At 32.2% G+C, this 57,671-nt stretch carries 49 protein-coding genes (2 of these 49 running past the window's edge); 32 read left to right on the top strand and 17 right to left on the bottom strand.

Annotated elements, in window-relative coordinates; all coding sequences use genetic code 11:
* The 3 genes from Q0807_RS14190 to tilS all read right to left on the bottom strand — a co-directional run.
* On the bottom strand, window positions 1-2,052 hold the 5' portion of the coding sequence (locus tag Q0807_RS14190; protein WP_299110859.1) for a T9SS type A sorting domain-containing protein. Its footprint begins 402 nt before the window's first position; 2,052 of the gene's 2,454 nt are visible here — the first part of the coding sequence; it begins with the start codon at window positions 2,050-2,052; its stop codon lies beyond the left edge, outside the window.
* A 57-nt stretch (window positions 2,053-2,109) separates the two neighbouring features.
* A complete protein-coding gene (gene ade, locus Q0807_RS14195; RefSeq protein ID WP_299110861.1) occupies window positions 2,110-3,729 on the bottom strand; it encodes an adenine deaminase in 1,620 nt (539 codons plus the stop codon).
* 81 nt (window positions 3,730-3,810) lie between these two features.
* Window positions 3,811-5,124 carry a tRNA lysidine(34) synthetase TilS gene (tilS, locus tag Q0807_RS14200; RefSeq protein ID WP_299110863.1) on the bottom strand — a complete coding sequence of 438 codons (1,314 nt, stop codon included), beginning with the start codon at window positions 5,122-5,124 and terminating at the stop codon, window positions 3,811-3,813.
* 155 nt (window positions 5,125-5,279) lie between these two features.
* Here tilS and Q0807_RS14205 point away from each other — a divergent pair, with 155 nt between their 5' ends.
* Complete coding sequence (locus tag Q0807_RS14205; protein ID WP_299110865.1) at window positions 5,280-5,969, top strand: hypothetical protein; 690 nt, start codon at window positions 5,280-5,282, stop codon at window positions 5,967-5,969.
* 76 nt (window positions 5,970-6,045) lie between these two features.
* Here the strand turns inward: Q0807_RS14205 and Q0807_RS14210 are convergent, their stop codons facing one another.
* A complete protein-coding gene (locus Q0807_RS14210) occupies window positions 6,046-7,341 on the bottom strand; it encodes an anthranilate synthase component I family protein (protein ID WP_299110866.1) in 1,296 nt (431 codons plus the stop codon).
* A gap of 310 nt (window positions 7,342-7,651) precedes the next feature.
* On the opposite strand from Q0807_RS14210, the gene Q0807_RS14215 reads away from it, so the two are divergent.
* Window positions 7,652-8,542 (top strand): aldose 1-epimerase family protein, encoded by an 891-nt coding sequence (locus tag Q0807_RS14215; protein WP_299110868.1) that lies wholly within the window; start codon window positions 7,652-7,654, stop codon window positions 8,540-8,542.
* 41 nt (window positions 8,543-8,583) lie between these two features.
* Window positions 8,584-9,933 (top strand): DEAD/DEAH box helicase, encoded by a 1,350-nt coding sequence (locus Q0807_RS14220; RefSeq protein ID WP_299110870.1) that lies wholly within the window; start codon window positions 8,584-8,586, stop codon window positions 9,931-9,933.
* Window positions 9,934-10,290: 357 nt separating this feature from the next.
* On the opposite strand, the gene Q0807_RS14225 is transcribed toward Q0807_RS14220, so the two are convergent.
* From Q0807_RS14225 to Q0807_RS14245, 5 genes are all read right to left on the bottom strand, one after another.
* Window positions 10,291-11,118, bottom strand: coding sequence for a hypothetical protein (locus tag Q0807_RS14225; RefSeq protein WP_299110871.1), 828 nt, complete (start codon window positions 11,116-11,118; stop codon window positions 10,291-10,293).
* Window positions 11,119-11,152: 34 nt separating this feature from the next.
* Window positions 11,153-11,326 carry a hypothetical protein gene (locus Q0807_RS14230; RefSeq protein ID WP_299110872.1) on the bottom strand — a complete coding sequence of 58 codons (174 nt, stop codon included), beginning with the start codon at window positions 11,324-11,326 and terminating at the stop codon, window positions 11,153-11,155.
* Entirely contained in the window at window positions 11,310-11,903 is a 594-nt protein-coding gene (locus Q0807_RS14235; RefSeq protein WP_299110873.1) for an RNA polymerase sigma factor, read from the bottom strand. The genes Q0807_RS14230 and Q0807_RS14235 overlap by 17 nt, the downstream gene beginning before the upstream one ends.
* Before the next feature lie 86 nt (window positions 11,904-11,989).
* Window positions 11,990-12,394 carry a DUF2721 domain-containing protein gene (locus tag Q0807_RS14240; RefSeq protein WP_299110874.1) on the bottom strand — a complete coding sequence of 135 codons (405 nt, stop codon included), beginning with the start codon at window positions 12,392-12,394 and terminating at the stop codon, window positions 11,990-11,992.
* 95 nt (window positions 12,395-12,489) lie between these two features.
* Window positions 12,490-12,894, bottom strand: a complete 405-nt coding sequence (locus Q0807_RS14245; RefSeq protein ID WP_299110875.1) for a MotA/TolQ/ExbB proton channel family protein — start codon at window positions 12,892-12,894, stop codon at window positions 12,490-12,492.
* A gap of 205 nt (window positions 12,895-13,099) precedes the next feature.
* Between Q0807_RS14245 and Q0807_RS14250 the strand changes: the two genes are divergently transcribed.
* The 7 genes from Q0807_RS14250 to Q0807_RS14280 all read left to right on the top strand — a co-directional run bounded on the left by Q0807_RS14250 (window position 13,100) and on the right by Q0807_RS14280 (window position 20,911).
* Window positions 13,100-14,170, top strand: a complete 1,071-nt coding sequence (locus tag Q0807_RS14250) for a sensor histidine kinase (protein WP_299110876.1) — start codon at window positions 13,100-13,102, stop codon at window positions 14,168-14,170.
* On the top strand, window positions 14,163-14,894 hold the full coding sequence (locus Q0807_RS14255) for a LytTR family DNA-binding domain-containing protein (protein WP_299110877.1): 732 nt from the start codon (window positions 14,163-14,165) through the stop codon (window positions 14,892-14,894). The genes Q0807_RS14250 and Q0807_RS14255 overlap by 8 nt, the downstream gene beginning before the upstream one ends.
* A gap of 68 nt (window positions 14,895-14,962) precedes the next feature.
* On the top strand, window positions 14,963-15,553 hold the full coding sequence (locus Q0807_RS14260) for a hypothetical protein (RefSeq protein ID WP_299110878.1): 591 nt from the start codon (window positions 14,963-14,965) through the stop codon (window positions 15,551-15,553).
* Between the two features lie 250 nt (window positions 15,554-15,803).
* The gene (locus Q0807_RS14265) at window positions 15,804-16,478 is read left to right on the top strand and encodes a TetR/AcrR family transcriptional regulator (protein ID WP_299110879.1); all 675 of its coding nucleotides are present in this window, start codon (window positions 15,804-15,806) and stop codon (window positions 16,476-16,478) included.
* A gap of 5 nt (window positions 16,479-16,483) precedes the next feature.
* The gene (locus tag Q0807_RS14270) at window positions 16,484-18,142 is read left to right on the top strand and encodes a peptidase domain-containing ABC transporter (protein ID WP_299110880.1); all 1,659 of its coding nucleotides are present in this window, start codon (window positions 16,484-16,486) and stop codon (window positions 18,140-18,142) included.
* A gap of 12 nt (window positions 18,143-18,154) precedes the next feature.
* Window positions 18,155-19,504, top strand: a complete 1,350-nt coding sequence (locus Q0807_RS14275; RefSeq protein WP_299110881.1) for an HlyD family secretion protein — start codon at window positions 18,155-18,157, stop codon at window positions 19,502-19,504.
* Between the two features lie 3 nt (window positions 19,505-19,507).
* Window positions 19,508-20,911 carry a TolC family protein gene (locus Q0807_RS14280; protein ID WP_299110882.1) on the top strand — a complete coding sequence of 468 codons (1,404 nt, stop codon included), beginning with the start codon at window positions 19,508-19,510 and terminating at the stop codon, window positions 20,909-20,911.
* Between the two features lie 75 nt (window positions 20,912-20,986).
* Here Q0807_RS14280 and fabV read toward each other — a convergent pair whose 3' ends face one another.
* The 6 genes from fabV to Q0807_RS14310 form a co-directional block, all read right to left on the bottom strand.
* Entirely contained in the window at window positions 20,987-22,177 is a 1,191-nt protein-coding gene (gene fabV, locus Q0807_RS14285; RefSeq protein WP_299110884.1) for an enoyl-ACP reductase FabV, read from the bottom strand.
* 10 nt (window positions 22,178-22,187) lie between these two features.
* Complete coding sequence (lpdA, locus tag Q0807_RS14290; RefSeq protein WP_299110887.1) at window positions 22,188-23,588, bottom strand: dihydrolipoyl dehydrogenase; 1,401 nt, start codon at window positions 23,586-23,588, stop codon at window positions 22,188-22,190.
* A gap of 326 nt (window positions 23,589-23,914) precedes the next feature.
* The gene (locus tag Q0807_RS14295; RefSeq protein WP_299110889.1) at window positions 23,915-30,520 is read right to left on the bottom strand and encodes a BspA family leucine-rich repeat surface protein; all 6,606 of its coding nucleotides are present in this window, start codon (window positions 30,518-30,520) and stop codon (window positions 23,915-23,917) included.
* A 305-nt stretch (window positions 30,521-30,825) separates the two neighbouring features.
* Window positions 30,826-32,433 carry a S41 family peptidase gene (locus tag Q0807_RS14300; RefSeq protein WP_299110892.1) on the bottom strand — a complete coding sequence of 536 codons (1,608 nt, stop codon included), beginning with the start codon at window positions 32,431-32,433 and terminating at the stop codon, window positions 30,826-30,828.
* A 302-nt stretch (window positions 32,434-32,735) separates the two neighbouring features.
* On the bottom strand, window positions 32,736-33,506 hold the full coding sequence (locus tag Q0807_RS14305) for a LuxR C-terminal-related transcriptional regulator (RefSeq protein WP_299110893.1): 771 nt from the start codon (window positions 33,504-33,506) through the stop codon (window positions 32,736-32,738).
* Between the two features lie 95 nt (window positions 33,507-33,601).
* Complete coding sequence (locus Q0807_RS14310; protein WP_299110895.1) at window positions 33,602-34,060, bottom strand: Lrp/AsnC family transcriptional regulator; 459 nt, start codon at window positions 34,058-34,060, stop codon at window positions 33,602-33,604.
* 160 nt (window positions 34,061-34,220) lie between these two features.
* On the opposite strand from Q0807_RS14310, the gene Q0807_RS14315 reads away from it, so the two are divergent.
* From Q0807_RS14315 to Q0807_RS14420, 22 genes are all read left to right on the top strand, one after another.
* A complete protein-coding gene (locus Q0807_RS14315; RefSeq protein ID WP_299110897.1) occupies window positions 34,221-35,420 on the top strand; it encodes an aminotransferase class I/II-fold pyridoxal phosphate-dependent enzyme in 1,200 nt (399 codons plus the stop codon).
* Between the two features lie 156 nt (window positions 35,421-35,576).
* Window positions 35,577-37,070, top strand: coding sequence for a Na+/H+ antiporter NhaC (nhaC, locus tag Q0807_RS14320; protein ID WP_299110899.1), 1,494 nt, complete (start codon window positions 35,577-35,579; stop codon window positions 37,068-37,070).
* A 208-nt stretch (window positions 37,071-37,278) separates the two neighbouring features.
* Window positions 37,279-37,917: a peroxiredoxin gene (locus Q0807_RS14325; protein WP_299110903.1), complete on the top strand. Its 639-nt coding sequence runs from the start codon at window positions 37,279-37,281 to the stop codon at window positions 37,915-37,917.
* 61 nt (window positions 37,918-37,978) lie between these two features.
* The gene (locus tag Q0807_RS14330; protein ID WP_299110905.1) at window positions 37,979-38,287 is read left to right on the top strand and encodes a co-chaperone YbbN; all 309 of its coding nucleotides are present in this window, start codon (window positions 37,979-37,981) and stop codon (window positions 38,285-38,287) included.
* A 78-nt stretch (window positions 38,288-38,365) separates the two neighbouring features.
* Window positions 38,366-38,623, top strand: coding sequence for a hypothetical protein (locus Q0807_RS14335; RefSeq protein ID WP_020897037.1), 258 nt, complete (start codon window positions 38,366-38,368; stop codon window positions 38,621-38,623).
* A 161-nt stretch (window positions 38,624-38,784) separates the two neighbouring features.
* Window positions 38,785-39,897 (top strand): polysaccharide lyase family 7 protein, encoded by a 1,113-nt coding sequence (locus Q0807_RS14340; protein ID WP_299110913.1) that lies wholly within the window; start codon window positions 38,785-38,787, stop codon window positions 39,895-39,897.
* 315 nt (window positions 39,898-40,212) lie between these two features.
* Window positions 40,213-40,686 (top strand): Crp/Fnr family transcriptional regulator, encoded by a 474-nt coding sequence (locus Q0807_RS14345; protein WP_299110915.1) that lies wholly within the window; start codon window positions 40,213-40,215, stop codon window positions 40,684-40,686.
* Window positions 40,687-40,769: 83 nt separating this feature from the next.
* Window positions 40,770-41,180 (top strand): DoxX family protein, encoded by a 411-nt coding sequence (locus Q0807_RS14350; RefSeq protein ID WP_299110917.1) that lies wholly within the window; start codon window positions 40,770-40,772, stop codon window positions 41,178-41,180.
* 207 nt (window positions 41,181-41,387) lie between these two features.
* Window positions 41,388-41,966 (top strand): Crp/Fnr family transcriptional regulator, encoded by a 579-nt coding sequence (locus tag Q0807_RS14355; protein ID WP_299110919.1) that lies wholly within the window; start codon window positions 41,388-41,390, stop codon window positions 41,964-41,966.
* 86 nt (window positions 41,967-42,052) lie between these two features.
* Entirely contained in the window at window positions 42,053-42,943 is an 891-nt protein-coding gene (locus tag Q0807_RS14360) for an MBL fold metallo-hydrolase (protein ID WP_299110921.1), read from the top strand.
* Window positions 42,944-43,011: 68 nt separating this feature from the next.
* On the top strand, window positions 43,012-43,401 hold the full coding sequence (locus Q0807_RS14365) for a nuclear transport factor 2 family protein (protein ID WP_299110923.1): 390 nt from the start codon (window positions 43,012-43,014) through the stop codon (window positions 43,399-43,401).
* 95 nt (window positions 43,402-43,496) lie between these two features.
* Window positions 43,497-43,748 (top strand): hypothetical protein, encoded by a 252-nt coding sequence (locus tag Q0807_RS14370; RefSeq protein WP_299110925.1) that lies wholly within the window; start codon window positions 43,497-43,499, stop codon window positions 43,746-43,748.
* Window positions 43,749-43,857: 109 nt separating this feature from the next.
* The gene (locus Q0807_RS14375; protein WP_299110927.1) at window positions 43,858-44,427 is read left to right on the top strand and encodes a Crp/Fnr family transcriptional regulator; all 570 of its coding nucleotides are present in this window, start codon (window positions 43,858-43,860) and stop codon (window positions 44,425-44,427) included.
* Window positions 44,428-44,489: 62 nt separating this feature from the next.
* The gene (locus Q0807_RS14380; RefSeq protein ID WP_299110929.1) at window positions 44,490-45,494 is read left to right on the top strand and encodes an NAD-dependent epimerase/dehydratase family protein; all 1,005 of its coding nucleotides are present in this window, start codon (window positions 44,490-44,492) and stop codon (window positions 45,492-45,494) included.
* Window positions 45,495-45,751: 257 nt separating this feature from the next.
* A complete protein-coding gene (locus tag Q0807_RS14385; protein WP_299110930.1) occupies window positions 45,752-48,175 on the top strand; it encodes a TonB-dependent receptor in 2,424 nt (807 codons plus the stop codon).
* Between the two features lie 59 nt (window positions 48,176-48,234).
* A complete protein-coding gene (locus Q0807_RS14390) occupies window positions 48,235-49,374 on the top strand; it encodes a PepSY domain-containing protein (protein WP_299110931.1) in 1,140 nt (379 codons plus the stop codon).
* A gap of 296 nt (window positions 49,375-49,670) precedes the next feature.
* Complete coding sequence (locus Q0807_RS14395) at window positions 49,671-51,821, top strand: P-loop NTPase fold protein (RefSeq protein ID WP_299110933.1); 2,151 nt, start codon at window positions 49,671-49,673, stop codon at window positions 51,819-51,821.
* 162 nt (window positions 51,822-51,983) lie between these two features.
* Window positions 51,984-52,682, top strand: a complete 699-nt coding sequence (locus Q0807_RS14400) for a hypothetical protein (protein ID WP_299110935.1) — start codon at window positions 51,984-51,986, stop codon at window positions 52,680-52,682.
* Window positions 52,676-55,018 (top strand): DEAD/DEAH box helicase, encoded by a 2,343-nt coding sequence (locus Q0807_RS14405; protein WP_299110937.1) that lies wholly within the window; start codon window positions 52,676-52,678, stop codon window positions 55,016-55,018. The genes Q0807_RS14400 and Q0807_RS14405 overlap by 7 nt, the downstream gene beginning before the upstream one ends.
* Before the next feature lie 282 nt (window positions 55,019-55,300).
* A complete protein-coding gene (locus tag Q0807_RS14410; protein ID WP_299110939.1) occupies window positions 55,301-55,786 on the top strand; it encodes a hypothetical protein in 486 nt (161 codons plus the stop codon).
* Between the two features lie 41 nt (window positions 55,787-55,827).
* Window positions 55,828-56,307, top strand: coding sequence for a hypothetical protein (locus Q0807_RS14415; RefSeq protein ID WP_299110941.1), 480 nt, complete (start codon window positions 55,828-55,830; stop codon window positions 56,305-56,307).
* A gap of 157 nt (window positions 56,308-56,464) precedes the next feature.
* On the top strand, window positions 56,465-56,800 hold the full coding sequence (locus Q0807_RS14420) for a VF530 family DNA-binding protein (RefSeq protein ID WP_367180262.1): 336 nt from the start codon (window positions 56,465-56,467) through the stop codon (window positions 56,798-56,800).
* Window positions 56,801-56,870: 70 nt separating this feature from the next.
* Here the strand turns inward: Q0807_RS14420 and Q0807_RS14425 are convergent, their stop codons facing one another.
* Window positions 56,871-57,452 (bottom strand): TetR/AcrR family transcriptional regulator, encoded by a 582-nt coding sequence (locus tag Q0807_RS14425; protein WP_299110942.1) that lies wholly within the window; start codon window positions 57,450-57,452, stop codon window positions 56,871-56,873.
* Window positions 57,453-57,531: 79 nt separating this feature from the next.
* Window positions 57,532-57,671, bottom strand: the final stretch of a protein-coding gene (locus Q0807_RS14430; protein WP_299110944.1) for an SDR family oxidoreductase. 616 nt of this gene lie beyond the right edge of the window; only the last 140 of its 756 coding nucleotides appear in the window; the start codon falls outside the window, past its right edge; the stop codon is at window positions 57,532-57,534.

A 57,671-nucleotide genomic window follows, 5' to 3' on the forward strand; every position in this document is an offset into this window, starting at 1 on the left:
AAACGGATCTTGATATCTTGTGGCTGGATTGTAACTTGGACCAAACTGTGTTCCGTTAATTAAAATTCTAAACCAAGAATTAGCTGCCGTAGAATAATAATGATGTAATTGTCTATAAGTTAAGTCTAATGACCCTTCTGAAATGGATGTACCGTCAATTCTAAATTTCAATCCAGTAATAAAGTCCTTATTATCATTCCAGGCTTGAGACTCAGTTGTTGTATCTCCTCCAACCCACTCTTCATTAGAGTTTCGTTGATGAAGTGTAAAATATTCGTTTATTGAATAATTTACAATTTCTACGTTAGAAGAATTTGAATTTAAAACCGAGAAATAACCATTAGAAAGTGAGGCTTCATTAAATTCAGAATTAAAGCCAACTTCTAAAAATTCGGGATCCGTTGAAGCGTAAGTTTTCTTCCAAGGCGAATTAACGGAAGCACAATTATTTCGAACAAAAAACTTATAAGATGTTGCAGCTGGCAACGCATTAAAAGTATAATTATTAGACACAATAGATGTATAATCCTCACCAGGATTTTCATTGAATAGTGTTGCTAAGACCTCATAAGTGTTTTCTGTAGTCGCATCCCAATTCAACAAAATACTATCTACATTAGTTTGCGTTGTTATATTACTAATAGTATCGCAATCATTTTCAATAAGCAGAATGTTATCTAGATAAGTCTTTCTTGTATCCGTTTTACTTACGTGCTCTAACTTAATTGTAACTATGTGACCAACATATTCTGATAAATCTATACTCACTGTTTCAAATTCATTACCAGAACTTGTTCCGTTATAAATGAAATCTTCAGCAACACCAGAATAAACAGCATCATCGCCAAAATCTTTGATTTTCACTCTTAAAGATGTTCCAAAAGTCTGATTAATATCAAACCTTAACACCGGATTTATAGCGTTTTGAGTTAAATCTACATCTACAGAAAATGACCTTACATAACTTTGGTTATTTTGAAACGGATCACCAGAATCATTCCAACTCAAATTTGCAGGATATTCATAACCATATAGTTCTAAACCAAAAGCACCACCATTAGCAGCTTCATTCGAAATTTCAGTACCATATTGAGAAATGGAATAATCTCGATTAAAAACACCTTCGAAATCAATAATCGAAGGTACAGTAATCGTATTTGGTCTCGTTTTAAAAGGATAACTTCTATAATCTGCATTATTCCCCAAATTATCACAATCAGATTTTACAGCCACATAATAATCTTCTGCCGCTTCTAAACCTGAAACCGAAAATTGCTCTGTAGTCGAAACATCATAGGTTGTTGGTATTTCTTCTCCAGATTTATAGGTTGTATAGCGATAATGATTTGCAGCCGTTGCCTCTAAAACAGTAAAATCTGCACTAGTATTTGTAATATTATCTATATCAGAAACGGTTATCCACATGCAACGTTCTAAATTGCCATCGAACTGAGTTTTAGCAAAAGAATTTTCATAAAGTATAGCCGTAGATTGTGTATTATCCTCTTCATTGATACTTGTTAAACTCACCATGCTTCGTGTTGGTGGATTATTAAAATTCTCCGCACCTTTAAATCCCGCTAACGCGCTTGTTGATGCATACGGATTAACATCCTCAACATCTACAACAAGGTTATCGACACCATTATAGTTAAAGGATTCATCGAAAACAAAAAACCACTCATCTCCATTGGCATAATAGGTAGAAACAGCAATAGTTGTTAATTCTGTATCTGAAATAAAAGCATCTCCAGATTGAAATTCCGTTTTTGTCGTATGACCAATTTTGAAAATGAAATTAGTATTTGGAGAAGGCGATGTTGTACTATTGGAAAATGCTGTAAAAAAACGAATTCCGGTTATTTCGCCACTAAACTTTAGTTGTTCTGGATAGTAGATGGTTTGCGTCCTAGAAAAATTAGATTGTGGCGAATATGGTTGATTTGTAAAATCACTTCCTCCTCCTACAATAACCGTAGAAATTGGCTCTAATTGTGCATTACAAAAATAGAACGCGCTTAATAAAATGATTGATAGTAATTTGATACGCATGATTGATGAATTTGATGCAATTTAGTAATTAAAATTACGCTTAAATGTTAAAGTTAATTAGGCTTCAACTGACGTAAATTCAAACTTTCCACCATCAAAAAGCCCTTTATCACTTAATTTTAAAGCAGGAATCACTAATAAGGCCATAAAAGACAAACTCATATATGGTGCATGAAGTTTGCTTCCTAATTGCTTCGCCATTTTGTCTAATTCTGAATACTGTTTTCCTATAACAACAGCGCTTTTATCACTCATAATACCAGCCATAGGAAGCGCTACTACTTTTTCTTCTGAATCTGAAACCGCGCAAATACCACCTTCATTTTCTATTAATAAGTTCACAGCTTTACAAATGGCTTCATCTGAAACACCAACAGCAATAATATTATGAGAATCGTGACCAACAGAACTCGCAATTGCTCCTTCTTTTAGTCCATAGTTTTTAATAAATGCAATAGCTGGTGTATTATTTTGATAACGATTAACAACCACCATTTTTAATACATCTGTTTCTATATTAGACACTAGATTTCCATCCTCAATCGTTGACTCTTCAATAATTTCATTAGTTACTAATTCACCATCCAAACATTCGATTACTCTAATATGTTTTGAATTGGATTCTAATCTAAAATCCGAAACTTGTTTTTTATCTGTGTTGAAATTGTTTAAATTTTCAAATTCAACATGCTTAATTTTTGACACGCCATTATCGAAAACCAATTCTCCATTAATATACGTTTGAAGCGTTTTAAAATCTTTTAAATCCTCTACAACAATACAATCGGCATCATCACCAACATTCAATAAGCCTACCTCTAAATTGTAGTGCTTTACAGGATTTACACAAGCGGCTTGTAATACTTTAAAGACATCATTACCTTTAGCAACAGCTCTTGCACAAACTTCGTTTATATGTCCTAACAACAAATCATCAGGATGTTTGTCATCACTACAAAACATCATGTTTTCGTAATGTTCGTCTAATAAATCGATGAGTACATTAAAGTTTTTAGCAGCACTACCCTCACGGATAATCACCTTCATGCCTTTTTGAAGCTTCTCTAAACCTTCATCGTAAGTAAAACACTCATGGTCTGTAGAAATACCTACAGAAATATATTTAGTTAAATCCTCGCCTCGTAATCCTGGCGCATGGCCATCAACCGGTTTATTGTAATGTTTTGCCCATTCAATTTTCTTAAGCACTTCGGCATCATCATAAATGACTCCAGGATAATTCATCATTTCAGCCAAATACTTAATATCAGGATTCGCCATTAAGGTTTTAATATCATTAGAATCAATCACTGCGCCTGCAGATTCAAAACTCGTGGCTGGCACACAAGAAGGTGCTCCGAAATTAAATTTAAAAGGGGTTTTCTTTCCGTTTTCAATCATAAACTCCACGCCTTTTACACCAAGTACATTGGCAATTTCATGAGGGTCAGAAACGGTAGAAACAGTTCCGTGATTTACTGCAATCTTTGCAAATTCACTTGGTACTAACATTGAGCTTTCGATATGAATATGTGCATCTACAAAACCTGGTAAAATGAAATGATTTTCTTCACAATCCTTTTCTATGATAGATTCTATTTTACCATTTTTAATAGTCACTTCCCCTTTGTAGATGCTTCGATTCTGAATATCTACGATGTTTCCTTTTAATTTCAAACTGCTAAAATTTATTATGTTATATTACTATCAAATAAAAACACTTAGTTAACTCATTACAAAATAAATAAATAAATATTACTAAACACTAACTTTAAGTATACTCTTTGTGACTTTAGTTACTTTAAAACGGTCATCTGCTCGCTTTCCTATCAACCAAATCACTTGATTATCTGAAGTTAAAACCCAAGTATTTTCCTTCTCTACTAATGAGGCTTTTTCATCTTTTAGGTATTTACTCACTTTCTTTTTCCCTGTCATTCCTATAGGCTGAAAGGTGTCACCTTCTTTCCATAATCTGAATTCCAGTGGAAATTTCAATACGTCTTTATCAACGAAAATTGTGTTTTTTGAAACATCAAAAAGACCTTCAACATTAGTAAAAGAAAGCTTACCTATTGGTGTTTTTATGTCTTTAATATCTCCATTGATGAATAGAGATTCTTCGCTTCGCTCTGAATCATTCAAATCCGTTAAAATTATATACTCGCGATGCTTTATTAAACGATGCGAATTCGATTTTATCAACTTACCAGATTGCGCATCCAATAAATCAACAACATCATTCCATTCTGTAAATCCGTAATTCTTAAAAATCTCGAATAAATAAGCTTTAGGATTAGATGATTTTTTGAATTCTGAAACCTTATAAGATGTTCCATAATTATCCTGAGACACAATAGCACGTTCTTTAAAATCCTTTAAACAATCTTCTACAATTAAAGCGGTATCGTTAAGATTTCGGATAGTATTCTGAAAACTATCTAGCAATTGTGGGTTAATCTCTTTTAAAATAGGCACAACCTCATGCCTTAACTTATTTCTTAGATATTTGCGAGATGCATTACTCGCATCCTCTCGCCAAGCAATTTTATTTGCCTTTACATAAGCTTCAATTTGTAATCTAGAAAACGGTAATAATGGTCTTACGATATTATCATTAATCATCGGAATTCCGGTTAAACCATTCAATCCCGTTCCTCTTGTAAAATTGATAAGAAAGGTTTCAAGATTATCATCTGCGTGATGCGCTGTTAAAATATAATCGAATTTTAATTGCGCTGCCAATTCTTTAAACCAATCGTAACGCAGTTCGCGCGCAGCCATTTGTATTGAACGCTTATACTCTGTAGCATAACATTTTGTGTCAAAATTCTGAATAAATACTTCAACGTCTAATACTTCTGCCAATCCTTCTACAAATGCTTCGTCCTTGTCACTTTCCTCTGCTCTTAAATTGAAATTACAATGCGCTAGCGAAAAATTCAGATTCATTTTTTTACATAAATAAGCCAATACTACACTATCTATTCCTCCAGAAACAGCAATGAGTAACTTCCCTTCTTTTAAAATAGAAAGATTTTTATCGATATGATTATTGAAGTCTTTTTGCACATCTCAAAGGTATAGAATTTATTTATTCCTTTAGAAGCACAAATACTCAAAGTTTTTCGATTTCTAGACGATATGCTCTCATGTTAAAATGACTTTTATCATATTGATGTGTTTTCTTTTTAATTAACTTTAAAAGAATTTAAAATTATTAGGTCATGAGCGTAACAGAAAAATTAACCTCAGAAATAGCACGTAAAACCTTTGAAAAAAAGGTACTCTCTGCAATACCACATTTACATCCTTACGTAAAACATAGAATTTATATAGCTGAAACTACTGGTATTTTACCAAAAAATATGTTTTCTTCTAACGGCATTATTGACGAAAGCATTATTCTACTTTATGATAATGATTTTGACATTCATGCAGAACCATTAGCTGTAAAACTCGAACTGTTTAAAATAGTAGATAACTACATGAATCTGCTGTTTAAAAACGAAGCCTACCATAAAGAAACGATTAGCACAGATGCTCTACTTAAAAAAGAATTATCTAAGCTTAGTGAAGACTATACTATTGATGGCGACTTTGATTTTATCTTAAACACGGAGCTTAACGACATCTCTTATCACCAAAATAATAATGAAACTTTACAATTATACTCAGATAAAGAAACATCGATTTTGACTGCTTTTGAAGTTGAGGATTTATCTACAAAACAATCACCAAAAGTATTCGATAAGCTTTACAACTGGTTACCATTTAATGTATCTAACATTATGGATTTATACATTTTTGGGAAATTAGATTTTGAATCTATAGCTAAGATTAAAAAGATAGAACAGAAACGCGTTGAAGCTATTTTTGACAAGGTTAAGCGCACTTTTAGAAGACATATTGCGTAGTAGTTTTATCGCAAAGGGAAAAACTAAATAATGAAATGTATATATTTTTCCCTTTTAGGTAAATTAGATTAACTTTTCAACCCTCTAAGGCTTCTCGCATTGCTTTTGCTTTAATCAAGCATTCCTCATATTCTTTGAGAGGGTCACTTTTTGCCGTGATGGCTCCTCCTACCGAATAAGAAATGTACTTTTTTGATTCGTTATAAAGAATGCTTCTTATAATCACATTGAAATCAAAATCACCATTTGGAGCAAAATAACCAACGGAACCAGAATATAAACCTCGTTTTGTTTCTTCTAGGTTTTCAATAATCTTCATGGCTGAAATTTTTGGAACACCTGTCATGCTTCCCATCGGAAACGTTGATTTTATAATATCTACAGCATTGGTTTCTGGTGCAACTATAGACTGAACCGTTGAAATCATCTGGTGGACTTGTAAAAACGAATACACTTTACAAAGTTCCTTCACTTCTACGCTTCCTTTAATGGCTGTATGCGATAAATCATTTCTTACCAAATCTACAATCATTACGTTTTCACTGCGCTCTTTTGGGTCTTTTAATAAATCTTCAATGAGTTTTAAATCTTCAGTTTTATTCTTTGAACGTTTTGCTGTTCCTTTTATAGGCTGAGAAATCACAGTGGTTCCGTTCTTTTTAATGTAACGTTCTGGCGAAGCAGACATCATATACTTATCTTCAAACTTTAAGAAACTAGCAAAAGGTGGTTTCGAAATTTCATTCAATTTCTTAAATGTTTCAATCGGATTTATTTCGCTGTCTTCAGCATAAAATTCTTGACAAAAATTAGCTTCGTAAATATCACCTCTGTGTATGTGATTTAACATCTTCGTGACTTTCTCGAAATATTCGTCTTTATGTATTCTTAGTTTTATTTTGATAGGATTCTGAAGCTTCTCGACTTCGCTCAAAGAGACACAAGAATGAATAGACAATAAATCATCTTCTATCTCATCATCTACCATTTTTAAATACTGAATTTCAACTTGATTATCTTTAAACAAAAAGAGCTTTTTAGGTTGAAAGAAATATAAATCAGAAAAATCTAAACCATCAAAATTTTCAGATTTTAAGCGTTCTGTGGTATTTTTTAAATCGTAGGTTAAATATCCAAAAATCCAATCTTTTATCGATGTTTGGTATTCTTTTAGCCTTTCAAACGCATCAAAAAAATCAGTTCGTATGGTTGTGAAAGCATCCACAGCCAAAACGGCATCATAATTACTGTATTCGTCTTTATGATTATTAGAATCTAACCATACAACATCATCAAATTGCTGAGACCAAAGCAATAGATTTTGCTTAAAGTTCTCAATATTTTTAGGCTGATAATTTTGTGTTGTTCTCAATAGAAAAATAATTGCTGCAATTTACTGAAATAATATGGTTTCTATTATTGAGAATTTACATGTTAAAGATTTTAAAAGATAGAATCTATTTAAAGAATTACACCCCCTAAAGTCCCCTCAAGGGGACAATTAATAAAAAAATCTTTTAGATTTTTTTATTCGCAACAGTGAGACTGTCCCCTTGAGGGGACTTTAAGGGTGTTTTAAAAGTTAAATTCTAGTTCATTTTAAATACTTACCCAACATATGTAATATAATAACCTTGCAGGATAAATAATTAGTATCGTATATTTCAGAAAAATAATACAGCATGCCTACTATAAAAAACGACTTTTTACAGATTAACATAAAACCTAAAGGTGCAGAATTGTGCAATATTCTTTCGGTAAAAAACAAAACAGAATTTATGTGGCAAGCAGACCCAACTATCTGGGGAAGTCATGCACCAAACTTATTTCCTATTATTGGTTGTATGAAAGAGGACAGCTACATCTACAATAATAAGACATACAATATGCCAAAACATGGTTTTGTGAGGCATAATGATAATTTTGTTGTAAAGAACCAATCGGATTCTAGTATTACGTTGAGTTTAACGTCTAATGATACCCTTTATGAGTATTATCCTTTCTTGTTTGAATTCGAAATTACCTATACACTTTCAAAAAACACATTAACGATTCATCATACCGTTAAAAATATAGATATTAAGACGCTCTTCTTTTCTTTAGGCGGTCATCCTGCTTTTAACTGTCCACTTTCAAAAGATGAAGATTACACAGATTATTATTTAGAATTTGAAAAAGACGAAAATAGCCAGACCTACTTATTAAATATGGACAATGGCTTATTAACTAATGAAACAAAACCTGTTTTTTCTGATGGAAACCGTATTAATCTTAGACCTGATTTATTCAATGAAGATGCTTTAATTTTTAAAGATTTAAAATCTAGAATTGTGAGCCTAAAACACAAGACCAATGGCAAAGTCTTAACATTAGACTTTAAAGACTTTAAAGAACTCGGAATTTGGGCAAAACCAAATGCACCTTACGTTTGTATTGAACCTTGGTTAGGTATTGCTGATAACGAAACTACAGACCAGAACATAGAAAATAAAGAAGCCATTTTAAGTTTAAAATCGGGTTCTGAATTTAATGCGAGTTACAGTATAGAAATAGAACAAAGCCATTTAGTATAAGTTGTATAATAAAATGGTAGCTTTGCAAAAAACTTTGCAACGTGACTTTTCAAGAATTAAATTTAAACACACCTTTATATAACGCCTTAGACGATTTAGGTTTTACAACACCTACGCCTATCCAAGAACAATCATTTAATGTGGTTGCTTCTGGCAAAGATGTTGTTGGTATTGCTCAAACAGGTACAGGTAAGACACTTGCCTACATGTTACCTATTTTAAGAAACCTTAAATATTCTACACAAGATAATCCTAGAGTTTTGGTGTTAGTACCAACACGAGAATTAGTTGTACAGGTTGTCAGTGAAATTGAAAAATTCTCTAAGTACATTAATAACCGTGTTTTGGGTGTTTATGGTGGTACCAATATTAACACTCAGAAACAAGCCGTTGCACAAGGTCAAGATATTATTGTAGCGACACCTGGTCGTTTATACGATTTGGCCGTGAGTAGAGTTTTACAGTTAAAATCTATTCAGAAATTAGTAATTGATGAAGTCGATGTAATGCTAGATCTAGGTTTTAGACATCAATTGATGAATATTTTTGATATTCTACCTCCACGTCGTCAAAACATTATGTTTTCTGCTACAATGACTAAAGATGTAGATGAATTAATTACAGATTTCTTTACCAATCCTACAAAAATATCAATAGCAGTTTCTGGTACACCTTTAGAGAATATTAAGCAAGAGCGTTACGATGTTCCAAACTTTTACACCAAAGTAAACTTGTTAGAACATTTACTTCATGATAAAGAAGATTTTTCTAAAGTTTTAATTTTTGTGGCTTATAAGAAAATGGCTGACCGGTTATTTAACCAGTTAGAAGAGTTATTTCCTGGTGATTCTTGCGTTATACACTCTAATAAAACTCAGAATTACAGGTTACGCAGTATTGAACAGTTTAGAGAAGGCGAAAACCGTTTGCTAGTCGCAACAGACGTTATGGCTAGAGGTTTAGATATTGAAGGCGTATCTCATGTTATTAACTTTGATACACCAGATTATCCAGAAAATTACATGCACAGAATCGGTAGAACTGGTCGTGCTGAACAAGAAGGTCATTCTATTTTATTATCTACAGATAAGGAAAAAGAAGGTTTAGAGCGCATTGAAGAATTAATGCAAATGAAAATTGAAACCTTATCTATACCAGATACTGTTGAAATTTCAACTGAACTTATTGAAGAAGAACGTCCACAAATTAGAGAACGAAACAACCCTACAAAGCGAAGTGATGCTGATGCTCCAGGACCAGCTTTTCATGAAAAATCGGAAAAGAATTCGAAAGAAAACTTAGGTGGTTCTTACAAATTTAAGATAGCCGAAAAATACAAGAAGCCAAAAACTAGAGGCGACAAGAATTATAATCGTAGAAATAAAAAGTAAACTAAGTTTATACACGTAAGCTGTATAATTCAATTTTAAGCAATCCTGACTTTTGTAAATAAAATCACAATAAAATCTCTTTTTATCGTTTTTTGATGGACTTTAAGGTCAATCTCATGCTTATCCAGAAAAAAGCATGACTTTTATATTTTCCTATTAATGTTTATAGCACATGATATTAATCATAGTTGTTTTTAACATCTCTCATTAACTTATAGTAAGTTAACGGATTCTGAAGTTTCAACTATTGTAAATAAAAAAACCCTAATCAAATTAATGAAAAGGGTTTCTAATACCTCAAGTACTTGCAGGATCACATCCTATGTAAACATAAAATCTATAACCCTAACCTTATAGTTAATCCTGCAGTTGTACTTGATTTTCGATTAAATCTTTTATAGGAACAATAAGCTTCCCTTTTGTGTTTTTTAATATTACTGATATGCTTTGTACTGCTTCTACAGTATATACTTCATCATTAAAAACTATTTTTTGTCCAATTTCGTATGTTTTACGTGCATAAAATGTATTTAATAGTTTCCCAACAACCTCTCTTGCTCCTAAACCAAATGCTATAGCAAATGCTAAAAGAAAAGCAGCAATAATCATATTTACATTATTGGTAATGATTTCCGTATCAATACCTGCCTGATTTAAAGCTGTTATGGAGATAAAGGTAAGCAATAAAAAGAATACGACTTGGCTAATCATTTTACCACCAGACAAATCCATAGATTCAAAAAGTGATTTTAATCCTTTCTTTACAAAGTTGGCAAACAATAGACCAATCATAAAAATGACTAAAGCTGTAAATAATTTTGGCAAATAATCTAGTAATTCACCTATTTTTAAAGATATAGATTTTAGGTTTAATATATCTAACACCATTAAAGATAGCATAATGTACATGATCCATTTTACGAATCCAGATACTACCTTTTCAGTATTAAAACCAAGCTCTTTTCCTTCTATAATTTCAATTTCATTAATTTTTTCATCAAGCTTAGAGACATGAGCAAGCTTTAAAAGTTTTTTGATGACTTTTACTACAATTTTGGTTGCAAAAAAGCCAAAAATAAAAATAAACAAAGCACCAATGATATTAGGAAATATCGCAGAAATCTCTAACCACATGGTTGTGAGAGATTGCATCGCTATGTCTTTAAATTCTGTTACTTTTTCCATACTAATAATTTTATGTTAGGGTTTATTAAGTATATTAATTTTCTCTCTTACTTGTTACGCTGTCAATAATATGACCAATATTATACGAAAATAACTCAGCAATTTCCATAAAGAGCTTAGCCATCGCAATATCATGCATAACTCTACCCTTCAGTTCCGCTGGAACTTCCTTCAAAGGCTGGTCTATTTGCTTAAATGGATTTTCCATCTTTCGTATAATTTGTGTACTTCTGTACAAGTTTTTCTTTTGCTCTTTTTAATCGCATTTTAACTGCGCTTTCTCCAATATCTAAAGCTTCAGCTAATTCTTTAATTGATAAATTATCTTGATATTTTAATAATAATATCATCTTTTCATCCGGAGAAATCAACTCCATAACCTTCTTCAATTGCTCTACTCTCATGTCTTGAAACTCAATAGTAGAATCAATATCTTCACCTATATTTTCAATATCAACATGTTCTGAACTTACAGACTTTTTTTCAAACTTCTTAGCTGTATTTCTAGTGACATAATTTACACAATGATTATAAGTAAATGCATATAACCACGTAGAAAATTTTGACTTTCCTTTAAAACTAGCTAATTTAACAAAAACTCTTAAAAAAACATCTTGAGTTAAATCCTTAGCTTCATCCACACCATTGGCAAATCCATAACATTTGTTATAGACCATACTCGCATATCTGTCGTACAAGACCTCGAACAACATAGTGTCGTTAGTTTTTACGATAGCTTCTACAAGCGCTTCATCGGTTAGACTATGAATAGCTTCTTTTGTCAAGGGATTTATTAATCTGTATAATTAGTTAGTTATTAGTCTTAAGACACTGAAGTATTTGATAGGTCACATTATTTTTAAATATTTTCCTACTTTTTTACTTCCTCTTCAATATCTCCTAAGTGATGCTGCAATGCTTTCGCTGATATTTGAATTTCCCATATTAAAAATAACAAAGAAACAATTAATAAGATTAATCCAAATCCAAAGGCCCAAACAGCTACAATATTCAATTTTATATAAATTAAAAACATCGTTAACACACAAAAAAGCAAACTACTGATGCCAGCAATTTGCATATATCTGGTTAACCTTACTCTTAATTTTAGGTTATTAATTTGTCTTAGTAACGAAGTATTTTGATGCTCTCTATACTTTTCACTAAGATTTCTAATTATTGCTGCATAAGCTAAAAACCGATTAGTATACGCTAGCATTATTAACGATATAGCAGAGAATAAAAGTGCTGGTGTTGTTAGCGTTAAATCTTCCATATAAACGTTTTAACAAAATTACTGAATAAAATTTCTAAACATAAAAAAAGCGAACTTTTTTAAGTTCGCTTTTTACATTTTTTATTTTTTTGATATTATTCTTTGTTCTCAGTACTTAAAGTCCATCGCAATATTAATATCCCAATCCTAGCAATTGCAAACGAAAACAACCCAAATGTCGCAGTTAATAAGGATACTTTTAGTCCTCCTGCAAAAACTGCTGGATCAACATTACCTATTGCTTCTATGGAGTCAAAAGCTGTGATTAAACCTATAACCGATGCTAAAAACCCTAAAACCAAGCCTAATAAACTAGAATCTACAGTTAATTTTAGCATTTTTTCAGTCTGTGATTTGTCTTTTTTTAAACTAATAAACCCTTTTACTATAAAAAACAAGGACAATAAAAGGCAAATTAAAATAAGCGTCATAAAGAAAGAGCCTCCTTCACTAAATCTATCTGCTATCTGATTTGTTGAAGTAAATAAAAAGTTTGACATTATTAATTGGTGCATAATTGATGATATTAAGTTAAACATAGGCCAAACTTAAAATTTAAAACCTGTCTAAATATTTAATTGCGACGAACAACGGTTTTAACATGCGATTAAACAACATGTTGAATCCATTACAAAACCCGTCATTCGTCTATAAACTCTTTAATCACTATAAAAATACAGTATTATTGTATTAACAATATTAGAAATGCTTAAAAAGAAATTCATATTTAAATTAATTGGTAAAGGTGTACTACACATTTTATTTTGGTGTGCTGTACTCCTATTCTATACTTATTTTTTTGGTGTTGGCAGCAACAATTTTAATGATACACTTATATTCTCGTTGTTCTTAATGCCAATTACAATTGCAACTACTTATGTCTCTATTTATAAGCTAATACCAGATTACCTCATTACCAAACGCTATTTTAAGTTTGTAACTTATAGTATTTACACGTTAATTATTTCTGCATATTTAGTGATGGTTTCTATCTTTTTTAGTTTGATTTATTTATCGAATTTTAAATACAATGATATGAACCCACTTACGAGAAATATTCTGTTTGTAATGACAGGAATATATCTTGTTACAGTTATTGTAAGTGCATTTAAACTTATGAAGCTAAACATTAAAGCTTCAAAAAGAACCAAAACACTTGAAACTAAAATTTTAGAAACGCAACTTAAATTAAAAGAACAAGAGCTGAAGTATCTAAAAATGCAGATTCATCCTCACTTTTTATTTAACACATTAAATACCATGTATGGTTTTGCTTTAAAAAAGGCAGATGAAACGCCAGAAATGATATTAAAACTCTCTAATTTATTAGATTATTTGCTGTATCAAGTAGATAAACCATTTGTGAGTTTAAAGGATGAAATTAACCATATTGAAGACTATATTAGTTTAGAGCAAATGCGTTTTAGTGATACTTTGAATGTCACATTCTCAAAACATATAAATTCAGATGCCATTGAAATCGCTCCAATGCTATTCATACCTTTTGTAGAAAACAGCTTTAAACATGGTAAAATTATAAATGGTTGTTTAGATATTTCAATTCATATTGAAGCAAATACAGATACTATTGAATTCACTTTAAACAATAGTAGCACAAATGATTTAAACGCTACAGATGGCATAGGTTTGGAGAATATAAAAAAACGACTGGAGCTAATATATCCTAATAAACACAGAATTGTAATTCATAGAAATGATACTAATTTTGAAGTTTCATTGACGGTAAACCTTAAATCTGAATTAAAAAATGTCTAAATCCATATCTTGCATAATCGTTGATGATGAAATAATAGCAAGAGACATTATTGCGACTCACCTATCTAAAATTGAACGTATAAACGTAGTTGCCAAATGCAAAAACGCCATTGAAGCATTCAATTTTATAAATAATAACAAAGTAGACTTAATCTTTCTAGATATTAATATGCCCGAAATATCCGGAATATCATTCGCCAAATCCATAAACAGAGACATTAAAATTATTTTTACAACAGCGTATAGGGATTATGCAGTTGAAGGTTTTGATTTGCAAGCCGTAGATTATCTTTTAAAACCCATTGCCTTTGAGCGTTTACTCCAAGCCGTGAATCGTTATTTTGAAGTCAATTCAGCGTCTAACAACAACAAAATAGAGACAACAGAATCTAACGACTTTATATTTGTACGATCAGACCGTAAAATGATAAAAGTAGATTTTGATACTATTTTATATGTTGAAAGTTATAGCGATTATATAAAAATTCATCTAGATAATTCGGCTTCAAAAAACTCTGACAAGACTATAATAACAAGAGAAACTATAACATCTATAGAAGCTAAACTACCAAAAGCTCAATTTTTACGACTTCATCGGTCTTATATTGTCTGTATTGATAAAATTCAATCATTTACTAACGAACAAGTTACAGTTAATCGAAAAGCGCTTTCCATTAGTCGAACTTATAAGAAAGAAGTTTTGAAACGTCTAGAAAATTTTTAACTTTAAGAAAATAAATACCCAAATCTTAACGTTGTATAGCGAATGCTATGCTATTGAAAACCTGCTAAATGAGTGATTACCTGCACAGAACTATCCCAAATTTAAAGCCTTTTAGCTTTGAGCGTCATCACGATTCTCATTTTATAAATCAGCGTTGGGTATTGGTCAATGGTATTTCTAACAAAAAATCAATCTACACATTTAAAGACAATAACGTCCTTGAAATTTCTCGAAAAGATAACGTTATAAAAACTTCTTGGAATATCAATATCTTAAACAGCTTTTCTATTGAAACTGAAGATGGCTTAATTACTGTAGAAGCGTATTTTAAAGATGACGATATCTTAGTACTTAACAACTTAGACAAAGAAGAGTTTGCACTATACATTAATACCACTAACTATGATGACGAGGTAAATTCTGTTGAAGACATCAATACCTTTTTAAAAGAAAAGTACAAGAAAAAAGTTAGTACAATTATCTACGACCACAAATTCTATTACATAGAACAATCTAAAGAATATGGTCCTTTTAAAGTTGAAGAACTAGCAGAAAAAGTAAAATCTGGTGAAATTAGCGCCTATTGCTTTGTAAAGGACGTCAATGAATATGATTATAGTAAACGCATGCGTATTGAGGATTTATTGCACGAGCTGTAATATCATAACTATTCTATAATATTGAGACCACTGCAATATTTATTAATCACATTACCACATACATAAACCTATAATAATTAGTGCTTTAGATACTTCACTACAACTTAAAGAAGCTACCTTTCTCGTTTTTTCAACCTTATTATATTTTAAATTTTACCGACTTATTTGATCCATTTCAAATTACTAAATTCTTGTTAATATTTTATTTTTAATAGTAATACTATTATATTTGCAATCAAATAAATCAATTATGATAAACTTACTTTCAAATTTAAAAATTTCTGTACCAGATAAAATTTATATTAAAGACCCAGAATCTTCTAAATTGGGTAAGCGAATTATAGAGCACAGCATTCTGTTAATTAATGAAATAGGCTTTGACGGCTTCACTTTTAAAAAATTAGGCGTAAAAATAGGTTCTAACGAAAGTTCTATTTATCGCTATTTTGAAAGCAAACATAAGTTACTGTTATACCTTACCTCTTGGTATTGGGCTTGGATAGAATATCAAATGGTTTTTGCCACGTTTAATCTGCCAGACCCTCAAGAAAAACTTTTTAAAGCTATAGAAGTGATTACGAAAAGTATTGAGGAAGATGTGACGTTTTCTCATATCAATGAAATAGTTCTAAATAGAATTATTATCAATGAGAATTCTAAATCGTACTTAACAAAAGAAGTTGATAGTGAAAACAAGGAAGGTTATTTTGTGATTTACAAACGTATGATTCAGCGTTTGCGAGATATGATTACTGCTATTAATCCTGAATACAAATTCGCCACAAGTCTTGCAAGTACTGTTGTAGAAGGCGCATTACATCAACACTTTTTAAAAGAGCACTTTACCTCATTAACAGATTGTAATAATAATATTACACCAACCGATTTTTTTAAAGAGCTAACTATAAACGCTATTAGCAAGTAAAAACTATGAATAAAAAAGAAATTATGTCTCCTTGGCAAAGGCTTGTTGGCCTTTTAAAATTGGAGAAACGAGATTTACTTCAGGTTATCTATTACGCTATTTTCTCTGGTTTATTAGCATTAACCTTACCGTTAGGAATACAAGCAATTATCAATCTTTTACAAGGTGCACAAATAAGCACGTCTTGGGTGGTTTTGGTTGTTTTAGTAACTATTGGTGTTGCATTTGTTGGTATTTTACAACTTATGCAAATGCGAATTATTGAAACCATTCAACAACGCATCTTTACTAGAGCCTCTTTTGAATTTACGTACCGTTTTCCTAAAATGAAAATGAATGAGTTACGTAACAATTATCCGCCAGAATTAGCAAATCGTTTTTTTGACACTTTAAATATTCAGAAAGGGATGTCTAAGATTTTAGTAGATATTCCAGCTGCTATATTGCAGATTGTGTTTGCATTAATATTATTGTCTTTTTACCATCCGTTTTTTATTGCATTTGGTTTTCTATTGCTGATACTAATCTATATTGTTTTTAAGTTTACTGCGAGAAAAGGAATGGAAACCAGCCTTATGGAATCTAAGCATAAATATAAGGTCGCACATTGGATTCAAGAAGTCGCAAGAGCTGTTGTGAGTTTTAAACTATCTGGAAAAACAAGTTTAGCCATCAATAAGAATGACGATTTGGTTAATGATTATTTAATAGCGAGAGAAAGTCACTTTAGTGTTTTGGTTATTCAATTTATACAAATGATTGGCTTTAAAGTAGTCGTAACTGCTGGTCTCTTGCTAATAGGTGGATTACTAGTCTTAAATCAAGAAATGAATATTGGTCAGTTCGTTGCCGCAGAAATAATCATTTTATTAATCATTGCTTCTGTCGAAAAATTGATTTTAGGATTAGAATCATTTTACGATGTACTAACCTCTTTAGAGAAGATGGGCCAAATTGTAGATATGTCTCTTGAAAATCAAGAAGGTGACAAACCAGAATTTAAGGATGAGTTTAATATAGAATTAGACAACGTTTCTTATGGTGTTCCAGATAGAGAAGCTCACATTATTAAGGATGTTTCTTTAACTATTAAACCAAAAAGCAGACTTTTAATTAAAGGAGAAAGTGGTTCTGGGAAATCTAGTTTACTGCGTTTAATTGGTGGAATTATAGAGCCTTCTCACGGAAAGGTATACTTAGATAAATTTATGCTCAGTAATATCAACCTTAACCATTATAGATCACACTTAGGGTTATCATTAATAGACGAAACACCTTTTGAAGGCACTATTAGAGACAACATCACTTTTGGCAATAAAGACATCTCAGATGACCAATTAATGTGGGCTATTGAAAATGTTGGACTTTTTCAATTTATAAAAGAAAGCCCAAAAGGACTAAACACCATTTTATATCCTGAAGGCAAACAAATATCATTTACCATCGCTAAGAAAATTGTTTTAGCAAGAGCCATTGTTAGTCAACCAAAGGTTCTTATTCTAGAAGATCCTTTAGATCATTTTGAGCCAAAAGAAGTTAAGAGAATTATTTCATTTTTAACCAATGACTCTAATCCTTGGGCATTAGTTGTAGTGAGTCGATCAAATGACTGGTCTCAAAGTTGTACACAAGTTGTAACCCTTAAAAAAGGTGAAATCATTTAAAAAGAACGTTCCATGTTAAATATATCTAACAATCAATTACATAAATCGGTGAACCTATCAGATTCTAAATCTGGTAAACGGGTGTTTCACGATCGTTATTATAAGAATTTCAATAGGTTCTTATTGGTGTTTGCTATCATTGGTATTATCATTTTATTCTTGCCTTGGACGCAGAATATTACAAGTCGTGGTAATGTTACAACGCTTACGCCAGACCAAAGGCCACAAACTATTCAATCTCCAATTCCTGGTCGTATTGAGCAATGGTATGTTCGCGAAGGTGATTTTGTTGCAAAAGGCGATACTATTATGCAGATATCAGAAATTAAAAGCGAATATTTTGATCCAAATTTAGTAGAACGCACAGGACAACAGCGCGATGCAAAAGCACTATCAGTTGGGTCTTACGGTGAAAAGGTAAAAGCTTTAAATCGTCAAATAGGTGCATTATCTAATGAGCGTGGTTTAAAATTAGAGCAAGCAAAAAACAAACTCATTCAGTCACGCTACAAAGTGCAAAGTGATAGTATTGATTTAGAAGCTGCCATCACCAATAAAAAGATAGCACAATTGCAGTTTGATAGAACAGTAACTTTACAAGAAGAAGGTTTTAAGGCGACAAAAGATGTAGAAGATAAGCGTTTAAAACTTCAAGAAACCGAAGCTAAGTTGATATCGCAACAAAATAAATTGTTGGCTAGTAAAAACGAAGTTCTCAACGCTCAATTCGAAATTTCTCGAGTTAGTGCAGCCTATGCAGATAAAATATCAAAAGCTCAGAGCGATAAATTTACAGCACAATCTAGTCAGTTTGACACAGAAGCACAGGTTTCAAAATTAGATAATCAATATTCTAATTACCAAATGCGAAATGACTTACGCTTTATAAAAGCACCTTTTGATGGTTATATCAATAAAGCGATTAGAGGTGGTGTTGGTCAAACGTTTAAAGAAGGTGAAGCTCTTGTTGGTATGATGCCATCAAAAGTAGATTTAGCAGTAGAAACCTTTGTAGAACCAATAGATTTACCATTAATTAATATAGGCGAAAAAGTCCGTGTACAGTTTGATGGTTGGCCTGCCATTGTATTTAGCGGATGGCCAGACATTACTTACGGAACTTATGGTGCAAAAGTAGTCGCTGTTGAAAATTTCATTAGTGATAACGGTAAATTTAGAGTGCTTTTAGCACCAGATGAAGAAGAGTACAAATGGCCAAAAGATATTAGAGCAGGTTCTGGTGCCTATACTATGGCTTTATTAGAAGATGTACCAATTTGGTATGAGTTATGGAGGCAGCTTAATGGTTTTCCTCCAAATTATTACCAACCAAAAGCAGATTCAAATTCTAAAAAGAAGTAAAAGATGCGTATAATAATGACAATTATAGTGTTCAGCTTAGGCACTTTTGGGTATGCTCAAACAGAGGATTTATCTAATGTAATGCCCTTTAATGAATACTTAGGTTATGTGAAGAAATTCCATCCAATAGTAAAACAAGCCGAATTAGTTATAGACGAAAGTCAAGCAAAATTATTAAAATCGCGTGGTGCTTTTGACCCTAAGTTTGAAGTGGATTATAACCGTAAAAAATTCAAGAACTTAGAGTATTATGACAAACTTAATGGTACTTTTAAAATACCTACATGGTTTGGTGTTGAACTAAAAGCGGCTTTTGAGGAAAATTCTGGTGATTATCTAAATCCAGAATCTTACGTACCAGATGATGGTTTGTATAGTGCTGGCTTATCTGTACAATTAGCGCAAGGCTTATTAATTAACAATAGAATGGCATCGTTAAAGCAAGCTAAATTATTTAGAGAACAAGCCAAAGCTGATCGCGATATCTATGTCAATAACATTCTATTTGAAGCGTCGTTGGTCTATTTTAAGTGGCTTCAAGCTTATAACGAATTGGTTTTGTTTGAAGATATTTTGGTCAATGCAGAACTACGATTTAGAGGTATTCAAAAAGGTGTAGAAGTTGGCGAAAATGCTGAAATTGATGAAACTGAAGCTCGTATTGCTGTTAATAACAGAAAATTAGGTTTAGAGCAATCTAAAGTAAAGTTGATGAAAGCAGCTTTAGAATTGTCTAACTTTTTATGGTTAGAGAATAACATTCCAGTAGAACTACAACCAAATATGATACCTGATGTGAATTCAGAAGCAATTATAGATGCTACATTTAGTATTAACCAATTACAAACTGAATCAATGGCTTTAGAAACACATCCAAAAATGCGTTCTTTAGACTACAAGTTACAAGGTTTAGAAGTTGATAAACGTTTAAAAGCCAATAAATTATTGCCTAAAATAAATCTGGAATATAATTTCCTGTCTGAAACACCAGAAACAACAAACACCTTTAATACTGCCGAATATAAAAGCGTATTAAACCTTAGTTTTCCTTTGTTTTTAAGAAAAGAAAGAGGTGATTTAAAATTGGCAAAATTAAAATTACAAGACACAGAATACGAAAGAAATGCCACACGTGTTAATCTTGAAAATAAAATTATAGCTTTAAAGCAAGAACTAGAATCTTATGTAAAGCAAAATGAAATTACAACAGAAATGGTATCAGATTACGGAATGATGCTTAAGGCGGAAGAACGTAAATTTCAATTGGGCGAAAGCTCTTTGTTTTTAGTTAACTCTAGAGAATCTAAACTCATTGACGGACAATTAAAAGCCATTGCTATTCAGAATAAATTTTTCAACACCAAAGCAAAGTTATTTAATAGCTTAGCTGTGAATCCGGATATATAAACATCATTTTTGAAAACAAAAAAAGCGAAAATCAATTTAGATTTTCGCTTTTTTTAATTATTTACATACTGTTAATTACGCTTGCAATCCAGGAATGGCAACCATTTCATCGACATCTTTATCGTAATCAATGCCATCTACATTAAAACCAAAGAGATTAAAGAAATCAGTTTTATAACCTTCTAAATCACCAATTTCTGGTAAAGTTTCGGTTGTTGCTTCTTTCCAAAGCTCTAAAACTTTAGCTTGAATATCATCTCGCATTTCCCAATCATCCACTCTAATTCTTCCAGCTTCGTCTAATTGCAAATCTTCTGCATATAAACGCTCGTTAAACAAACGTTCTATTTGTTCAATACAACCTTCGTGAATGCCTTCCTCCTTCATTACTTTATATAATAATGAAATGTATAAAGGAATAACAGGAATTGCAGAACTTGCTTGCGTAACTAATGCTTTATTGACAGAAACGTAACCTTTTCCGTTGATATCTTTTAAAGCATCCGTAATTTTGAAAGCAGTTGCTTCTAAATCATCTTTTGCTCTACCTATAGTTCCTTTTCTATAAACCGCTTCCGTTAAAGAAGGGCCAATATAAGAATAGGCAACAGTTTTAAAATCTTCAGATAATACATTTTCAGATTTTAAAAGGTCAATCCACATTTGCCAATCTTCGCCTCCCATTACAGCAACTGTATTGTCTATATCATCACCAGAACTTGGCTCAATTGATATTTCTTTTACAACACCTGTATGAAAATCTACTGTATTATTAGTAAACGTACCTCCTATTGGCTTCAATACCGATTTAAAACGATTTCCTGTATCAGGATGTGTTCTTACTGGTGACGCTAAACTGTAAATTAATACATCAATTTTACCTAAATCTTCTTTAATTAATTTTAAAGTTTGTGCTTTAATTTCATGAGAAAAGGCATCACCATTTATACTCTTAGCATACAAGCCATCTTTATGAGCTTGTGTCTCAAAAGCGGCACTATTGTACCAACCTGGTGATGCTGGACGACCTTCTGTTGGTGGTTTTTCAAAAAACACACCAATTGTAGATGCATTAGATCCGTAAGCACTTGTAATTCTTGATGCTAAACCAAAGCCTGTAGATGCACCAATAACAAGTACATTTTTAGGACCATTTTTAGTTGGTTTAGACTTAATATATTCAATCTGATTTAATACATTTTGCTCACAACCTTTTGGGTGCGATGTTAAACATATAAATCCTCTAGTTTTTGGTTCTATTATCATATTTTAAAATCTAAACGTGTAAAGCTCTATCATCAGTTGCTGCTAAAGCGGCTTCTTTAATAGCTTCTGCAAATGTTGGGTGTGCGTGAGACATACGAGAAATATCTTCCGCAGATGCTCTAAATTCCATAGCTGTTACAGCTTCTGCAATTAAATCGGCACAACGTGCACCAATCATATGTACCCCTAAAACTTCATCTGTCTTTTTATCGGCTAAGATTTTTACAAATCCGTCAATATCTCCACTTGCTCTAGCTCTTCCTAAAGCTCTAAAAGGAAACTGACCCACTTTATATTCTACATTATCTGCTTTTAATTCTTCTTCTGTTTTACCAACAGCAGCTACTTCTGGCCATGTGTAAACCACACCTGGAATTAAGTTATAATCAATGTGTGGTTTTTGTCCTGCCATAGTTTCTGCAACAAAAACACCTTCTTCTTCAGCTTTATGTGCCAACATTGCACCTTTTATAACATCACCAATAGCGTAAATATTAGAGGCAGACGTTTGTAAATGTTCGTTTACTTCTACTTGTCCTCTATCATTTAATTTTACACCTGCAGCCTCAGCATTTAAACCTGCTGTATATGGCTTACGTCCAACAGACACTAAACAATAATCGCCTTTAAACTCAACAACTTCGCCTTTCTTGTTTTCAGCTTTTACAATCACCTCATCACCATTACGCTCAACAGATTGAACTTTATGAGACAACATCATTTTGCATTTAGCTTTCTTAAATACTTTATTTAATTCTTTAGATAAACCAGCATCCATAGTTGGTAAGATTCTGTCCATATATTCTATAACAGTAACCTCAGCACCTAAACGACGGTACACTTGCCCTAACTCTAAACCAATGACACCACCACCAATGATGATTAAGTGTTTTGGAATTTCTTTCAGTTTTAAAGCTTCCGTAGATGTAATAACACGCTCTTTGTCTAGTTTAATAAACGGCAAGTTACTTGGCTTACTTCCTGTGGCGATAATGATTTTTTTAGCTTCAATTTCTTGAGCATCTTTACCTTCAATTGTAATATGAGTAGCATCTTTAAAAGAACCCAATCCTTCAAATACATCAATATTATTTTTCTTCATTAAGAAATCAATTCCACCTGTAGTTTGGTCTACAACAGCTTGCTTACGACCAATCATTTTTTCTAAGTTCACTTTAATCTCACCTGGAATTTCGATTCCGTGTTCTTCAAAATGTTTTGTAGCTTCTTCATAATGATGAGAAGAACTTAATAAGGCTTTACTTGGAATACAACCTACATTTAAACACGTTCCTCCAAGTGTAGAATACTTTTCAATAATCGCAGTTTTCATGCCTAATTGTGCGCAACGTATTGCTGCTACATATCCACCAGGTCCAGAACCTATTACTGCTACATCGTATGATTTCATAAAGATATTTTTTATCTAATTAGATTTAATACAAACAAAAGTACAAATGTTTTGCGGGAAGGCAAACGGCTATGACCTTGAATTTATGATTTATGTTTTTAATCATAATAGATTTATTAATCCAAGATTGGGATTTTGGATCTTAATTATAACTTATATATTTCATAATGTTATTATATATTGAAGTATGTGTAACTTTATTCTTTAAATATTCTCCACCATATTAATAAAAAGACACTTTAGTTTTAATGCTCAGATTCGGCTAGAATCAAATTTTCTTAAAAATACTTAATCGTGAGTCTCTATTGCAAAAGTTATATTTCATTTTATCTTACCAAACTAAAATGACCTCTTAAAATTTTCCCATCTTTATATAAAATTGAATACCAATAATCGCTACTTGGTAAAAGTTTTCCATTATAATTACCACTCCAGCTCCAACCTGTTGAAGAATTATTCATTTTATTCATTGTTTTCCCATAACGATTAAAAATTATAACTTCTGAAACATTGTTTAACTCATTAGGCACAATCCAAAAATCATTTACTCCATCATCATTAGGTGTAAAAAACTGAGGAATAACATCTTTATATGATTCTGTTGTAAAACTTTCTTCTGAACAACCTATAGCATTACCATCGGCATTATATGGGATTATTGATACGTATATTGTATTGTCCTCTGGCAAATCTGCTAATAAATCATAAGTTAACACATTGCCCATATCCAAACTGTTTAATATATCGTTAACTCCAGAACTTGTGCCAACGGTTAAAATATATCCTGTAGCATTAGATACAGCATTCCAAAATAAATCGGTATTTACCAATACACTAGTAGAACCAGAACTTGGTGAATTTAGAGTGGTACAGTTTGGTAGAGCTAAAAGGTCTTCAGTTGTAAAAATCTCTTCTGAACAACCTGTAGCATCACCATCGGCACTGTATGGAATTACTGAAACATAAATTGTAGAATCCTCTGGTAAATCTGTTAGTAAATCATAAGTCAAAACATTACCAACATCTAATCCGTTTATTATATCAGTTCCACCTGTACTAGTTCCAACATTTAATATATAACCTGTTGCTCCAGCAACTGCTGTCCAAGATAAATCCGTATCAATTGCAACATTAGTTGTGCCCGAAGTAGGCGAACTCAAATTCGTACAATTGGGAGGAAACAAAAGGTCTTCAGTTGTAAAAATCTCTTCTGAACAACCTGTAGCATCACCATCGGCACTGTATGGAATTACCGAAACATAAATTGTAGAATCCTCTGGTAAATCTGCTGGTAAATCGTAAGTCAATACATTACCAACATCTAATCCGTTTATAATATCAAAACCTCCTGATTCGGAACCTACAGTAAGTGTATAACCTGTTGCATCTGCAACAGCGTTCCAGCTTATATCTGTACTAACAGAAACGTTTGTTGTTCCAGATAATGGGGAATTTAAATTCGTACAATCTAAGTTAAAAGGAAGGTCTCCTGTAATAAAACTTTCATGTGTACAACCATTAATAGCATCACCATTTGAATTATAAGGAATAATCCTAACAAATATTTGAGTATTTGGAGGTAAGTCAAAAGGTAAATCATAAATTAAAGAATTTCCGACATCAAACTCACCGAAGAAGATAGTGTTAGTTCCTAAATTTATTCTGTATCCAGTGGCATTTATAACTGAGTTCCAATTAAAATTTGTAGCAACAGAAACATCTATATCACCAGCCAACGGACTTATTAATGTTGTACATTCTGGTAGAATTAACTCTGTAACAAAACTCTCTTCAGCACAGCCTGCAGCTTCACCATCATTATTATAAGGTATAACAGTAACAAATATTTGAGTATTGTCTGGTAAATCCGATGGTAAATCATAAGTAAACACATTACCTACATCTAAAGCATTTATAATATCTGTGCTTCCAGAACTGGTACCAACCGTTAAGGTATAACCTGTAGCTTCTGAAACTGCAGCCCAAGATAAATCAGTATTCACAGAAATATCAACTGAGCCCGAAGTAGGCGAACTTAAACTGGTACAATTTGGAGGAAACAATAGGTCTTCTGTTGTAAAACTTTCTTCTGCACAACCTGTAGCATCACCATCGGCATTGTATGGAATAATTGATACATAAATTATAGTATTCTCTGGTAAATCCGATGGTAAATCATAAGTCAATACATTGTCAACATCTACAGCGTTTAGGATATCATTTCCTCCTGAACTTGTGCTAACCGATAAAATGTAACCTGTAGCTTCTGTAACTGCTGTCCATGTTAAATCAGTATCCACTGGGATATTGTCCGAGCCCGAAGTAGGCGAACTTAAACTGGTACAATTTGGAGGAAACAATAGGTCTTCTGTTGTAAAACTTTCTTCTGTACAAGCTGTGGCATCACCATCGGCATTATATGGAATTATTGACACATAAATTGTAGTATTCTCTGGCAAATTTGCCGGTAAATCATAAGTCAATACATTGCCAACATCTAATCCATTTATAATATCTGTACCTCCAGAACTCGTTCCAACTGTTATGGTATAACCTGTAGCACTTGCTACTGCTGTCCATGTGAAATTAGTGTCAATCGCTATATTAATGGAGCCTGACATAGGAGAACTGAGATTCGTACATGCCAACGGCGGTGTAATCGTTAATAAAAATTCTTCCTCAGAAAAACAAGTTGGACTTGCATAATCATAGATATAAAGCGTTATCGGATAACTAGGAAAATTAGCATAATTAATAACATCACTAGCATTGTAAACTGTCCCAGTGCCATCTGGCCCTGTATAATAGGCTTCATTACCTGTTAAGTTAGTTCCTGTTATCACAGGTAAGGTATAACTACCTGATGCCGTTTGGTCTAGTAAACCATCTACTGTTGGGCCAGCAAAACCACCATCAGAAATGCTCCAATTATAACTTGCAATCATATTGGCTCGTGCAGCTGCACCAGCACAATATTCACTGTAGCCTCCATCAAAAGGAACATTTAGGTTTAAATTTTGAGCATTCCAACCAATTAATAAGCTGTCATAATTTGCAATAGACAAGGTTACATTCATAAATATATTCATTGCAGTTTGTAAGCTAGTTACATTCCATGCTCCCAAATCCTGATCAAAACTAACAGCTGTAGCAAACATGGCATCCATAGTAGATACGTTTCCAGTATCCCAATTTCCTATATTTTGATTAAATAGATCTGCATCATGAAACATTGCATCCATCCGAGTTACATTACTAGTATCCCAAGATCCAATATCCTGATTAAAAGTATCTGCATTAAAAAACATCGCAGCCATGTTAGTTACACTACTCGTATTCCAACTACTAATATTTTGATTGAAAAGAAGTGCATAAGCGAACGTACCATCCATTCTATTAACATTTCCAGTATTCCAATTACTAAGGTTTTGATTGAATATATCTGTACGAAAGAACATACTATTCATATCAGTAACATTACTCGTATTCCAATTACCTATATCTTGATTAAAGATTGAAGCTTCAGCAAACATTTCACCCATAGTAGTTACGCTACTGGTATCCCATGCACTTATGTTTCCATTAAAATTATTAGCCACCCTAAACATGGTAAACATGTTAGTCACGTTACCAGTATTCCAACTGTTTAAATCCTGATTAAAACTTGAAGCTTCGTTAAACATTCCAGACATATTAGTAACTAAAGAAACATTCCAAGTGTTAATATCTTGATTGAATTGTTGTGCCAGAGCAAACGTCCTTGACATATTAGTGACGTTGCTTGTATCCCAAGACGTAATATCGTTGTTAAAAACGGTTGCTCCTTCAAATAACGATTCCATAGATTGAACATTTTCTGTGTTCCAATTCCAATTACCTATACCGCCTCCTAGGGAAGTTGCATTGGTAAACATGCGCCACATGGATGTAACACTACTAAGATTAGGTATGTCTGAAGCATTAATAACTAAGTTTGAACAGCCCTCAAAAGCTCTTTGCATAGACGTCCATAGGTTACAACCCCATTGATCTACAGACAATAGTTTTTGCGCATTTGCTGTATTAGAAGTCATATATATTCTTGGAAACGTACCTGTTATAGTAACTTGATAATTGTTAGCAATTACATAAGTATGACTTGTATCTCCTGTAGCTCCAACAGTTGTATTACCATCTCCCCAATCGATATTATAATTATAAATTTCACCCTCATTGCTAGTTGGTATGGTTATACTTTCATTAGGTGATATAGTTTCCCAAGTGGTGATAAACTCGCAGCCATCATCAATAGTTAATAAAAAGGATTCTTCTGAATAACAATCTGGACTTGGACTATCGTAAATATAAAGTGTTATTGGATATGATGGAAAATCTGAATAATTAATAACATCACCAGCAGTATATATTGTACCTGTACCATCTGGACCTGTGTAATAGGCTTCGTTACCCGAAAGGTTTACTCCTGTAATAGCTGGAAATGTAAAACTACCAGACGCGTTTTGATCTACTAAATCATCAATTGTTGGTCCTGCAAAACCACCGTCAGTAAAATTCCAGTTATCACTTGCAATCATATTAGCTCTTGCTGCTTCACCTTCACAATATCTACTAAAGCCTCCATTAAAATATAGGTTAGGTTGTAAATTTTGAGCATTCCAACCAATCAACAAACTATCATAATTTGCAATAGATAATGTATCATTAAAAAATATCGCATCAAAAACAGTGACATTCTCAACATTCCAATTACCTAAATCTTGATCAAAACTTATAGCATTGTAAAACATATTAAACATGTTTGTTACACCACTTGTATTCCAACTACCAATATTTTGATTAAAAACAATAGCATCATTAAACATTCTACTCATATTGATAACAGAACTCGTATCCCAATTTTCTAAATTTTGATTGAATGAACTACAACCGTTAAACATATTTGCCATATTAAGAACATTGGAAACATTCCAATTTCCTATATCTTGATTAAAATTAATGGCATCTTGAAACATATTCTGCATTGCTACCACGCTACTAGTGTCCCAAGATCCTATATCTTGATTAAAATTAGTGGCATCGTTAAACATAACTTGCATTGTGGTAACTGAACTAGTATCCCAAGTTCCTATATCTTGATTAAAATTAGTAGCATGGTTAAACATAGTAGACATTATTTCAACACTACTTGTAACCCAAGAACCTATATCTTGATTGAATGTTTCAGCACCAGAAAACATATTATACATATCTATTACACTACTTGTATCCCAACTTCCTATATCTTGGTTAAAAACACTTGCACCATGAAACATCCTGGCCATAGAGGTAACATTACCGGTATCCCAACTCCAATTACCTATTCCTCCTCCTAATGATGTACAATTAAAAAACATAGATTCCATTTCCGTGACAGAATATAAATTAGGAACGTCAGGGGCATTAACAACTAAATCTGTACATTCAGAAAAAGCACTATTCATAGTAATCCAGGAATTACATCCCCATTGATCAATAGCTTTAATTTTTGCTCTATTAACAGCAGTGCTCCCTCCAAAATAGATTCTTGGAAAAGTACCTGAGATAGTGACTTGATAAGTTCCAGCCGTTACATAACTATGTGTAGCATCTCCATTTTCTCCGGTGGTTATATTTCCATCTCCCCAATCTACATCGTAGTTGTAACCCATGCCAGTAGTTGGTATAGTAATGGAATCGTTTGGTGTAGTGGTTTCCCATGTGGTGATGAAAGGGTCTGGTTCTTGGGGAGTTGATTCATTTATATATAAATTTGAGATTGGGCCAAGACCAGTTATTAAAACATCAAGATCTCCATCATTTTCTATATCTACAAAATTTACTGAAGAATATATGGTATTGACAAAAGGCAAGCCTGTAACTTCCGTAAAAAAACCATAACAATCTTGGGAGTACAGTATGGTGTGCTGGCCTGCATTACTTCCTGTCATTAAAATATCCAAATTTCCATCTCCATCAACATCTGCTATGGCTGATTCACCAGAACCTACATTAAGAAATGAATCCGGAGTGTAATGATTAAAATTTCCTAATCCATCATTTATGAACAAATCTGTGAAATTAGCAGTATTAGAACTACCTGTCATGAAAATATCTTGATCCCCATCATTATCAATATCAGCGAAGTTTACTGAGCTATTACTAAGCCCAATAAATGGAGTTCCGCTGACCAATGAAAAATTCCCTGATCCGTCATTAGTATAAAGTTTTGTAGATCTTTGGTTAGCAGCTACTATTCCTGAAATTAAAACATCTAAATCTGAGTCCCCATCAACATCAGCAAAATCGACTGAAGAATAACTACTAACAATCTCAAATGGCTGCCCCATAGATTCTATAAAGTTACCACTCCCATCATTTACATACAGTTTAGTAACTGGATTACCACCCTCATTTCCAACCATTAGGACATCTAAGTCTAGATCGCCATCTACATCAGCAAATGCAACATGACTACCATAGATACCAACAAAAGATGTCCCTAAGGATAAGGTGAAGTTCCCAAATCCATCATTTAAATAAAGCTCTGTAACACCAGAGATTACTCCTCCATCTTCTCCAGTAATAAGAACATCCATGTCATTATCGCCATCTACATCTGCAAAATCTACAGTTCCATCACCTACGGGTGTAAAAGGTGTCCCTAGTACTAAAGAAAAATTCCCTAACCCATCATTTAAATAAAGTTTTGCATTATAACTAAGGGTGTTGTCATCCCAACCAATTATTAAGACATCCGAATAAGTATCACCATTGACATCTGCAAAAGCGGCGTCTCCACTAGTCACAGGTATAAATGGCACAGTAGTATCTTCCACAAAAGATATTTGAGCGTTTACAGTAAAATAAATAAGTGATATTAAGAAAAAAAGAGCCTTTACGCGAAAAGTATGCATAATTAGAATGTTGGTTAATAGCACTTTAAGTTATTAACAATAAATTAAACCCAAAAGATTTTAATCTTTAAAATTTAATGTTATTCGTCCAAATACTAATAATTAAGATGTACGTCTTTAAAGTATGAAAACGATAATTTCTACACACAAAAAATAACAACTAAATTACAAGTAGGACTTGAATCTAATAGTACTGCATCGCTAGATTGTAAAATGTATTATTCTGAAAAAAACTAATTTCTAAATGATACAATTTACATTACTCATTTGCCAATTTTAAAACCTCTTATTAAAGAACTTACTATTTAGTGTTTGCCTTCTAAATCCTCTAAAACCCATTCTAATTCCGGGTCCACATTATTTAATCGGTCTTTATATGTTGGAATTATCTCTACATCTGGTATTATACCATAACCATCTGGCGTTACTTTATTAGGTGCATCAATATGTGCCAATCCTATTCTTGCGCGTACTTTTGTGTTTGGTGCTTCGTAAATCTTATATAATCCGGCTACAGTTCCATTAAACGCTCCTCCTGTTTCTTCACCTACAAAAGTGGCACGATTATCTCCTCTTAATTTTGTAGATAACAAAGATGAAGCTGAAAAAGAATTACCATTAATAAGCACATAAATTTTCCCATTGTAGTTTAAAGGATTCGCCTCCTGAGCTTTAGAAGATTTAAACTTATAATACAATTTACCATCTTTTTTACTGGATTTTAAGGCATCCATAGTTGCCAAAATAGGAGAAAGAACTCCTCCTAAAACTTTTAAAGAATTTGGAGTAGAATTAGCCATTAAGCTTTTTAAAATTGGAAATCTAGTTTTTACCTCACTTGGATTTATCATAACAAAATCTTTATCCGTTAAATACGTATAGAGGTAAGTGATTTCTTTTAATCGTCCTCCAAAATTGTTTCGTAAATCAATAATTAAAGCATCAGCTTTTAATGAATCTATGGCTTTAAAACTCTCGTCATAAAAATCCTCGTACTTATTATTTGAAAAGCCTCTAATTTTTAATAACGCCACAGAACTATCCTTACCAATAAAATTCAGATTTCTGGTGTATTCATCTCTAGCAGCAATATAACCGAATTTGGCATTGTGTTTTCTTTTTGCTTTGCGCTCTAGCTTTTTCGTCTTTTTCTCTGCTTTAGTAAGTCTTATTTTTTTCTTTTTCTTTAAACTCAGCGTATCTAGAGAGATAGAATCCTTTTTTAAATTGGTGGTGTCCTTTTTAAGAACGCGTTTGTACATTTTTACAAATGTCGAATCTGAATTTCTCAACGTTAAAGTAATACTATCAAAACGGCCTTTGTCTTTGGCATAATAATCCATAAAACGATTTCCCGCCACACGTTGATGAAACGTGGTATTAAAACCATCTGAAGCAATAACCTTTGTATAGTCTCTAATTAAATCTTGTGGTTTTTCATCTTCAACCTTTAAAACTTCTGCATTGATTAAAACAGAATCATTTCCTCTTGCATTTACTATAAAAAGTTTGTCATCTAGATAATCAAAATCTAAATTATTGATGTCAAATTTTGTTTTATTTAAAGCCTTTCTTTCTTTTTTAGTAAATCTTTTACTTGGTGGCGACAATGACATGTGACCTTGACCTACATATTTAGTCACAGCAGCTAATTGCTTATAAAACGTTCTACTATCCATCGGTTCTGTAATGGCATGTTTTAAACTATCGAATTTAAAGTCTAAGATTTCTTTAGAGGCAAATTGATATAAATGCGGATGGTTACGTTGCAACTGCTCGTACACTTTATCTACATCTTCATGCAAGTCTTCAACAGGATGCAATTTTGTAACTTGGAGATTGTGTTTTTCAACACTACCACAAGATGCTAATAAGAATACGACACAAAACGTAAGTAAGATTTTTTGTTTCATAGGATGTTTTTTGATTAAGAAATTAATTGATGACTACATTATACAATCTAATAGTATAGACGTAAAAATATAAAGAATGGTTGCTTCAACATATTTTTTTAGAATGAGAATTGTAGGTTTTCCTGTAATTTAGAATAAGAAAAGTCTACTATAATAGAGATTCAGCATAAAAAAAGTCCAAACTTTTAGACTAAATGAATAATCTAAACGAATGGACATATTTTCCCTAAGTTGCTAATAGCATTTCAAAGTTGCATTTTATTTTACAACCTCACAATACTCAATTTGAGTATTTAACTTACTTATAACCAGTGCTGATTTGTTTTTAACATGCCGATAAGTTCTCCAGTTGAAGAAATATTTAATTTTTTTAGAATATTCCTTCTATGCGTATCTACAGTATGAGAACTTATATTAAGTTTCTCTGAAATTTCTTTACTTGTTTGGTTTAAAACCAGTAATCGTACCACATCGCGCTCTCTATTACTAATACCCTCATTTAATAATTTTTGAGAGTAATTATTAAAATAGATGGTTTCATATTCGTTATTAGCATTGAGTAATTTGGCAGATGCTGTTATTTCCATTTTAATATTTGCATCTAAAACCGTGTAATGCGCTAAGCCTATTACAGGTTTCCCTGCTGAATCGAAAGCCAAAGGTGTTGTATTCTGAATAATATTTACATAAATACCATCGGCATTTTTAATTCTAAAATTCCATGTATAATTGGCGTCTTTCCGCTTCACTTCCGGAATCTCACTCAACGTAAATTCCATTAAGGTATTCAGCGCTTCTAACCATGCGTCTATATCATCTGGATGGATACGTCTCCAAAAATAGCGCATGCCTTGTGCTTTTAGGTCATCTGGATCAAGGCCTAAACAAGCATGATAGTTTTTACTTATATATTCAAAAGTTAAATCTTGAGTATTAGTGATGCAGAAAAATGTAGAACTGTAAGGTAAATATTCATCTAACTCCAAGAATTTTTCTATATGCTCTTTTAGAAAAGGCTTATCGTAAGATTTAAAGATAAATTTATACAAATCTTTAATATGTGCTTGTCTCATATTGTAAAACTATAAAATTTATTGAAAAGAAAATTACATAATTTCCTCAAATTAAGCGTATTTCTTACTGTTAAAATCAAAGTAGTAAGTTATTTTTAAAGTGTAATAGCTGTAGTGTGTTTCACTTCATTTATCATAAACATACTATGTGTACTGCCAATATGGTCAATTTTGGTCAATTTTTCTACCATAAACTCACGGAAAGACTTCATGTCCTTCACTAAAACCTTTAATAAGTAATCATAATCACCACTGAGATGGTAACATTCTAATACTTCGTTTAATAAGTTGACTTCACGTTCAAATTTTACAACGTACTCTTGAGAATGCTGTACCAATTTAATATGGCAAAACGCTACAAAATCCTTTTGCACTTTACTTTTATCAACTAACGCGACATAATTTTTTACGATACCATTTTTTTCGAGCTTTCTTATACGCTCGTACACGGCAGTTACCGACAAATTGAGTTGGTGTGCCAAAGCTTTATTGGTTTGCTTACTATCGTTTTGCAGTAAATGCAGAAGTTTTCTATCAATTTCATCAAAAACCATACTTGTCTTTTTTTCGGAATGAATGTAATTCTAAATAAAAGTAACGAAAATATAACTATCCAAATACATTATAATAGTTTATTTATCTAAAGTTACAGTACTACATTGACAATTACTCTAAAATAAACGATTTTTGATGGTATAAACAAACTAGATAATTATGAAATTTAAACCAGCTAACAATATTCAAGATTTACAATACTTTGGAGAATTCGGAGGTGTGAACCCTTCTATTTCAGATTCATCTACCTATACATTTTTATCAGCAAAAACCATGTTCGATACGTTTGAAGGTAATGCTGATGGTTGTTACTTATACTCACGTCACTCTTCGCCTTCTAATTTATATTTAGGTGAAGCCTTAGCAGCAATGGAAGGTACAGAAACAGCAACAGTTACTGCTTCTGGTATGGGAGCAATTACCCCTGTATTATTGCAACTTTGTGATGCTGGCGAACATGTTGTAAGTAGCAGAACTATTTATGGAGGAACTTATGCGTTCTTAAAAAACTTTACACCACGTTTAGGTATTGAAACGACGTTTGTAGATATCACAAAACTAGATGTTGTAGAAGCAGCCATCACACCAAAAACAAAAGTATTGTTTTGCGAAACTGTGAGTAACCCATTATTAGAGGTTGCTGACATCAAAGGTTTAGCAAAATTAGCGAAGAAACACAACATTAAATTGGTCGTAGATAACACATTTTCTCCGTTATCAATTTCACCAATTAACCTAGGTGCAGATGTCGTTATTCATAGTTTAACCAAATTTATCAATGGATCTTCAGATACTGTTGGAGGTGTTGTATGTGGTACGCAAGAATTAATCGACGATTTAAGAAACGTAAACAGTGGCGCTGCTATGTTACTAGGTTCTACAATGGACAGCATGCGTTCTGCTTCAGTTTTAAAGAATTTAAGAACATTGCATATTAGAATGATGCAACACAGTTATAATGCGACCTATTTAGCAGAAAAATTTGAAAATGACGGTTTAAAAACGGTATACCCAGGTTTAGCGTCTCACCCATCACATGAGTTGTTTAAATCTATGATGAATGAAAAATACGGTTATGGTGGTATGTTAACTGTAGACGTTGGTTCTATAGATAAGGCTAATGCGTTAATGGAATTAATGCAAGAACGTAACTTAGGCTATTTGGCTGTAAGTTTAGGATTTTACAAAACCTTATTTAGCGCACCAGGAAGTTCTACATCTTCAGAGATTCCTGAAGATGAGCAAGCAGCAATGGGCTTAAGCGATGGTTTAATTCGTTTTTCTATAGGGTTAGATGCCGATATTGAGCGTACTTACGACATGATGAAAACATGCATGAAAGAATTAGATATTCTTTAAGCAAAAAACACACCTATATAATTAAAGGTTAGATTCTTATACTACAATAAGAATCTAACCCTTTTTTTTGTGGTACATTCTATGATTCGTATTCAATTTGCAAATGGCTTAACAAAATCGTAACATTACAGAACTAAACTGACTAAAAGAAATTTAATGGAGAGCCAAGATATTAAACCTAGACAGCCACAAGATGAACATATAGTGGAAAATAAAGAACTAAATATATGGGAAGCTCTCATTCCTGTAATTGCCTTAGTTGCAATGCTAGCCTTCAATGTATTTGTTTATGGTGATGATGCCTTAAGTGGTAGTAATCAATTTGTCTTGCTACTTGGTGCCGCTGTTGCCGCGATTGTAGGTTATTTTAATAAAGTTTCTTTTAATCAAATGATTGAAGAAGTTGCCGAAAACATTAAATCAACCTCTGGTGCTATCATAATTCTTTTAATGGTAGGCGCATTAGCCGGAACATGGTTAATCAGTGGTATTATACCTGCAATGATTTACTATGGCTTACAAATTTTAAACCCTACAATATTTCTAGCTGCTTGCGTTGTTATTTGTGCCATTATTTCTATTGCTACTGGGAGTTCTTGGACCACCTCTGCAACAGTTGGTATTGCTCTTATAGGTATAGGAGAAGCACTTGGTGTTTCATTAGGTATGACAGCAGGTGCTGTTCTCTCTGGTGCTTATTTTGGTGATAAAATGTCACCTTTAAGTGATACAACAAACTTAGCGCCTGCTATGGCAGGTGGTGAACTCTTTTCGCATATTAAATACATGACGCTTACAACGGTACCAACTATCATCGTTACACTAATTGTTTTTATCATTTTAGGTTTTACACAAAACACTGAAGGTGCTGCAGACACTTCTACTTTAATCAATGACATTGACAAAACATTTAATATTTCTGGATGGCTATTTTTGGTTCCTATATTTGTTATTTTTCTTATCGTAAAAAAAACCTCTCCGCTTGTAGCCTTGTTAATAGGAACTTTACTTGGCGGTGTTTTTGCCTTAATATTTCAACCGCATATTGTAGCTCAAATTGCTGGTGTAGAAACTTTAACTTTAGAATCTGCTTATAAAGGTGTAATGAATGCAATAACAGTAAATACGAGTATTGAAACAGATAATGAAACTTTAAAAAGCTTGTTTGCTGCTTCAGGAAAAGGTATGAGCGGTATGCTAGGTACTATTTGGCTAATTATTTGTGCAATGACCTTTGGAGGTATTATGGATGCCATTGGAGCATTGTCAAAAATCAGTAAAGCATTACTAAGTTTAGCGTCTTCTACTTTTGGGTTATTTGCAAGTACAGTTGCTAGTTGTTTAGCTTTAAACGTTACTGCATCAGATCAATACTTAGCATTAGTAGTGCCTGGAAAAATGTTCAAACAAGCCTATGAAGATAAAGGCTTAGCACCTGAAAACTTAAGTCGTACGTTAGAAGATTCTGGTACGGTAACTTCTGTACTTATTCCTTGGAACACTTGTGGTGCTTACCAAAGTGGTGTTTTAGGGGTTGGTGTTGGTGAATATTTCATCTATGCTATTTTTAATTGGCTAAGTCCAATCACAACATTAATTTTTGCTGCATTTAGAATTAAAATAAAAATGTTAACAAAAAAATATAGTTAATACTTCAAGCATTTCCTTCTTTAATTATCAAGTTGACATTTTAAAGCAACTAATATTGTCATTATAGCAATATTTAGACCTGTTTTTTGATGCCATATACACTTGCTATTTCACTATTCCTTATCATAATCAAATCCTATTTAAAAGTACGATAGGACTTACTAGATTTGCATCAGAAAATTAATTAACACATTAAAATATAATAAACATGGCATTAGTAGGAAGACAATTTCCAGATTTAAACGTAAACGCAATGAATGATATGGGCGACACTTTTAAAGTGAACGTTCTAGAAGAAGCAAAAAACAACAATAAGAAAGTGGTTTTATTCTGGTACCCAAAAGATTTTACTTTTGTTTGTCCAACAGAATTACATGCTTTTCAAGCAGCTTTAGGTGAATTCGAAAAAAGAAACACGATTGTAATTGGTGCGTCTTGTGATACTGCCGAAGTACACTTTGCTTGGTTAAGCACGTCTAAAGATAATGGTGGAATTGAAGGGGTGACATACCCAATTTTAGCAGATTCTAACCGTAACCTTGCTTCAGCTTTAGGTATCTTAGATATTTTCAATGAGCAATTTGATGAAGAAACTGGTTTAGTAACTGTTGAAGGTGATAATGTAACTTTCAGAGCAACGTACATCATTGACGAAGAAGGAACAATTCAACATGAGAGTGTTAACAACATGCCTTTAGGTAGAAACGTTAACGAATACTTGAGAATTATTGATGCGTTAACTCATGTACAAGAAAAAGGTGAAGTTTGTCCTGCAAACTGGGAAGAAGGTAAAGATGCAATGCAAGCTAACGCTAAAGGTACTGCTGCTTATTTAGCAACTCATTAATATCTAATATTTAAACCAGACAGGTTTCTAAAACCTGTCAGGTTTATTTAAATAACAAACTATGATACAAGAATTAGAACAAGATAATCTGCAAGATATTATTAAGGGTAACGACACTGTTATCGTACAATATTCAGCTACATGGTGTGGAAATTGTAGAATAATGAAACCTAAATTCAAAAAATTAGCTACAGAACATGAAGGTGCAACCTTTGTTATTGCTGATGCTGAAAAATTTCCTGAAAGTAGAAAATTAGCAACCGTAGATAATTTACCAACGTTTGCAACATTTAAGAATGGCGAATTTAAGAGCCAAGTACAAACTAATAAGTTCGATGTTTTAAAAGAACTTGTTGACGACGTAGCATAAACTATAAATGTCTGGTTAAGCGCAGTCCAGACCTTGTATTACACAACTGCCCTTATAGAAGACACAAAAACATTAGCAATGAAATTACCTGTAATTAAACACTTAACGCAGTTTATAGAAGACAATGACGAAGATTACATCATTGAAACTATAGAGACTCTAGAAGCGTTAACTGAAGTGCCTTCTTTAAAAGATGAAGAACTAGATGTGATCGGAGAATTAATCTCTAACATGTATGGTGCTATTGAAGTGAACAAAATGATAAAAGATGGCGCCACTAAAAAAGATGCGGTTAACAACTTTATGAAACGTGTTTTAGGTTCTATCGACAAATAATTGAAAAAGAGAAATGAGTACGTATTAAAACCACTTTGCAACAGCAAGGTGGTTTTTTTTTGTTCGCTTAGTAATTGGTTCACCAAAATTTGTCTACCTTAGTTTAGTCATTAATGTATGACGATACTAGGTAACTAAATCAATATAAAAACCAAAATAGAATGATTAAACAACACCTCTCTAAATTAACCACATGCTTACTCCTTTGTGTTTTCGCAACGCTTAGTAGTTGTAAAAATGAAGCTAAAGAAACTGAAACGACAACAACTACTACTGAAACCGAAAAAGAAGCTCCTAAAACGGTTTACGCAAGTGACGTGATTCCGTTTTTTGATGATTGGAAATTAATTTTAGGTGATGGCTCTAATGTTGGAATTGCCAATAATTTTGAAAACAAAGACTTCTTTTACACTGCTAATGACGGTAAAGATAATTGGGTTGTTTTTAAAGCGCCAAATGGAGGTAGCACACATGGTACTTCTAATAATACAAGAACCGAATTAGCACAAATCAAAAAATGGTATCCCAAAACGGCTAATGATAAGTTAACAGCAACATTAAAAGTAATGAATGTTTCTGCAACTGGTGATGCTCGTGTAGCTGCCACACACGCTGTTGTTGTAGGTCAAATACATAGTGCTGATGCTTTTGAAAACGAACCGCTTAAAATATTCTACAAAAAATATCCTGGTCACGACAAAGGTTCTGTGTTTTGGCATTACGAAATCAATACTGCTGGAGACGATAACTCTAAACGATGGGATTATTCTTCTGCAGTTTGGGGAAATGACTTCTCTGTGGTTGGTACAGATGCAAACACGTATCCTGAAGAACCTACAGATGGTATTAAATTAGGCGAAGAGTTTAGTTATGAAATCGAAGTTAAAGATGGTATTATGAACCTAACCTTTACTAGTGCAGGACATGAAACTAAAACATTTACAAAAAACTTAATTGAATCAGAATTTGCTGCAAAAACTGACATCCCTGAGCAAACACAAAAATTATTTGTACCAATTGGTCAAGATGGTGTAGAACGCAAAGAAGCGTATAAAGGTGAAGGTTGTTTCTTTAAATTGGGTGCCTATAACCAAACGAACGGAAAATCACCAGAGGTAAACATGAACTGGTGTTCTGGTGCGGAAACTCATGGAGGCGATATTCAAAAACAATATGCTGATGGTAATTATGCTGAAGTATGGTTTAAAACAGGTAGCATATCTGTAAGTGATGCTGCGGTTTCTAATGATGGTTATTTTGCTAAAAATGACTAAATAATATATAAACAAGAATTCTAAAAACCACGTTGCGAAAGCAAGGTGGTTTTTACTTTTAATACAGTTTCAGTTCTTATGAGTTAGCTATCACGGTTTACCGTAACCTATAGGCATTAGAGGATTGCAACTTGGCTTTTATCTGAGAAAACCAGTACGTAACTTTTCGTATAGATTTTTGACGAAATACAATTAACTTCGTTGCTAGAATATAAAAAGCTACTATATCTTGCTCTATTTTTGGGATATGAGTAATAAAAGTTACTGTATAACGAGTTGTTTGCCATTTGAACAAACCTTAATAAGACTTGAAAATTGAAAAAAATAAACGTAAAAAAAGGAGCTGTATTACAACGAATAGGTGATATAAGTTCCAAGGTTTTTCTTGTTGAAAGTGGTTTGTTACGAAGCTATATAATTGATGATAAAGGGAAAGAACATATATATATGTTTGGTCCTGAAAATTGGTTAGTTGCTGACAGTTGTGAACCCAATACACCTTGTCAATTATTTATAGATGCTCTTGAAGACACCATTATAAATGTCGCTACAAAAGAAGAATTACTAAAGGAAGGTCCAGACCTAACTGCCTTATTAAAACGTTTAGATACTATGCAAAATAGAATTATAATGTTAATGAGTTCAAATGCAAAAAAAAGGTATGAGCATTTTACTAAAACGTATCCAAACATTATTCAAAGAGTTCCGCTAAAAATGGTAGCTTCTTATTTAGGAATTACACCTGAAGCCTTGAGTCGTATCAGAAATGAACTTTCTAAAAAAAAATAATCCAATAGTATTTCTTGATGTACATCAATGCATAGGCTTTCAAAAACTATGAATTTTGTTCTATAAATAAAATTTAAAGTATAATGACAAATCAAAAAAGTAACAAAGCAATTAATATAGCATTATGGATTGCACAAGGATTTTTAGCCCTAATGTTTATCATGGCTGGATTAATGAAAGCTACACAACCGGTTGAAGCACTTACAGAAGCGCTTCCATGGGTAGCAAATACACCGCTTGCATTGGTTAAATTTATAGGAGTTAGTGAACTATTGGGTGGTTTAGGATTATTAATCCCTTCAATTTTCAGATGGAAACCTAATTTAACGGTATTGGCAGCTCTTGGCTTAGCCTTGGTTATGGTATTAGCCGGTGGATTTCATGCCTCTAGAGGAGAGTTCTCTGCAATAGGAATGAATGTAATTTTACTAGGACTTGCACTTTTTATTGCTTGGGGACGAAGAAAAAAAGCACCTATACTTGCCAAAAATTAATGTGAAATTACTGGCTTTATAAATTACGTGAGTTGAATAAAAACAGCGTACAACAATGTATAAAAGCAATAGCGGTTCTGGTGTAAACTTGAACCGCTATTGCTTTTATTTAACTATATTGCTTATTGAGATGTAAGTGCAGATAAATCCGCTACTACTCTTATACTAAAGACTAAACGTTGGGCGTAATATTGAAATCCTTCGAATATGACAGAATTACTAACAAAAAATATATTAAACCATATTACGCTTTCAAAAAAAGAGCTAGAAAGCTTTTGCAGCTTATTTAACCAAAAAGAAGTTAGAAAAAAACATTTCCTCATGCAAGAAGGTGAAATTTGCAAGTTTGAGGGCTTTGTTACCAAAGGGCTTTTCAGAGTATATCATATAGATAGTAATGGCTTTGAACAAGTACTCTATTTTGCAAAAGAAAATTGGTGGATTACTGATATCGACAGCTTTACTAATGAAAAACCATCACAACTTTATATTCAAGCATTAGAGGATAGTGAAGTATTATTAATTTCAAAAAAAGATAAAGAGTTTGCTTATAATAACATTCCTAAAATAGAGAAACTGTTTAGAGTCATGACTCAAAAAACACATATCGCCTTACAACGAAGAATCATAGATAATTTAAGTAAAACAGCAGACCGACGTTATATAGACTTTATTGAAAAATATCCCAACCTCTTTCAACGGTTAACCAACCTACAGATTGCCGCTTACTTAGGTATAAGCCACGAGTTTTTGAGTAAAATTAGACGAAAAATAGCTAGTAAATAATCGTTGAGAATTCATTTATTGAACTTGTTCAATGTTTTGAAGTAGGTAATGATCGCATCTTTGTACCATCATTAAATACAAGCAAAATGAAATCAATTATTTCAACAGCATTATTCACAATTTTAATTTTATTCAAAATGAACGCACAAGCACAAAGTTTCAAAACAATAGAAACAAACAATTTTAAATTACAAGTTTACAACGCATCAGAAAACAGTTTTGGCGTTGCTTCAGTAATTATATCTGGTAAAAACGATGCCGTATTAATAGATGCACAATTTACATTAGCAGAGGCAGAACAAGTCGCTCAAGAAATCAAAAACTCAGGAAAAACCTTAACGACTATTTATGTGTCTCATGGTGACCCTGATTTTTATTTCGGATTGGAAGTATTCAAAAAATATTTCCCAGAGGTTACGGCTTATGCATCGCCTGCAACAATAGAACATATAAAAGCGACAGCTCAAAAGAAATTAGAAGTTTGGGGCGAAAGACTAGGCGATAAAATTACGTCTAACGTTATTTTACCTCAAGTTCTAAAAGAAAATTATATTGAGTTAGAAGGCGAAAAACTAGAAATCATTGGATTAGATGATTTCACAAAAAGAACCTTTGTATGGATTCCATCAATAAAAACAGCTTTAGGTGGTATTAATGTTTTTGGTACAACATTTAATATATGGATGGCAGATGCACAAACAACAGAAGCACGTAACAGCTGGATTTCAATTTTAAATACCATCAGTGATTTAAAACCTGAAATAGTAATTCCTGCACACGCAAATACAAATTCCGATTTTACTATTGATGCTGTAAACCACACTAAAAATTATATTCAATTTTATGAAGACGCTTTAAAAAGCAATACTACTTCTGAAGCGTTGATAGCAACAATAAAATCAAAATATCCGAATTTAACTTTTGAAACAGCATTAGTGCTAGGAGCAAAAGTGAACACAGGAGAAATGAAATGGTAAAACCTATAACAATTATCAACTTGACATTACTTTTAGTAGTGTCAAGTTGTTCATTTAAAAATGAAACAATGACGAATTTAGAAATCATAAAAAGTACATATGAAGGTAAAACTTCAGAAGAAAACGGTAAAAACTTGGCCAAACATGTTGCTGAAAATATCAGTTGGACAGAAGCCAAAGGCTTTCCGTATGCAGGAACTTATTTTGGTTTAGAAAGTGTGACCGAAAATGTTTTTCAACGCTTAGGTAGCGAGTGGATTGATTATAAATTTTCACCCGAAGATTATATTGCAAATGAAGACAAAGTAGTTGCTTATGGCACATATTCCGGCACCTATAAAAAAACGAACAAGTATTTTGAAGCACGTGTTGCCCATATCTGGAAACTAAACAATGGTAAGATTATCAGTTTTGAGCAGTTTGTAGATAGCAAATTGGTTGACGAAGCAATACGTTAAAACACTATGCCCAACACCGTATAATAAGATGGACTCAATTAATCCTTATGAAATAAACGCAGCGATTTATACCAATGGAAAACCAATAGAAATTAATGAAGAGAATGTTTTTTTTTAGCGATTCAGGACGAGAATATGAATTAAAATTTACAAATGCCAACTCGAAACCGAATAGTCTAAATGTTGGAGTTCAAACAAATGTGCCTGGACCAAGTTATGAATTACTAATTGAAAGAGAATATGAATGGACATTTTGGATAATTAATGGTGTGATTATGTTATTCGCTCTAATTTGTGGATACTATGGATTTAGAAAAAAGCCAGCAGGTAAAACCATGTATATTTAATTGGGTAGTGCACTGCCAACTTACGAGCATTCTTGCGGAATATGCTATCTGTGATATATTTGCTAAATTAGGTGCTTAACCATACACAAACACTATTTAAATCATACCCATGAAAAACTTACACAACTATATGCAATCGCGATGTACCCTATCGCAAACCGATAGCAGTTTAGTGGAAACCTATTTTACCTCCGAAAATGTACCAGCCAACACCCTACTCTTAGAAGCCGGAAAAACGGAGCGCTATGTGTATTTTCTAAGTGAAGGTATTGTTAAAGGCTATCAAAATGTAGATGGTAAAATTGTAGTGCAACATTTAATAGCCGAACACGATTTTTTCACATCCCTAGAGAGTTTTATGAGTGAAACGCCTGCACCAGACTATTACGAAACCATTACCGACTGTAAGCTGTTAAAAATCTCTAAACCAGATTTCGACTTACTCCAAGCCAAATCCTCTTTTTGGAGCAACTTTATAAAAACCGTGACTAATGAGCATCTCAATTGCAAACTAGAACGTGTTAAAGATTTTCAGGTCCTTTCAGCTAAAGAGCGTTATTTAAAATTTATAAAAGAACAGCCTAACTTAGCCTTAAACGTATCTATAGATAATATCGCTTCGTTTTTAGGCATGGAACCGCAATCGTTAAGCAGAATTAGAAAACAGATTACTTTCTAACAAATGTTATTTTTCAAGCTTTAATTACTATTGACCTTTGCTCAAACAAAAAAACATAACATATGAGCAAAGAGATTTCACTTGTAACAGGCGGAAATGGCCATTTAGGAAACAACTTAATCCGTTTACTACGTTCTAAAAACCATACTGTAAGAACGACCGTTAGAAATAGCAATAATACAGCACCTTTTAAAGATTTAGATTGCGAGGTTGTACAAGCAGACCTTTTAGACAGAGCATCGCTAAAAAAAGCATTTAAAAATGTAACGCATTTATATGCTGTAGCTGCCAACTTTAGTATGTGGGCGAAAAACCCAAAAGCTGAGATTTATGACAATAACCTAAAAGGCACAGAAAATGTATTCGATATCGCAAAAGAATGTGGTATTAAAAACATTGTCTATGTGAGTTCTGTAGCATCATTAGACTTTACCGCCTTACCTGCTCATGTAGATAATGGGTATAATAAAGACCGACGAAACTGGTATTACAATTCTAAAAACGATTCTGATAAATTAGCTTTAGAACTCGGTGAAAAATATAACATAAGAACCGTTGTTATTTTACCATCTGCAATGATTGGTAGCCATGCACACAAACTTAGTTATTCTAACAATTTGGTGTATCAAATTTTAAATGGTGAGATACCAGTTGATACTAACGTCACTTTAAATTGGGTAGATGTAAAAGATGTGGCTTTTGGTGCTTACCAAGCGATGTTAAAAGGTAAAGATAGAGAGCGTTATATTCTCTCAAACCCAACACATACCACATTACAAGACAGTGTAAAAATAGCAGCAGATTTGTATCCTGAATTAAAACTAAAAACACCTAAAAAAGTACCCAAATGCTTATTATATTCTATTGCAGGCTTAATGGAATTTAGCAGTAAAATAACGGGTAAAGAACCCTTATTGCAACGTCATTATTTAGATATGTTTTATGGCTTAAAACAAGATTATGATATTAGTAAATCTAAAAACGAATTAGGCTTTAACCCTAAACCCTCAAAACAAGCTTTAGAAGATGCCCTCAAGTACTTAAAAAACGATTATAAGGCGCCATAAAGTTTATAACTAACAAGCATATTTAAAACCACTTTGCAAAAGCTAAGTGGTTTTTTGGTTGCAAGTGATACGTTGCAACTCTTCAAAATCAGAATCAGTTTTCATCCTATAAAGCATAAAAACAGCCCTGTTATCTACACCAAATCAAGCGCTTAAAAATTCTTATTTAGATTTAATATAAATAACTTGTGTAATTCAATTGACAAATATATTTTTGCCAAAAACTAACTATTCATATTAAGTCTAAATAAAAACAAATGAAAAGCTTACTATCAATTTTAACCTTATTTCTGTTCGCAAATATAGCTTTTGCTCAAAGTGGAACCATTACAGGAACCATTACAGACAACAACCAAGCACCTCTTATTGGTGTCAATATTTCTTTAACAAACACCAACAAAGGCGCACAATCTAACGAAAATGGAACTTTTGAAATCAGTAGTATAGAACCTGGTGATTATATTCTTTCAATCTCGTACATCGGCTTTAAAACTAGAGAAGTTGCTGTTTCGGTTTCAAATAATCAAAACACAACATTAGAGACTATTGTGCTTTATGAAGGAAATGAAATCTTAAGTGAAGTGGTTATTGATGGCGAACGTCGTAATAAATTCTCGAGAAAGAAAACCGCTTACGTTTCTAAACTGCCCTTAACAGATATTGAAAACACACAAGTGTACAGCACCATTACCACAGAACTTCTAAAAACACAAGTCGTTACTAACTTTGACGATGCTTTAAAAAATGCTACTGGTGTAGAAAACTTATGGTCGTCTACTGGTCGTGGTGGTGATGGTGCAGGTTATTACGGACTTCGTGGGTTTTCTGTGCAACCACAATTGGTAAACGGTTTACCTGGATTAACCAACGGAACTATCAATCCTGCAAATATTGAACGTATTGAAGTCTTAAAAGGCCCTTCTGCAACCTTATTTGGTAATGCGGTGAGTTCTTACGGTGGACTTATTAATGTTGTAACCAAAAAGCCTTATGTAGGTACAGGTGGCGAATTATCATTTACGTCTGGTTCTTACGGTCTTAATCAAATTGTAGGTGATTTTAATACCGCTTTAAGTAAAGAAGATAACTTATACTTCCGTTTAAATACGGCTTACAGCACAGAACAAAGTTTTCAAGATGCAGGTTTTAGAAAATCATTTTTTGTAGCCCCTTCATTATCGTATAAAGTGAATAACAAACTTTCATTTTCTTTCTACGGTGAAATCACACAAGCCGAACAAACCAACCCAACCTTTTTATTCTTAAACAGAAGTGCACCAACGGCCTCTTCTAACCTTGATGAATTAGGTTACAACAACAAATTATCGTTTACAAGCAACGATTTAACCTTACTGAACCCAACACAGAATTATAGAGTTGAGATGGATTATAAATTGTCTAACACATGGCAATCACAAACCTTACTTTCTAAAAGTTCAACTTCTACAAGTGGTTATTATTCTTATTTATTCGACTTTGGGATTTTAGAAGGTGATACCTATTCGCGCTTTATCAGTAAACAAAATGCAAATACGCAAACTACAGACATTCAACAAAACTTTATTGGCGATTTTAAAGTAGCATCCTTAAGAAATAGAGTGGTTATTGGTTTAGATTACTTCAATGCCACAGAAACGAGTAACAATACTGGCTATGCGTTTTATGGCAATGTAACACCAGATGGTGGTTCTAATGGAGACAATCCGTTTACAGCAGCTGTTGAGACAGATGCTTACGCACTTTCTACGTCTGCAGTAGATGCTGCATTAGCGTCACAAGGTGTTGGTAACTTAAAATCTAAATATCAAATTTATAGCATGTATGCTTCAGATGTTTTAAACATTACAGATAACCTTTCTGCTATGGTAGGTTTGCGTTTAGACCATTTTGATAATGAAGGTGATCTCACAACAACCGCAGATGATTACGACCAAACAACAGTATCTCCAAAATTCGGAATTGTATACCAACCTATTAAAGATAAATTATCAGTTTTTGGGAATTACCAAAACGGCTTTACCAATGTAGCGCCTCAATTAGTGGGTGATCCAGATGCTGGTCCACAAACACTGCAATCTTTTGACCCAGAAGAAGCCAACCAATTAGAGTTTGGTATTAAAACCAATCTTTTTAATAACCGCTTAAATGCTACGATTAGCTATTACGATATTAAAGTAAAAGACCGAGTAATTACAGACCCTTCTTCCCTATTCAATAAAATACAAGGTGGTGAAGTGGTGAGTAAAGGCTTTGAAATTGAAATCAACGCTAACCCAGTTAAAGGGTTAAACATTAGAGCGGGTTATAGCAACAACGATAGTGAAACCACCGAATCTGATAACACAGAAATTTTAAACCGAAGACCTCTTGAAGCAGGACCAGAAGAATTATATAACCTTTGGGCAAATTATGAATTCCAAGAAGGCAGTTTAGAAGGTTTCGGACTTGGTTTTGGCGTCAATGGTGCTAGTGACCGTTTTGCCATTAACTATGCTTCTACTGGCGAATTTATTCTACCGAGTTACACCATTGCAAACGCAGCCGTGTTTTACCAAGCAGATAAATACAGAATAGGATTAAAATTAAACAACGCTTTTAATAAAGAATATTACAAAGGTTGGACCACCATTAATCCACAAACACCAAGAGCATTATTGGCTAATATGTCTTACCAGTTTTAATTACAAAAAGTTAAAGCGCGACTCTTTTTTAGAGGGTTGCGCTTTTAAAAATGACAACAATGACAGCTAAAAAATTCATATTTCAAGTTCATAAAATTTTAGGTCTAGCAACAGGACTCGTTGTGTTCATTGTTGCAATAACGGGTTGTTGTTGGGCTTTTAGAACTGAAATTGAAAGCCTCTATGACGATTATAAAACGGTAACACCACAAAACCTACCGATTTTAACACCAACAAAAGCCAAGCTTCTCGCAGAACAAGTTTTCCCAAAAAACACCGTACATGGTACCGTATTTAAAAAAGAAGGCGATGCTATTGAGGTTATTTTTTACGATGCAGAACCAGAGTTTTACCAAAGTGTGTTTCTTAATCCCTATTCTGGCGAAGTCATCCAAGTAGATGATCATACCTCAGGATTTTTTGCCTTTATTTTAAAAGGCCATATGCGCCTTTGGTTGCCTAAAAAAATAGGCGAACAAGTGGTTGGTGCCTCTATTTTAATCTTCATTTTTATTATCATTTCTGGTTTTATAATCTGGATTCCCAAAAAGCGAAAAAACCTGAAGCAACGTTTAAAATTCGATTGGAAAAAAACCACACGCTGGAAACGTAAAAACTTTGACCTACACACCGTTATTGGCTTTTACATTTGTGCACTTGCCCTTGTTTTGGCGTTTACAGGTTCTATGATGTCTTACAATTGGTTAAAATATGTGGTTTACAAATCTACAGGTGGCGAAAAAGAAGCGCGTTTTATTATTCCTGAAAATCTTAGTGAGACCAGCACAAAAGGTGATGTGATACCTATGGATTATATCATTGTAAAATTGCTAAAAGAATCACCAGAAGCTAAAAGTTTTGAACTCCATTACCCAAAAACAGAAGACGAAAGTATTTACATAGAAGTATCTAACAGTGACGACCTTTTCTATGATTCTGATTTTCGTTTTTTTGACCAAAACACACTCGAGGAAATTGAAACACCAGGTATTTACGGAAAATATAAAGATGCTAACGTCGCAGACAAAATACAACGGATGAACTACGACATACACATTGGTGCCATTGGTGGCATTGTGGGTAAAATTATTGCTTTTATCATCAGTTTACTAACCGCAAGTTTGCCTGTTACTGGCTTTTTATTGTGGTATGGCAGACATTACAAAAAGAAAAAAACACAAGACATTATAAACGCTTAGTTAATAACCCTACCCTTAACCCTTAAGTACTTAAAACCACTTGGCGTAAGCTTAGTGGTTTTTTGTTTTAAATAGGTTTACATCTTTTAATATTTTGGGGCTACGGTTTACCGTAAAATTCTTAACTTAGAGTGTTATAATTTAGCTGTAATTAGAGTGAAATATACGTAGATCTACGTATAGTATGCATTATAATTAAAATTTACATTTGTAGCTTATATCCTATTCTATTTTCGCGATAACAGTAATAGAAGTTATTATATAACAAGTTGTGGGCAATTTAACAAAAACCAGTAATGCATACAGATTTACCATTAAAAGAAAATTCAACTGATAAATTAGGAAGACATCCATTCGCATTTGAAATCGCATCTGGTTTGGTTAAATCTTTTAAAGACAATAACGAAAGTATTGTACTTGGAATTAATGGAACTTGGGGTTCTGGTAAATCAACTTTGCTAAATTTCATTATTAACGAAGTTGAACAAATCTCTTCAAGTATAAATCAAGAAATTATTGTTTTAAGATTTAATCCTTGGATGTTTTCTGGACAAAAAGAATTACAAAGTGTATTCTTAAGAGAGTTAATTCTAAAATTAAAAAACAACTCTGAAAAACTAAAAAATGCTTCAAAAAAAATAGCTGAATTTTTAGAATACTTGAACTGGGTTAACTATGTGCATTCTGGTGCTGGCGAAGCACTACAATCATTAAAAAATATTTTTAAAAAAGTAGGAAAAGAAAAAGAACTTTCTGAATTAAAAAACGAAATTGATAACATTTTAATTGATTCAAAAGTAAAATTATATATTACTATTGATGATATCGATAGATTAACACCAAATGAAATAACTGATATATTTCAATTAATTAAATTAAACGGGAATTTCGCTAATACTATTTTTATTTTAGCTTATGACCAGAATGTAGTTCAGACAGCATTAGAAAATCAATTTGGCGAAAATGGAAAAAAATATATCGAAAAAATTGTTCAAGTAGATTACACTTTACCTTCTATTTCCAAAGAAGATATCTCAAGATTATTTATTGATAATTTAAACATACTTTTTAATGATGAAGCGATAACTGATAAAATTAAAGAACTGAATGATTCTATTAAAAGTGAACCATTTATAAACTTTTTTACTTCATTAAGAGATATCTATAGGTTTAACAATAGTATAAAATTACGTTTACCTTCAATAGTTAACGAATTAAATATTTTAGATTTTTTATTAATTGAAGCTTTAAGGGTATTTGACCAAAAAGCCTATAAATTTATAATAGATAACAAGGAAAGTTTAATATACAAAAGTAATAACAACATCAATAATTTCGGCTTCCGCTCTAATGATGAGCAATCAACCGAAGCCTTTATTGAAAGTTTAGATTTTAACGATTTAATTAAAAGAATATTAAAAAGGTTATTTATAGTCGACACATTATATAGCTTCGACTCAAATACACCTGATGACTTAATTCGAGGTAAAAGGGTTGCAAACGAAAGTTATTTTAATAGATACTTTAATCTTCAATTATCTAATTTTGACATACAAGAATATGTATTCGAAAGCTTCATAAACAAAAATTCTTCTGGAGAAAATGAAGATATTTTAAAACAAGTTCAAGAAAAAGGGCAACTATTTCAATTTCTAAACTGGGTTGAAATAAAAAGCAAAGGTTGCGACGAAAATAAGCAACAGAAAATCATTGAATCGATTTTAATTTATTCAAAAAACTTAACACATAAAAAAGGTATGTTTTGGGGAATTGGTTCAGATTTAAATACAGTATTAGATTATGCTTCTGATATGCTGTACAACATTAATGACATTGAATCTAGAAGAAATCTTATCCTATCTCATATAGAAAACAACAAATATTTTTCTTCATTCTATTTGAGTGATAGAATATTATATGCTTACGAACAATCAGAAAAAGGAGAATTATATTCGAAAAACGAATGGTATTATCTCTTCAAATTTGAAAAAGATAATGACTTGAAATTTATTGAAAAAATAATTTCAATAAGAAACATAATAGCTAAAGGGCTTTTTGACAAGATTTTAATTGATACCGACTTTTTAGCCGAAGATGAAATTGGATTAATATTAGATACTGTCTATAAAAATTATAAAGAACATTACGAAGCAAATTTTTATCAACTTATTGAGAAAGACCACGATTTAGTTAAATATGTTTGGTTATCTATCAAACGTAGTTGGCTGACTTCTGGCAGTAGAGTTGGTTATCAACTTGCCGAGTATCAACTTTATCCTGAATTAGATAAGGAAGTTATAAAAAGTAGGTTCGATAATCTTAATCTAGCTGATTTTGATGAAAATGAGAATAAGGTAATATCTCTATTTAAGAAATCTTACGAAGATGGATTTGAAGAAAAAAAATACTACGATATAGAAACACTTGAAGAAATGGGTAAATGGTAAAAAACTGCCCACAACACCGTGTATAATTAATTGCTTTGGTCGTTGCCTATTTGGAAAATTCCTGCGGAATATTCTATCTGTAATTTATTTGCTGAGTTAGTTGATTAAACACGCCACTAATCATAAACAATCACGTTGGCGAAAATTAAAAAAAGTCATTGAATGGATATTAATAAAATTGAAAATACTAGCCTCAATAAACTACCTAAAGGAAGTAGTTGTCAAATAAATTGTATTCATATAAAAATTAAAGATTTTAGACCTATTGTTGAAGAATTTGAAAAAAATATTTCTGACACAACTTGGATAAATAAACTTGATGAAATCTCTCAAATAACTTTTAAAGCTACTTCCAAAAAGACAATAGATAAAATAGTAAATGAAATAATTGCTAAAATATCATCTAATGTAAATACTGATATTGGAGAATTTATTGTTTCATATGCAGCTCAAAAAGCGTTAGAAATTGAACATTCTCATAAATTGATTCCTTTAGCCGAATTACTGAAAGAAAAAGTAACAGGCAACCCAGGTTTTGACTTTCATTCAGTAAGTACAAATAGTTATTTAATTTTTGGAGAAGCTAAGTTTAGTTTAGAGTCAACACCTAGAGCAAGAGCTTTAGACCAAATTGTTGATTTCATTGGTGACAGAGATAGTTCTGAATTACTTTGGCTACTACCCTTTTTAGATGCCGCAACAAAACAAAACATTATAGAAAATAAGAAAGGTTATACTGCTGCATTTTCACACAATAACGACAATATAATTAATACTCTAAATAATGCTCTTGAATCAGCTCCAATATCAGAGATTATTAAATATAATGAACTTTATCTAATAGCAGTTGAATTATGTTAAGTGAAATAATATTCAATAAAGAAATTGATAATGACTTAATTAGAGAAATACTTTTTGATTTCCATAAAAATGGACCAACAGATAACAGCCATTTAGAAACGTTATCTTATCTTAAAAAATATAATGCTGATTCTTTCAAAGAATATGAATCTAAGCTAATGTTTCTAATGGGCTTGTTTTATAAAACAGAAGAACCAAATTCATTCATAGAAGCAATTTATAATGCTTACGCAGAAACAATAATTTCAGACACAGGTCATAATTTCACTCCCGTTCAAGCAGATGCGTATCTTTCAATAAAAAAATATACTAATTTTTCATTTTCCGCACCAACAAGTGCTGGTAAGTCATTTTTATTTCAAGAATTAATTAAAGAAACTCAAGGAGATATTATTATCATCTTGCCATCAAGAGCTTTAATTTCAGAATATTTAATTAAAGTAAAAAAACTGGTATCAAAAGACACTTTAGTTCTCCAATTCATTGAAGTAGTAAATACAAAAAGAACAAAAAATAGGATTTACATAATAACACCTGAAAGAGGGGAAGAGTTGTTTAAAAACATTCCAAAGCTTAATGTAGAGTTAATTTTACTTGATGAAGCTCAAATTTCAGAGGAAGGTATAAGAGGAATGAAATTTGATTCTCTCGTGAGAAGAATTGATAAAAAATTGACCGATATAAAAAAAGTATTTACCCATCCCTTCATACTTAATCCAGAAGCACAATTTCAAAAGCATAATATCACAGAGAGTATCGATTCAGAAACATATAATCAAAAAACAGTTGGTAAAATTTTCATTGAACATTCAAAGGGTGATTTTAAATATTTCTCGCCATTTCAAGATGAAATGAAAGGAAAAAAAATTGAAGGTAATATTGTTAAAGAAATTATTAAAAATAACGGGACAGTACTAATATACATTTCAAAAGCAAAAATATATAATGGCAATTTTATTGAGTCTTTTGCAGACTATATCGAATTATGTCCAATAATAACGGATAAAAAAAGTTTAAGTTATATTGAAAAAATAGAGACCTTTTTTGGAACCAAAGACGATAGCGAAAAAAGCTCTATTCTTGTCTACTTAATGAAAAGGGGTATTGTAATTCATCACGGTTCAATTCCTTTAAACGCAAGATTAATAATTGAAGACTTTGTAAATAATCATCACGCTAAAATTTGTTTTTCAACTTCTACATTAATTCAAGGTATCAATATGCCATTTGATATAATTTGGATTAATAACTTTACTTTCAGAGGTAATGAAGACCAAAAGACCCTAAATTTAAAGAATTTAATAGGGCGTGCTGGTAGAGTAACACATGAGGATAATCACTTTGATTATGGCTATGTTGTTGTAGAGAGTCAAAATAAAAGAACTTTTACAAATAGATTAAATACTGAATCATCATTATCTCCGTTATCAAATCTTGACAACCCAACAGACCCAAATAATGAAGATTTTATTGATATTGTTGATGCAATTAAAAATGACACTTTCAACTCAGAGTTACAGTTAACAGAAAGTCAAATAACTCGAATTGAAAAAGCTGATTTAGATGAGCAAATTTCATTTATTTTAGATAATTTTTTAAATGAAGAACTAGAGCCTTTAACTGTAAAAGAATACTATATATTAACCGATTACAAAAGAAAAAAAATAAAGAAAGCTCTTCAAAACATATATACAGCACATTTAAGAAGAGTTGAATTTGGTAATGGTGAAAAAAGCGTATTAAGTGCATCAATTCCTATTTTACTTTGGCAAATTCAAGGAAAATCTTTTGCTGAAATTATTTCGCTTAGACACGCATTCTTGTCTGAAAAAGATTTTAGACGAAAGTTAAATAGACAACTGAGAAATAAAGAAATTTCAATTGCTGAATTTAAAAAACAACTTTTTGAAAAAAAAGTAAGATTCTCTTGTATAGCTGAAGCTCTTCCAAATAAAAGTTTTAAAAAACCAGTGCCATTATTTAACAGAAACACAAGTGTAACTGATATAGATTTTGACACAATCATTTATGATACTTATGATTACATTGACAAAGTTCTTTCCCTTTCTGTAAAAGACCCAATTTCTAGTGCATTATTACTTTACTTTGAAAAAACGAAAGATAAAAGGTCTCTAATATTAAGTAATTACATCAAATTCGGGACTAATGATGAAACAGAAATATGGCTTTTAAAATATGGATTTAGCTTTGAAAATATAGAGTTAATTATTGAACATATAGAAACAATAGATGAAACAGAAATAATATTTAAAAAGTCAATTAATAAATTTATTACTAAACCAGAAAATCACAAGTTAATTGAACGGTATATATAGAATTAATAACTACTACCAACACTATATATAATTTATTGCTAGTTCTAGCCTACTTACATAAATACTTACAGATTTTCTATGTCGTGAGTATTTGTTAAATTAGTCTCTTAACCAAGAACAAAACCTTTATAATTAATACTTAACTAACATTTATGAAAATCAGAAAACTAAATATTTTTTTTCTAACTGCATATTTCTTATACTTAACGTTACCACACATAAAAAAACAAGAAAATGGCATAGTAATTGAATTAATAAAGAAAACCAGAAAAGACCCTATCTATGAACAAGTTAAAATTACCAATAACACTTACTTTTTTATTAATTCTTTTTATAGCATGTAGTAAAGATGATGAAGATAATTCATATGAAATATATACCATTGAAGATTTAAATTTACTACATAATAATAGCTCTAAAACATGGGAATTAGAAGCCTACTATCAGAACTACGATAATTGGATAAGCGATCAAAATGATTGTTTTATTGATGATAGCTACATTTTTCAAACAGATAGTGCGATAGAAGTAATTAGTGGAAATGAAAATTGTTATTATGGTACTTCAGAAATTGCGGAAGCAAGCTATGCTTTCTATGAAGAACAAGGAGAGGTTTGGTTGACTATGATTAGGGGAGAAATAACAGATAATACGGTTAGTAGTACATCGTTTTCATTAAAATTAATAGAGTTAACAGAAGATAAAATGGTATTTGCTACTGGAAATAAAAGCAATTATAAAAAAGCTTTAATTTTCGTAAAAAACTAAAAACCTGTAGTAACACGTTGTAAGTAATTTAAAATCAGTAGATGTCGAGAAGAAAAGGAATTATATTAATCGCTGTATTTATGATTATAATCATTACAGTAATAAACTTAATTGGAAATAAATTTAGCTCTGAATCAAATAAAAAAACTAATGAATATTTCGAGAATCTTGATTTAAAAGTAACTGGTGTCATTTGCGGAATTGAAAAACAAACTGATACTTATAAATTTCTTATTACATTAAAAAAAGTTAATTCTAATTATAAAGACTATTTAAAACCAAGTTCTTTAGGAGCATATTTTTGCATAACAAAGGGTGATTTAGCAATTTTTGCAGACCATTCTGACCGTTACAAAATTGGAGATTCAATAATAATAGGAGAAAATAAAACCGATTTAATAAAGTGCGTGTCTAAAGATGGAAAAGTAAAATTTATAAAAAAAAGAAAGAACGCAATGCTCTATACTATTGTTAAACCAAACAAGAGAATGGACGAATTAATTAAGATGGGTTGCGAATAAAAACGAATTGCTACTTCTAGCCTACTTACAAAAGTGCTCTCAGATTTTCTATTCGGTTTTTATTTGCTAAATTACGTACTAAACCACACAACACCCAAGCGCAGCAAACAAACAAAGTAAACCATATACAAACGCGTGGACACAAAAAAACAATAAATTGCCTAATAAACAAACACCATCTAAAACACCCAGAGAAACAGAACAGCAACCAAAGTCTAAACGCATACGTAAACCAGCTACAGAAGCACAATTAAACAATCCGTTTCATGGTGTAAAACTAAAACAGGTTTTAGAGCGTTTGGTTGCACATTACGGTTGGGCGTATTTGGGAGAACGTACTAATCTTCGCTGTTTTATCTACAACCCTACCATGAAATCTAGTCTTGGTTTTTTAAGAAGAACAACGTGGGCAAGAGAGCATGTTGAGGACCTTTATTTAGATATGCTAGACGACATAGAACATCAAAAAAAAGATAAAAAAGAAGCGGAATAGAACCAATTATGGATACAAATAAGAACCTATTGGCTAATAAACAAACGTAATCGCGTTGTAAACAATTTGGTCAACTCAACAATGACAAGGCTATTGTAATAGCATCGACTGACTCTTTTTTATCCGGACGTGTTTTCGAAACAACTCTAATACCATTATACAAGGTGTAAAATAGCGTTGCAATAGACTTTAAATTGTGTGTTGTTTTTAATTGACCGCTTTCTTTACCTTTTTTAAGATACTCATAGAATACCTTCTCAAAATCTTGTTTGTTTTTTTCTAAAATGATTAAAAGACTGTCATCATTAGGAAGAAGTTCCGTTATCGTATTGACAACAAAACAACCTTTGTTATCCTTATCCAGTATATCTTCTTTAATAGCATTATCAAAAAGTTCTGAAAACCCAACCTTTACATTCGGTCTATTTTCAAAAAATTTAATGACGCCTTCAAGATTTGTCTTACGGTAAAGTTCAAAAGATTTTTTAAAAAGTTGGTCTTTACCACCAAAGGTATCGTAAAGACTAGCCCTATTAATCCCCAAACAAGTAACCAAATCTTGAACAGATGTTGCTGAATAGCCTTGTTTCCAAAACAAATGCATTGCTTTGGTTAAGACCTCATGTTCATCAAATAATTTTACTCTTGGCATATTATAAAAAATGTGGAAGCGTTTATGCTTCCACAAATGTAATTTATTGGAACTATCATTCCAAATATGGATAAAAAAACTAAATCAAAAGTGGATTAATAATTATACCGCCATCAATGTTGTATTCACCACCTGTAATAAACGAAGCATCATCAGAGGCTAAAAACGTAACCAGTTTAGCAATATCTTCTGGTTGTCCAAAACGTTTTAAAGGAATAC

Origin of the sequence: uncultured Winogradskyella sp., assembly GCF_947495255.1 — a bacterium.
GTDB lineage: Bacteria > Bacteroidota > Bacteroidia > Flavobacteriales > Flavobacteriaceae > Winogradskyella.

Coding starts and splice junctions, on each gene's coding strand:
- Q0807_RS14205 (WP_299110865.1), top strand. CDS start 5,280: ATGAGCGTAACAGAAAAATTAACCTCAGAAATAGCACGTAAAACCTTT.
- Q0807_RS14215 (WP_299110868.1), top strand. CDS start 7,652: ATGCCTACTATAAAAAACGACTTTTTACAGATTAACATAAAACCTAAA.
- Q0807_RS14225 (WP_299110871.1), bottom strand. CDS start 11,118: ATGGAAAAAGTAACAGAATTTAAAGACATAGCGATGCAATCTCTCACA.
- Q0807_RS14230 (WP_299110872.1), bottom strand. CDS start 11,326: ATGGAAAATCCATTTAAGCAAATAGACCAGCCTTTGAAGGAAGTTCCA.
- Q0807_RS14240 (WP_299110874.1), bottom strand. CDS start 12,394: ATGGAAGATTTAACGCTAACAACACCAGCACTTTTATTCTCTGCTATA.
- Q0807_RS14245 (WP_299110875.1), bottom strand. CDS start 12,894: ATGTCAAACTTTTTATTTACTTCAACAAATCAGATAGCAGATAGATTT.
- Q0807_RS14250 (WP_299110876.1), top strand. CDS start 13,100: ATGCTTAAAAAGAAATTCATATTTAAATTAATTGGTAAAGGTGTACTA.
- Q0807_RS14255 (WP_299110877.1), top strand. CDS start 14,163: ATGTCTAAATCCATATCTTGCATAATCGTTGATGATGAAATAATAGCA.
- Q0807_RS14260 (WP_299110878.1), top strand. CDS start 14,963: ATGAGTGATTACCTGCACAGAACTATCCCAAATTTAAAGCCTTTTAGC.
- Q0807_RS14265 (WP_299110879.1), top strand. CDS start 15,804: ATGATAAACTTACTTTCAAATTTAAAAATTTCTGTACCAGATAAAATT.
- Q0807_RS14270 (WP_299110880.1), top strand. CDS start 16,484: ATGAATAAAAAAGAAATTATGTCTCCTTGGCAAAGGCTTGTTGGCCTT.
- Q0807_RS14275 (WP_299110881.1), top strand. CDS start 18,155: ATGTTAAATATATCTAACAATCAATTACATAAATCGGTGAACCTATCA.
- Q0807_RS14280 (WP_299110882.1), top strand. CDS start 19,508: ATGCGTATAATAATGACAATTATAGTGTTCAGCTTAGGCACTTTTGGG.
- fabV (WP_299110884.1), bottom strand. CDS start 22,177: ATGATAATAGAACCAAAAACTAGAGGATTTATATGTTTAACATCGCAC.
- lpdA (WP_299110887.1), bottom strand. CDS start 23,588: ATGAAATCATACGATGTAGCAGTAATAGGTTCTGGACCTGGTGGATAT.
- Q0807_RS14295 (WP_299110889.1), bottom strand. CDS start 30,520: ATGCATACTTTTCGCGTAAAGGCTCTTTTTTTCTTAATATCACTTATT.
- Q0807_RS14300 (WP_299110892.1), bottom strand. CDS start 32,433: ATGAAACAAAAAATCTTACTTACGTTTTGTGTCGTATTCTTATTAGCA.
- Q0807_RS14305 (WP_299110893.1), bottom strand. CDS start 33,506: ATGAGACAAGCACATATTAAAGATTTGTATAAATTTATCTTTAAATCT.
- Q0807_RS14310 (WP_299110895.1), bottom strand. CDS start 34,060: ATGGTTTTTGATGAAATTGATAGAAAACTTCTGCATTTACTGCAAAAC.
- Q0807_RS14315 (WP_299110897.1), top strand. CDS start 34,221: ATGAAATTTAAACCAGCTAACAATATTCAAGATTTACAATACTTTGGA.
- nhaC (WP_299110899.1), top strand. CDS start 35,577: ATGGAGAGCCAAGATATTAAACCTAGACAGCCACAAGATGAACATATA.
- Q0807_RS14325 (WP_299110903.1), top strand. CDS start 37,279: ATGGCATTAGTAGGAAGACAATTTCCAGATTTAAACGTAAACGCAATG.
- Q0807_RS14330 (WP_299110905.1), top strand. CDS start 37,979: ATGATACAAGAATTAGAACAAGATAATCTGCAAGATATTATTAAGGGT.
- Q0807_RS14335 (WP_020897037.1), top strand. CDS start 38,366: ATGAAATTACCTGTAATTAAACACTTAACGCAGTTTATAGAAGACAAT.
- Q0807_RS14340 (WP_299110913.1), top strand. CDS start 38,785: ATGATTAAACAACACCTCTCTAAATTAACCACATGCTTACTCCTTTGT.
- Q0807_RS14350 (WP_299110917.1), top strand. CDS start 40,770: ATGACAAATCAAAAAAGTAACAAAGCAATTAATATAGCATTATGGATT.
- Q0807_RS14355 (WP_299110919.1), top strand. CDS start 41,388: ATGACAGAATTACTAACAAAAAATATATTAAACCATATTACGCTTTCA.
- Q0807_RS14360 (WP_299110921.1), top strand. CDS start 42,053: ATGAAATCAATTATTTCAACAGCATTATTCACAATTTTAATTTTATTC.
- Q0807_RS14365 (WP_299110923.1), top strand. CDS start 43,012: ATGACGAATTTAGAAATCATAAAAAGTACATATGAAGGTAAAACTTCA.
- Q0807_RS14370 (WP_299110925.1), top strand. CDS start 43,497: ATGAAGAGAATGTTTTTTTTTAGCGATTCAGGACGAGAATATGAATTA.
- Q0807_RS14375 (WP_299110927.1), top strand. CDS start 43,858: ATGAAAAACTTACACAACTATATGCAATCGCGATGTACCCTATCGCAA.
- Q0807_RS14380 (WP_299110929.1), top strand. CDS start 44,490: ATGAGCAAAGAGATTTCACTTGTAACAGGCGGAAATGGCCATTTAGGA.
- Q0807_RS14385 (WP_299110930.1), top strand. CDS start 45,752: ATGAAAAGCTTACTATCAATTTTAACCTTATTTCTGTTCGCAAATATA.
- Q0807_RS14390 (WP_299110931.1), top strand. CDS start 48,235: ATGACAGCTAAAAAATTCATATTTCAAGTTCATAAAATTTTAGGTCTA.
- Q0807_RS14395 (WP_299110933.1), top strand. CDS start 49,671: ATGCATACAGATTTACCATTAAAAGAAAATTCAACTGATAAATTAGGA.
- Q0807_RS14400 (WP_299110935.1), top strand. CDS start 51,984: ATGGATATTAATAAAATTGAAAATACTAGCCTCAATAAACTACCTAAA.
- Q0807_RS14405 (WP_299110937.1), top strand. CDS start 52,676: ATGTTAAGTGAAATAATATTCAATAAAGAAATTGATAATGACTTAATT.
- Q0807_RS14410 (WP_299110939.1), top strand. CDS start 55,301: ATGAACAAGTTAAAATTACCAATAACACTTACTTTTTTATTAATTCTT.
- Q0807_RS14415 (WP_299110941.1), top strand. CDS start 55,828: ATGTCGAGAAGAAAAGGAATTATATTAATCGCTGTATTTATGATTATA.
- Q0807_RS14425 (WP_299110942.1), bottom strand. CDS start 57,452: ATGCCAAGAGTAAAATTATTTGATGAACATGAGGTCTTAACCAAAGCA.